Annotated in this window: 52 protein-coding genes and 1 pseudogene (1 of these 53 only partly in view); 27 read left to right on the top strand and 26 right to left on the bottom strand. The window is 66.9% G+C overall.

Features of this window, described 5'->3' with window-relative positions:
• Window positions 1–181 precede the first annotated feature (181 nt).
• The 4 genes from MHZ91_RS05310 (at window position 182) to MHZ91_RS05320 (ending at window position 3,752) form a co-directional block, all read left to right on the top strand.
• On the top strand, window positions 182–1,306 hold the full coding sequence (locus tag MHZ91_RS05310; RefSeq protein ID WP_239212814.1) for a D-alanyl-lipoteichoic acid biosynthesis protein DltD: 1,125 nt from the start codon (window positions 182–184) through the stop codon (window positions 1,304–1,306).
• Complete coding sequence (locus tag MHZ91_RS28240; RefSeq protein ID WP_255595213.1) at window positions 1,303–1,428, top strand: hypothetical protein; 126 nt, start codon at window positions 1,303–1,305, stop codon at window positions 1,426–1,428. The genes MHZ91_RS05310 and MHZ91_RS28240 overlap by 4 nt, the downstream gene beginning before the upstream one ends.
• 83 nt (window positions 1,429–1,511) lie before the next feature.
• Window positions 1,512–2,987: an inorganic phosphate transporter gene (locus MHZ91_RS05315; protein WP_175125856.1), complete on the top strand. Its 1,476-nt coding sequence runs from the start codon at window positions 1,512–1,514 to the stop codon at window positions 2,985–2,987.
• A gap of 108 nt (window positions 2,988–3,095) precedes the next feature.
• A complete protein-coding gene (locus tag MHZ91_RS05320; protein WP_239212815.1) occupies window positions 3,096–3,752 on the top strand; it encodes a DsbA family protein in 657 nt (218 codons plus the stop codon).
• Between the two features lie 9 nt (window positions 3,753–3,761).
• Here MHZ91_RS05320 and MHZ91_RS05325 read toward each other — a convergent pair whose 3' ends face one another.
• The 5 genes from MHZ91_RS05325 to MHZ91_RS05345 all read right to left on the bottom strand — a co-directional run bounded on the left by MHZ91_RS05325 (window position 3,762) and on the right by MHZ91_RS05345 (window position 6,901).
• Window positions 3,762–4,373, bottom strand: coding sequence for a glutathione S-transferase family protein (locus MHZ91_RS05325; protein WP_175138198.1), 612 nt, complete (start codon window positions 4,371–4,373; stop codon window positions 3,762–3,764).
• Window positions 4,374–4,417: 44 nt separating this feature from the next.
• The gene (locus MHZ91_RS05330; protein ID WP_239212816.1) at window positions 4,418–4,765 is read right to left on the bottom strand and encodes an AzlD domain-containing protein; all 348 of its coding nucleotides are present in this window, start codon (window positions 4,763–4,765) and stop codon (window positions 4,418–4,420) included.
• Entirely contained in the window at window positions 4,762–5,397 is a 636-nt protein-coding gene (locus MHZ91_RS05335; RefSeq protein ID WP_239213000.1) for an AzlC family ABC transporter permease, read from the bottom strand. Before MHZ91_RS05335 ends, MHZ91_RS05330 begins: the two co-directional genes overlap by 4 nt.
• 245 nt (window positions 5,398–5,642) lie before the next feature.
• Window positions 5,643–5,957: a chaperone modulator CbpM gene (locus tag MHZ91_RS05340; protein ID WP_175124564.1), complete on the bottom strand. Its 315-nt coding sequence runs from the start codon at window positions 5,955–5,957 to the stop codon at window positions 5,643–5,645.
• A 2-nt stretch (window positions 5,958–5,959) separates the two neighbouring features.
• Window positions 5,960–6,901 carry a DnaJ C-terminal domain-containing protein gene (locus MHZ91_RS05345; RefSeq protein ID WP_239213002.1) on the bottom strand — a complete coding sequence of 314 codons (942 nt, stop codon included), beginning with the start codon at window positions 6,899–6,901 and terminating at the stop codon, window positions 5,960–5,962.
• Window positions 6,902–7,105: 204 nt separating this feature from the next.
• On the opposite strand from MHZ91_RS05345, the gene MHZ91_RS05350 reads away from it, so the two are divergent.
• The 7 genes from MHZ91_RS05350 (at window position 7,106) to fabI (ending at window position 14,402) form a co-directional block, all read left to right on the top strand.
• Window positions 7,106–7,435, top strand: coding sequence for a DHCW motif cupin fold protein (locus MHZ91_RS05350; RefSeq protein ID WP_175124563.1), 330 nt, complete (start codon window positions 7,106–7,108; stop codon window positions 7,433–7,435).
• Window positions 7,436–7,582: 147 nt separating this feature from the next.
• Entirely contained in the window at window positions 7,583–8,215 is a 633-nt protein-coding gene (gene yfcF / locus MHZ91_RS05355) for a glutathione transferase (RefSeq protein WP_239212817.1), read from the top strand.
• A 25-nt stretch (window positions 8,216–8,240) separates the two neighbouring features.
• Entirely contained in the window at window positions 8,241–8,648 is a 408-nt protein-coding gene (locus MHZ91_RS05360; RefSeq protein WP_218343131.1) for a VOC family protein, read from the top strand.
• 153 nt (window positions 8,649–8,801) lie between these two features.
• Entirely contained in the window at window positions 8,802–11,429 is a 2,628-nt protein-coding gene (locus MHZ91_RS05365) for a DUF3141 domain-containing protein (RefSeq protein WP_218343130.1), read from the top strand.
• A 5-nt stretch (window positions 11,430–11,434) separates the two neighbouring features.
• Window positions 11,435–12,379 carry a phosphate acetyltransferase gene (locus MHZ91_RS05370; RefSeq protein ID WP_218343129.1) on the top strand — a complete coding sequence of 315 codons (945 nt, stop codon included), beginning with the start codon at window positions 11,435–11,437 and terminating at the stop codon, window positions 12,377–12,379.
• Window positions 12,380–12,447: 68 nt separating this feature from the next.
• Window positions 12,448–13,632 carry an acetate/propionate family kinase gene (locus tag MHZ91_RS05375; RefSeq protein WP_175124559.1) on the top strand — a complete coding sequence of 395 codons (1,185 nt, stop codon included), beginning with the start codon at window positions 12,448–12,450 and terminating at the stop codon, window positions 13,630–13,632.
• The gene (fabI, locus tag MHZ91_RS05380; protein ID WP_239212818.1) at window positions 13,629–14,402 is read left to right on the top strand and encodes an enoyl-ACP reductase FabI; all 774 of its coding nucleotides are present in this window, start codon (window positions 13,629–13,631) and stop codon (window positions 14,400–14,402) included. The genes MHZ91_RS05375 and fabI overlap by 4 nt, the downstream gene beginning before the upstream one ends.
• A gap of 51 nt (window positions 14,403–14,453) precedes the next feature.
• Here the strand turns inward: fabI and MHZ91_RS05385 are convergent, their stop codons facing one another.
• The 4 genes from MHZ91_RS05385 to tkt all read right to left on the bottom strand — a co-directional run bounded on the left by MHZ91_RS05385 (window position 14,454) and on the right by tkt (window position 20,684).
• Window positions 14,454–16,142, bottom strand: coding sequence for a SulP family inorganic anion transporter (locus tag MHZ91_RS05385; protein ID WP_239212819.1), 1,689 nt, complete (start codon window positions 16,140–16,142; stop codon window positions 14,454–14,456).
• Window positions 16,143–16,331: 189 nt separating this feature from the next.
• Window positions 16,332–17,528, bottom strand: coding sequence for a phosphoglycerate kinase (locus MHZ91_RS05390; RefSeq protein ID WP_175138191.1), 1,197 nt, complete (start codon window positions 17,526–17,528; stop codon window positions 16,332–16,334).
• A 93-nt stretch (window positions 17,529–17,621) separates the two neighbouring features.
• Window positions 17,622–18,632: a type I glyceraldehyde-3-phosphate dehydrogenase gene (gene gap / locus MHZ91_RS05395; protein WP_056570971.1), complete on the bottom strand. Its 1,011-nt coding sequence runs from the start codon at window positions 18,630–18,632 to the stop codon at window positions 17,622–17,624.
• A 15-nt stretch (window positions 18,633–18,647) separates the two neighbouring features.
• Window positions 18,648–20,684, bottom strand: coding sequence for a transketolase (gene tkt, locus MHZ91_RS05400; protein ID WP_239212820.1), 2,037 nt, complete (start codon window positions 20,682–20,684; stop codon window positions 18,648–18,650).
• Between the two features lie 207 nt (window positions 20,685–20,891).
• On the opposite strand from tkt, the gene MHZ91_RS05405 reads away from it, so the two are divergent.
• On the top strand, window positions 20,892–21,623 hold the full coding sequence (locus tag MHZ91_RS05405) for a 16S rRNA (uracil(1498)-N(3))-methyltransferase (RefSeq protein WP_239212822.1): 732 nt from the start codon (window positions 20,892–20,894) through the stop codon (window positions 21,621–21,623).
• A gap of 1 nt (window position 21,624) precedes the next feature.
• On the opposite strand, the gene MHZ91_RS05410 is transcribed toward MHZ91_RS05405, so the two are convergent.
• The 4 genes from MHZ91_RS05410 to MHZ91_RS05425 form a co-directional block, all read right to left on the bottom strand.
• Complete coding sequence (locus MHZ91_RS05410; RefSeq protein ID WP_056570977.1) at window positions 21,625–22,092, bottom strand: barstar family protein; 468 nt, start codon at window positions 22,090–22,092, stop codon at window positions 21,625–21,627.
• On the bottom strand, window positions 22,089–23,318 hold the full coding sequence (locus MHZ91_RS05415) for a patatin-like phospholipase family protein (protein ID WP_239212824.1): 1,230 nt from the start codon (window positions 23,316–23,318) through the stop codon (window positions 22,089–22,091). Before MHZ91_RS05415 ends, MHZ91_RS05410 begins: the two co-directional genes overlap by 4 nt.
• Window positions 23,299–25,587, bottom strand: coding sequence for an NADP-dependent malic enzyme (locus tag MHZ91_RS05420; protein ID WP_239212826.1), 2,289 nt, complete (start codon window positions 25,585–25,587; stop codon window positions 23,299–23,301). The genes MHZ91_RS05415 and MHZ91_RS05420 overlap by 20 nt, the downstream gene beginning before the upstream one ends.
• 132 nt (window positions 25,588–25,719) lie before the next feature.
• On the bottom strand, window positions 25,720–26,631 hold the full coding sequence (locus tag MHZ91_RS05425; RefSeq protein ID WP_239212828.1) for an FAD-binding protein: 912 nt from the start codon (window positions 26,629–26,631) through the stop codon (window positions 25,720–25,722).
• A gap of 43 nt (window positions 26,632–26,674) precedes the next feature.
• Between MHZ91_RS05425 and MHZ91_RS05430 the strand changes: the two genes are divergently transcribed.
• Window positions 26,675–27,835, top strand: coding sequence for a pyridoxal phosphate-dependent aminotransferase (locus MHZ91_RS05430; RefSeq protein ID WP_239212829.1), 1,161 nt, complete (start codon window positions 26,675–26,677; stop codon window positions 27,833–27,835).
• A 74-nt stretch (window positions 27,836–27,909) separates the two neighbouring features.
• Here MHZ91_RS05430 and MHZ91_RS05435 read toward each other — a convergent pair whose 3' ends face one another.
• A complete protein-coding gene (locus MHZ91_RS05435; RefSeq protein ID WP_175124550.1) occupies window positions 27,910–28,728 on the bottom strand; it encodes a lytic transglycosylase domain-containing protein in 819 nt (272 codons plus the stop codon).
• Window positions 28,729–28,809: 81 nt separating this feature from the next.
• Here MHZ91_RS05435 and ubiD point away from each other — a divergent pair, with 81 nt between their 5' ends.
• A complete protein-coding gene (gene ubiD / locus MHZ91_RS05440) occupies window positions 28,810–30,354 on the top strand; it encodes a 4-hydroxy-3-polyprenylbenzoate decarboxylase (protein ID WP_175124549.1) in 1,545 nt (514 codons plus the stop codon).
• 117 nt (window positions 30,355–30,471) lie between these two features.
• On the opposite strand, the gene MHZ91_RS05445 is transcribed toward ubiD, so the two are convergent.
• The 9 genes and pseudogenes from MHZ91_RS05445 to MHZ91_RS05485 form a co-directional block, all read right to left on the bottom strand.
• On the bottom strand, window positions 30,472–30,834 hold the full coding sequence (locus MHZ91_RS05445) for a hypothetical protein (RefSeq protein ID WP_175124548.1): 363 nt from the start codon (window positions 30,832–30,834) through the stop codon (window positions 30,472–30,474).
• Window positions 30,835–30,837: 3 nt separating this feature from the next.
• On the bottom strand, window positions 30,838–31,254 hold the full coding sequence (locus tag MHZ91_RS05450; protein ID WP_175124547.1) for a phage holin family protein: 417 nt from the start codon (window positions 31,252–31,254) through the stop codon (window positions 30,838–30,840).
• Between the two features lie 68 nt (window positions 31,255–31,322).
• The gene (locus MHZ91_RS05455) at window positions 31,323–31,640 is read right to left on the bottom strand and encodes a YqjD family protein (RefSeq protein ID WP_105240220.1); all 318 of its coding nucleotides are present in this window, start codon (window positions 31,638–31,640) and stop codon (window positions 31,323–31,325) included.
• Window positions 31,641–31,724: 84 nt separating this feature from the next.
• Complete coding sequence (locus MHZ91_RS05460; protein WP_370633016.1) at window positions 31,725–32,450, bottom strand: hypothetical protein; 726 nt, start codon at window positions 32,448–32,450, stop codon at window positions 31,725–31,727.
• A 106-nt stretch (window positions 32,451–32,556) separates the two neighbouring features.
• Window positions 32,557–35,277, bottom strand: coding sequence for a nitrate reductase (locus MHZ91_RS05465; RefSeq protein WP_239212830.1), 2,721 nt, complete (start codon window positions 35,275–35,277; stop codon window positions 32,557–32,559).
• Between the two features lie 18 nt (window positions 35,278–35,295).
• A pseudogene (locus tag MHZ91_RS05470) lies at window positions 35,296–36,498 on the bottom strand (NAD(P)/FAD-dependent oxidoreductase); the annotation flags it as partial.
• 10 nt (window positions 36,499–36,508) lie between these two features.
• Window positions 36,509–37,387, bottom strand: coding sequence for an ABC transporter ATP-binding protein (locus tag MHZ91_RS05475; protein WP_239212832.1), 879 nt, complete (start codon window positions 37,385–37,387; stop codon window positions 36,509–36,511).
• Between the two features lie 4 nt (window positions 37,388–37,391).
• Window positions 37,392–38,222, bottom strand: coding sequence for a nitrate ABC transporter permease (ntrB, locus tag MHZ91_RS05480; protein WP_175124542.1), 831 nt, complete (start codon window positions 38,220–38,222; stop codon window positions 37,392–37,394).
• A gap of 25 nt (window positions 38,223–38,247) precedes the next feature.
• Complete coding sequence (locus tag MHZ91_RS05485; RefSeq protein ID WP_239212833.1) at window positions 38,248–39,546, bottom strand: CmpA/NrtA family ABC transporter substrate-binding protein; 1,299 nt, start codon at window positions 39,544–39,546, stop codon at window positions 38,248–38,250.
• 418 nt (window positions 39,547–39,964) lie between these two features.
• Between MHZ91_RS05485 and MHZ91_RS05490 the strand changes: the two genes are divergently transcribed.
• Together MHZ91_RS05490 and cysG are read left to right on the top strand one after the other, a co-directional pair.
• Window positions 39,965–40,546 (top strand): ANTAR domain-containing response regulator, encoded by a 582-nt coding sequence (locus tag MHZ91_RS05490; protein ID WP_175124541.1) that lies wholly within the window; start codon window positions 39,965–39,967, stop codon window positions 40,544–40,546.
• Window positions 40,547–40,661: 115 nt separating this feature from the next.
• On the top strand, window positions 40,662–42,071 hold the full coding sequence (gene cysG / locus MHZ91_RS05495) for a siroheme synthase CysG (RefSeq protein ID WP_239212834.1): 1,410 nt from the start codon (window positions 40,662–40,664) through the stop codon (window positions 42,069–42,071).
• Between the two features lie 105 nt (window positions 42,072–42,176).
• Here cysG and upp read toward each other — a convergent pair whose 3' ends face one another.
• Window positions 42,177–42,812, bottom strand: a complete 636-nt coding sequence (gene upp / locus MHZ91_RS05500) for a uracil phosphoribosyltransferase (protein WP_175124539.1) — start codon at window positions 42,810–42,812, stop codon at window positions 42,177–42,179.
• A 284-nt stretch (window positions 42,813–43,096) separates the two neighbouring features.
• Window positions 43,097–44,545: a D-alanyl-D-alanine carboxypeptidase/D-alanyl-D-alanine-endopeptidase gene (gene dacB, locus MHZ91_RS05505; protein WP_175124538.1), complete on the bottom strand. Its 1,449-nt coding sequence runs from the start codon at window positions 44,543–44,545 to the stop codon at window positions 43,097–43,099.
• A gap of 229 nt (window positions 44,546–44,774) precedes the next feature.
• Here dacB and queA point away from each other — a divergent pair, with 229 nt between their 5' ends.
• The 8 genes from queA (at window position 44,775) to MHZ91_RS05545 (ending at window position 52,121) form a co-directional block, all read left to right on the top strand.
• Window positions 44,775–45,833 (top strand): tRNA preQ1(34) S-adenosylmethionine ribosyltransferase-isomerase QueA, encoded by a 1,059-nt coding sequence (queA, locus tag MHZ91_RS05510; RefSeq protein WP_239212836.1) that lies wholly within the window; start codon window positions 44,775–44,777, stop codon window positions 45,831–45,833.
• The gene (tgt, locus tag MHZ91_RS05515; protein WP_175186220.1) at window positions 45,830–46,966 is read left to right on the top strand and encodes a tRNA guanosine(34) transglycosylase Tgt; all 1,137 of its coding nucleotides are present in this window, start codon (window positions 45,830–45,832) and stop codon (window positions 46,964–46,966) included. The genes queA and tgt overlap by 4 nt, the downstream gene beginning before the upstream one ends.
• A gap of 232 nt (window positions 46,967–47,198) precedes the next feature.
• Entirely contained in the window at window positions 47,199–47,543 is a 345-nt protein-coding gene (yajC, locus tag MHZ91_RS05520) for a preprotein translocase subunit YajC (RefSeq protein WP_042794815.1), read from the top strand.
• Between the two features lie 111 nt (window positions 47,544–47,654).
• Window positions 47,655–49,535, top strand: coding sequence for a protein translocase subunit SecD (gene secD, locus MHZ91_RS05525; protein WP_239212838.1), 1,881 nt, complete (start codon window positions 47,655–47,657; stop codon window positions 49,533–49,535).
• 54 nt (window positions 49,536–49,589) lie between these two features.
• A complete protein-coding gene (secF, locus tag MHZ91_RS05530; RefSeq protein WP_175124534.1) occupies window positions 49,590–50,525 on the top strand; it encodes a protein translocase subunit SecF in 936 nt (311 codons plus the stop codon).
• Between the two features lie 161 nt (window positions 50,526–50,686).
• Window positions 50,687–51,055 carry a type II toxin-antitoxin system RelE/ParE family toxin gene (locus MHZ91_RS05535; protein ID WP_239212840.1) on the top strand — a complete coding sequence of 123 codons (369 nt, stop codon included), beginning with the start codon at window positions 50,687–50,689 and terminating at the stop codon, window positions 51,053–51,055.
• Window positions 51,052–51,369, top strand: a complete 318-nt coding sequence (locus tag MHZ91_RS05540; protein ID WP_239212842.1) for a helix-turn-helix domain-containing protein — start codon at window positions 51,052–51,054, stop codon at window positions 51,367–51,369. The genes MHZ91_RS05535 and MHZ91_RS05540 overlap by 4 nt, the downstream gene beginning before the upstream one ends.
• A 74-nt stretch (window positions 51,370–51,443) precedes the next feature.
• Complete coding sequence (locus MHZ91_RS05545; RefSeq protein WP_239213004.1) at window positions 51,444–52,121, top strand: VOC family protein; 678 nt, start codon at window positions 51,444–51,446, stop codon at window positions 52,119–52,121.
• Between the two features lie 193 nt (window positions 52,122–52,314).
• On the opposite strand, the gene MHZ91_RS05550 is transcribed toward MHZ91_RS05545, so the two are convergent.
• Window positions 52,315–53,082, bottom strand: coding sequence for a phosphatase PAP2 family protein (locus MHZ91_RS05550; RefSeq protein ID WP_239212844.1), 768 nt, complete (start codon window positions 53,080–53,082; stop codon window positions 52,315–52,317).
• Window positions 53,083–53,251: 169 nt separating this feature from the next.
• Between MHZ91_RS05550 and miaB the strand changes: the two genes are divergently transcribed.
• The 3 genes in view from miaB to ybeY are tightly spaced (each overlapping or abutting the next) and all read left to right on the top strand, a layout consistent with a single transcriptional unit that may run on beyond the window.
• Window positions 53,252–54,694, top strand: a complete 1,443-nt coding sequence (miaB, locus tag MHZ91_RS05555) for a tRNA (N6-isopentenyl adenosine(37)-C2)-methylthiotransferase MiaB (protein ID WP_239212846.1) — start codon at window positions 53,252–53,254, stop codon at window positions 54,692–54,694.
• Window positions 54,691–55,716, top strand: a complete 1,026-nt coding sequence (locus MHZ91_RS05560; protein WP_175138175.1) for a PhoH family protein — start codon at window positions 54,691–54,693, stop codon at window positions 55,714–55,716. The genes miaB and MHZ91_RS05560 overlap by 4 nt, the downstream gene beginning before the upstream one ends.
• Window positions 55,706–56,154: the 5' portion of an rRNA maturation RNase YbeY gene (ybeY, locus tag MHZ91_RS05565; protein WP_175124530.1), read on the top strand. 25 nt of this gene lie beyond the right edge of the window; only the first 449 of its 474 coding nucleotides appear in the window; the start codon lies at window positions 55,706–55,708; the stop codon falls past the right edge of the window. The genes MHZ91_RS05560 and ybeY overlap by 11 nt, the downstream gene beginning before the upstream one ends.

Raw genomic sequence — 56,154 nt, forward strand, 5'->3', positions numbered from 1 at the left:
GGGGTGGCTGGGGTGGCTAAAGTGGGCCGGGGCGGCCGGGGCGGCCGGGGCCAAGTGTCGCAAAAAAGGGAATCGGCGCGCCGCCCAGGGTTTCCCGCGCTTGTTTGCGTCATGGCCGCTGGATAACATCCGCTAACAATACCGCCCCTTTGTCCCGGCGCGACGCATTTTCGGGTTTCCCATGTTTAAACGCACCCTTCGGCAGCACGCGCTTGCCGCGGCGCTGGCCCTGTCCGCCGCGGCCGTGGCCGGCTGGGCGGCCCTGCACACGCTGGCCCTGAAGACCGAACCGGTGCCGGCGGCCGCACCCGGCATCTACATCCCAAACCTGGGCAATACGCTGGACGAACAGACACGCAATCTGTCGCGGCTCAGCCAGGCGCTGCGCACGGGCGACCGCCTGGTGATCCTGGGGTCGTCGGAGCTCACCAGCAACGACCTGCGCTTCGTGCCCTACCGCTTCCTGGCCGACGAGCTGCAGATGCCCGTCCTGGCGTACGGCCATTCCGGGTTCCAGTCGCTGGGCATGCAGTTCGTGCTGGCGGCGCTGGCCGATGATCTGTCGCCGGCCTCGCGCGTGGTCGTGATGCTGTCTCCGGGCTGGTTCGACGGAGAGGGCGGATTGGGGCCCGACGAGTTCAAGGAGCACGCCAACCCGCTGCTGCCCCGGCTGCTGCGCCAACCCGACGGCAGGTCTGAAGTCTTGCGGTGGCTGGACGCCAAGGGCGACGCGGGCGTGTACTGGTCGATGGCGGCCGAGCAGGCATACGTGTTCCGTCAACGGCTGGCCAGCCTGTGGGCGCCAGCTTACGCCGCCCCCATTCCCGAACGGGAACGCGAAGGCCCCGCGGCGGCGGCGCGCGTGGTGGACTGGGACGCCCTGGCCGGTCAGGCGCAGGCCGCCGAGCAGGCGCTCATGACGGACAACCGCTACGCCGTGCGTGACGACTTCTTCAACAAGTATCTGCGCAGCATCCCGGAGGGCGGCAAGACCGCCTACCAGCCCCAGCCCCTGACCGGCCGCGTCGAATTGCGCGAACTCGACGCCCTGATGGGGCTGTTGCACCAGCATCACGTCAATGCGCTGTTCGTCATGCAGCCGCTGCACCCGATGGTCTTCAACGACCTGGCCCGGTTCGACCCGATACAGCGGCAGGTCGCCGGCCTGTGCCAGCGTTATGCGATGACCTGCATGGACATGTACGACGCGCCCTTCGAGGTCGGCACGCTGCGCGACGTGCAGCATCTGGGCGAGCTGGGCTGGCTGCGCGTCAACCAGAAGATCGCCGAGGTATTCCGCCCATGAAAAGAACGCTGTGGCTCTGCATGCTGTACCTGGGAATCCTGGCCGTGATGGTCATCCAGGCGGATACGTCCGCCAATCTGGGCAAGCCCATGGAGATCGAATTCCAGTATTCGAAGTTCTAAGATTTGGGGGCCGCTTCATTCAGGGACAGGTCATAAATCTGCAATAATCGGGGCATTCTCGCCGGAACCTCGCCCCCTCCCCCATGTTCGACCTCTTCCACGGCCTAGACCTTTGGGTTGGCCTCAGTCTTGTGCTGGCCCTGACATTCGTCCTGGCCTTCGAATTCATCAACGGCTTTCACGACACGGCGAACGCCGTGGCAACGGTCATCTACACCAAGGCCATGCCGCCGCATCTGGCGGTCGTCCTGTCCGGCATCTTCAACTTCCTGGGCGTCTTGCTGGGCGGCGTGGGCGTCGCCTATGCCATCGTCCATCTGCTGCCCGTCGAACTGCTGATCAACGTGGACACCGGCCGCGGCTTGGCAATGGTCTTCGCCATGCTGGCGGCGGCCATCGCCTGGAACCTGGGCACCTGGTACTTCGGCATTCCGGCGTCCAGCTCGCACACGCTCATCGGCTCGATCCTGGGCGTGGGCCTGGCCAATGCGCTGATCACCGACCTGCCGCTGGGCGAAGGCGTGAACTGGGGCAAGGCCATCGACATCGGCCTGTCGCTGGTGGCCTCGCCCATCGCCGGGTTCGCGGTGGCAGGCCTGCTGCTGCTGGCGCTCAAGCGCTGGCTGCCGCTGTCCAAGATGCACAAGACCCCCGAACAGCGCCGCGCCATCGACAACAAAAAGCACCCGCCGTTCTGGAACCGCCTGGTGCTGGTGCTATCGGCCATGGGCGTGAGCTTCGTGCACGGCTCGAACGACGGCCAGAAGGGCATCGGCCTCATCATGCTCGTGCTGATCGGCATCGTGCCGGCCAACTTCGTGCTGGACACCCACAGCACCACCTACCAGATCGAACGCACCCGCGACGCCGCCAACCACCTGATGGTGTTCTACCAGCGCAACGAAGCGCTGCTGGGCGATTTCCTGGCGCTGCGCCGCGTCGACATCCAGGAAGACCTGCCCGCCAATTTCCGTTGCGACCCCGCCCTGACCGTACCGACCATCATGGCGCTGCAAAAGGACCTGCACGGGGTTTCCAACTACGCCGACCTGTCCGCGCAAAAGCGCATCGACGTGCGCCGCTACCTGCTGTGCCTGGACGACACCGCCAAGAAGGTGGCGCGCCTGGAAGGCCTGCCCGCCCGCGAGGCCGCCGACCTGCAACGCTTGCGCGCGGACCTGACCGCCACCACCGAATACGCGCCCTTCTGGGTGATCGTGGCCGTGGCGCTGGCGCTGGGCGCCGGCACCATGGTCGGCTGGCGCCGCGTGGTCCTGACCGTCGGCGAAAAAATCGGCAAGCAGGGCATGACCTACGCGCAGGGCATGTCGGCGCAGCTGACCGCCGTGGGCGCCATCGGTCTTGCCAACGTCTTCAGCCTGCCGGTGTCCACCACCCACGTGCTGTCCTCGGGCGTGGCGGGCACCATGATCGCCAACAAGACGGGGCTGCAGGGCAACACGGTGCGCAACATCCTGCTGGCCTGGGTGCTGACGCTGCCCGCCTCGATGCTGCTGGCCGCCGGCCTGTTCTGGATCGGCGTACAGATAGCGGGCTGATCGCAGCCTGACCGATTCGGCCGTGCAGGCAATCTGCACGGCCGCTGCAACACTCTGGGTAGCGCGCCGGCCTATGCGCCCGCGCCCGGCGCCGTCTACGATGGCGCCATGATACCCGCATCCCCTACCCTGCATTACATCTTCGATCCGCTTTGCGGCTGGTGCTACGGCGCCGCGCCGCTGGTGGAGGCCGCCCGCGCCGTGCCGGGCCTGAACATCGAGCCGCATGGCGGCGGCATGATGACCGGCAGCAACCGCCAGCCGGTCACCGACGCCCTGCGCCGCTACGTCATGCCGCACGACGAGCGCATTGCGGGCCTCACCGGCCAGCCGTTCGGCGCCGAGTACTTCGACGGCCTGCTGCGCGACAGCGGCGCCGTGTTCGATTCCGAACCGCCCACCACCGCCATCCTGGCCGCGCAAACGCTGGCGGGCCGCGGCCTGGACCTGCTGCATCGGCTCCAGCGTGCGCATTACGTGGAAGGCCGGCGCATCGCCGATCCCGCCGTGCTGCGGGCGCTGGCTGTGGAGATCGGCCTGGACGCCGAGGCCTTCGACGCGGCCTACGAACAGGCACAGGGCGCCGAGACTGCCGCCCACATTGCCGCCAGCCGCCGGCTGCTGGCGCAAGTCGGGGGCACGGGCTTTCCGACGCTGGCGCTGGAGCGCAACGGCGCTTTCACGCTGCTGGAACCCAGCCGGTACCTCGGCCGTCCCGAGCAATGGCGCGACCACCTGACGGCGCGCATCCAGGGCGGCGCCTGACGCCCCGGATCAGGACTCTTCGATATCCCCGTCGCGCTGCAAAGCGCGGTGCATCGCCGGACGCTCACCCAGGCGTTCGGCGTACGCATTGAACACGGGCGTTTCGGGCACGATCTTCATCCGCATCATGTACTGCAGCGAGCCGCCCAGCACGATGTCCACAGCGGAGAACCTGTCGCCCAGGAAAAACGGCCGCGCCTGCAGCACCCGCGTCAGCACCTCTTCGACCTCGTCGGCCGACCCCCATCCCAGCGCGGCCTGATGCGGCGTCTTGAACGCCCGCTCGACCATCGCAGGCTCGAACACGCCCGTCGAATACGCCAGCCACGTCAGATAGGGACCGCGCTGCGGGTCGCCGACGACCGGTCCCAGCCCCGCCTGCGGAAACAGGTCGGTCAGGTACACCGCGATGGCGGGCGTTTCAAACACGGGCACGCCGTCATGCACCAGCGCCGGCACCTTGCGGTGCGGATGGATGTCGATGTAATCGGCAGGCATGTGCCCCGTGCTGTCGTGGCCGCGGATCGACACCATCTCGGTGTCGTAGGGCACGCCCAGTTCCTCGAGCAGCCACAGTATCCGGAACGACCGCGAACGCGGTGCGTGGTAGAGCGTAAGCATGGTCGGTCTCCTTGGGGGATCGGACCATTTTGCCCTGCGGGCCGCTACGCCGCCAAGGCCAGCAATATCCCGTATCCGCCCATGCCGAGCAGCACGGCCACGCCCGTGTTGCTGACCAGGCGCGCCGCCACGCCCGTGACGACAAGCCCGCCCACGTACGGCGCCATGTGAGCGGCCTCGTCGGCCGCGCCCAGCAGATCCGGCACGATGACGGCGGCGGCGATGCCCGCCAGCAGCGACGGCCCCAGCGCCGACAGCGCCGAGCCCTCGCGGGACAGGTGCCGCAGCAGCCGGCTGCGCTCGGACAGCATGAAGGGCAGCGCGCGCGTGAGATACGTGATGACCGCCATCGCGATGACGGCGCCCCAGAAATCCAGTCCGCTGGCGTTCATGCGGGCCTCCTGAATCGATAGGCGGCGCAGCCAATGACGGCGCCTGCCAGGATGGCGAGGCTGGTGTATCCCAGCGCAGCCACCAGGCCGGCGCCGATGACGGCGGCCAGGATGGGCAGTCCCATGCCGCGCCGGGCGCTCTGGCACACCAGCGCCATGAACAGCGCGGGCAGCGCAAAGCGCATGACTTGCGACAGCATCGGATAGTGCCGCTCGAGGCCGTCGCCGGCGTACACGCCCACGGCGGTGCCGGCGATCCACGTCAGCCAGGCGCCCAAGCCCAGCGCGACCATCCAGCCCTGGCGCCGGGCGGGTTCCACGCCCTGCAACCGGTTGAAGGCGGTGGCGAAGACTTCATCGGTCAAAAGAAAAGCAACCTTCAGGCGATCGCGCAGCGCCGCGGGCAAAAAGCGCGACAGCAGCGGGCCATAGAGCAGGTGCCGCGCATTGAGCAGCGAGCACAGCGCCACCACCCACAGCCACGGCGTGCCGGCCTTGATGGAGGCCAGCAGCAGGAACTGGCTGGCGCCCGCGTACACCAGCACGGAAATCAGGATGACCTGCAACGGCGTCAGGCCAGCCGCGATACCGGCGATGCCGAACGTCACGGCGACCGGAAAGTAGCCGATCATGACCGGCAGGCAGGATTTCAGGCCATCGATATGCGCGCCGCCGGACGGGGCGCGCGCGGCGGCGGGGGGAGTCTCCAAGGCGCTCATCGCTTTGACTTGTTGCGGCGGGCGCCCATTTTACTCAGCGGTGTGGGCGGCTTGGATTGGGGCGGCTTGGATTGGGTCGAGCCGGCTTGGCGCGGTTCAGCGCGAATCGCCGCCGGCTCAGCCCTGCGGAACGCGGCCCGATCAGATGCCTCGCGCCGTCAAGGCGTCGCGCCCAGCGCCCGCAACTGCGACTTCAGACGGCGCACCTCCTGGCTCAGGTCCAGGATGAGCGCGACGGCGTCCAGGCCGGCGCCAAAGTCATGCTCGAGCCGACGCGCGTGCAAGGCGCGTTGCAGGTCCACGCTGTAGAAACGCCATTCCGCCGGGCCGCTGCCGCTGGCATTGACGATGCCGACTTCGACCAGCCGGGCCACCCATTCCACTTCCGCGCCGCAGGCGCGCGCCAGGTCGTCTGCGTTGAGCGGCTGCGACTTGCCGACGACGGTGGCGCTGGTGATCACTATCTTCTTCATGCTCAGACCCCGAGATTGCGGCGCGGGTTGAAGGGCAGATCCTGCTGCAGCTTGCGGTAAGCGGCCTTGGCGGCTTCGCTGTCCGCCGGCGGCAGCACCAGATTCAGGACCAGGTACAGATCACCCGGCGGATCGCCGGGGATGCCGCGCCCGCGCAGCCGCAGCTTGCGGCCGTTGCTGGACCCGGGCGGCACGGACACTTCCACCGTGCCGCCGGGCGTGGGCGCCTTGACGCTGGCGCCCAGCGCGGCTTCCCACGGGGCAACCGGCAAGGTCATGTAGAGATCTCGCCCTTCGGCGCGGTAGCGCGGATGCGGCTTGAAGCGCACTTCCAGATACAGATCGCCGCTTTCGCCGCCGCCATAGCCGGGCATGCCCTGTCCGGCCAGCCGGATGTACTGGCCTTCGCGCACGCCGGCCGGGATCTTGACGCTGAGCGTGCGGCTCTGCATGTGCGGCCGGCCCTGGTCGTCCATCTGCATGGACCGCAGGCTGATGTCGCGCGTCGCGCCCTTGATGGCGTCTTCCAGCTCGACTTCGATGGCGGCGTGATGATCTTCGCCGCGCGTGCGGAATTCCTGCTGGCGTCCGCCGTGCCTGGCGCCCCGGCCACCAAAGAGTGACGAAAAGAACTCGCTGAATTGGGCTTCGTCGCCGGCCGCGGCGCCGCGGTGGAATTCGAAGCCTTCGTCCCATCCGGGCGGCGGTTGGAAGCCGCCCTCGGGCGAGACGCCCGCGGCCAGATTGTCGTAGGCCTGGCGCTTTTCGGCGTCACGCAGCACGTCGTAGGCTTCGTTGACGTCGCGCATGCGGGTTTCGGCGTCGCTTTCCTTGCTGACGTCTGGGTGATATTTGCGGGCGAGCTTGCGGTATGCCTTGCGGATATCGTCGTCGGATGCGCCCTGCTCCACCCCGAGAATGCTGTAGTAGTCCTTGAACTCCATGTTCCAGCTCACGTAGAGGGTTGAGGCCGCGTCCGGCACAGCCGGATCCGGCCTTGAATAGCCAGAAGATAGGGGTTATGGACCGATTTTTCAATGTGCGGCCGCGCGCCATGGGCCGGCCGCGGAAAGCCGGTAGCCCGATTGGCGTAGTATGTGTTTTTTCGCCCGGCATTCTGGGGGCGGACCCACCTTGCAGGATCCACGATGAAGATGAGCAACATCCCCTTCGGCACCACCGACTGGTCCGAAGTGGAACGCACCGAACACGCCGGCGAAACCGGCACGGCGTACTGGCGTACCCGCCAATTCGGCGACCTGCGCGTGCGCATGGTGGAATACACGGCCGGTTACCTGGCTGACCACTGGTGCACCAAGGGCCACATCCTGTTCTGTCTGGAAGGCGAACTGCACACCGAACTGGAAGACGGCCGCCAGTTCGTGCTGACCCCCGGCATGAGCTATCAGGTGGCCGATCAGGCAGAACCGCACCGCTCGTCCACGCAGACCGGCGCCAAGCTGTTTATCGTGGACTGACCTTTGCGGACTGCCCCCTTTGCAGGCTGACCTTTGCGGACTGACGCGCCCGCGCGACACGTCCGCATTGCACTTGCGTTACGCTTTGCAAACCAGCCGCCCCGCGCGGCCTGACCATACGTTACTTCGCCTGACCGGAGACAAGCTTTGGGCGCCCCGATTACGCTATACGTCGATTCCCTGTTTCTCAGCCCGTACGCCATGTCGGTCTATGTGGCGCTGACCGAAAAGCAACTGCCTTTCGAAGTGCGTCCCATCGACCTGAGTGCCGGCGAACAGCGCATGCAGCCGTTCCAGTGCCGCGCGCTCACCTCGCGGGTGCCGGCGCTGACCCACGCGGACTTCAACCTGACCGAATCCAGCGTCATCGCCGAATACCTGGAAGAAGCCTTTCCCCCGCCCGAACACACCGCCCTGTTTCCGTCCGCCCTGCAGGAACGCGCCCGCGCGCGCCAGTTGCAGGCCTGGCTGCGCAGCGACCTGGGCGCCCTGCGCCAGGAACGTCCCACGGAAACCGTGTTCTACGGCGAAGCCGGCCCGCCGCTGTCCGACGACGCCCATGCAGCCGCCGCCAAGCTGATCCGGGTGGCCAGCTATCTGGTCGGCGTCGGCCAGACGACCCTGTTCGACAAATGGTGCATCGCCGACACCGATCTCGCGGTCATGCTCAAGCGCCTGTCGAACGACGACCTGCCCGACACGCTGCGCGCCTACGCCGACGCCCAATGGCAACGGCCCGCGGTCCAGAAATGGCTGGAACACAACGCCGCCGCGCGGTGACCTGACCCTCATCCAAGGCGCCGCGATGCAGCTGCTGGATCACGTCTCCATCACCGTCGCCCGCCTGGACGCCGCCCGGCCGTTCTACGACGCCATCATGCGGGCGCTGGGCGCGGACAAGGTCTACGACCGTCCCGACGCGCTGGGATACGGCGAGCGCTGCGGTCCCGGCGACAGCGGCCATACCTATCTGTCGGTGTTCGCCACCCCCGACGCTTCTCCCGATCCCGCATCCGCCGCCCGGCGCCACTGGTGCTTCAAGGCGCCCACCCGGGCGGCCGTCGACGCTTTCCATGCCGCCGGCCTGGCGCACGGCGGCCGAGACGACGGCGCACCCGGCGTGCGCGCGCATTACCATCCCTTGTATTACGCTGCCTTTCTGCTGGACCCGGACGGCAACCGCGTCGAAGCGGTCTGCCATCAGTCCGATTGAGCTGGGCTGATCGGCCTTTTGACGCCCCGCAAATCGTTCTGATGTTGCACCGCACCATCCGTTGCGGTGTAATGGGGAGGTCAATTTCGCCGGTTCCACTGGGGACCGGCTCGGCGGCCATCTGTCGCCGGCAGCTCATTACAGGAGATCGCCATGGCCGCATCCGGCACCGATCACACGCTCGCCCCGTCCCTCAACCCCTGGACGGCCGCCTACGAATACGCCGTGGACGCCTGGCAGCGCGGCGTGCTTTACGCAGACGTGATGCGCCAGCGCGGCAACCAGTATCACGAACACATGGCCAAGCGCGCGCCGAACGTGCTGAGCATGGAATTCGAGCTGGTGCTGGATGGCCGGGAGCTGCCCCGTCCCGTCAATTACGGCCTCTTGCGGATCAAGCCGCCGGCCGGCGTGGAAACGGACCCGATCAAGCGCCCCTTTCTGGTGGTCGATCCGCGCGCGGGTCACGGGCCGGGCATTGGCGGCTTCAAGCCGGAAAGCGAAATCGGCGTGGCCGTGCGCGCGGGGCATCCCTGCTACTTCGCGACGTTCCTGCCGCAGCCCATGCCCACCCAGACCGTCGAAGACGTGATGATGGCCGAGGCGCGGTTCCTGGAAGAAATCATTGCGCTGCACCCGGATGCCGAGGGCAAGCCCGTCGTCGTGGCCAATTGCCAGGCGGGCTGGCAGATCATGATGACCGCGGCGGTGCGTCCTGAACTGTTCGGGCCGATCATCGTCGCGGGCGCACCGCTCTCGTACTGGGCGGGCTGGCGCGGCATGAATCCCATGCGCTACGCGGGCGGCCTGCTGGGCGGAAGCTGGCTCACGGCCATGACCAGCGACCTTGGCAACGGCAAGTTCGACGGCGCCTGGCTGGTGCAGAACTTCGAAAACCTCAATCCGGCCAACACCCTGTGGTCCAAGCAGTACAACCTGTATTCCAAGGTCGACACCGAAGCCGACCGTTACCTCAGCTTTGAAAAATGGTGGGGCGGCCACGTCTTCCTGAATGGCCCCGAAATCCAGTACATCGTCGACAACCTGTTCGTCGGCAACCGCCTGGCGACCGCCGGCCTGGTGACCTCCGACGGCATCCGCATCGACCTGCGCAACATCCGCTCGCCCATCGTGGTGTTCTGCTCCAAGGGCGACAACATCACCCCGCCGCCTCAGGCGCTGGGCTGGATTCCCGAGCTCTACCAGAACGAAGCCGAAGTCCTGGCCCACGGCCAGACTATCGTCTACGCCATTCACGAAAGCATCGGCCACCTGGGCATCTTCGTGTCCGGCAGCGTGGCGCGCAAGGAACACCAGGAATTCACCTCCAACATCGACATGATCGATGTGCTGCCGCCGGGCATCTACCAGGCCGAAATCGCCGACAAGACGCCCGACACGCCCAACGCCGATCTGGCTTTCGGCAACTACGTGCTGTCCTTCGAACAGCGCAAGCTGGACGACGTGCGCGCCATCGTCGACCGCAAGGAAGAAGACGACCAGCGCTTTGCCGCGGTGGCCCGCATCTCGGACATCAACCTGGGCATGTACCGCAGCTTCGTGCAGCCCTGGCTGCGCGCCATGGTGACGCCGCAATCGGCCGAGTGGATGCAGCGCATGCACCCGCTGCGCCTGCCCTACGAACTGATTTCCGACCGCAACCCGGTCATCGCGCCCATCGCCAAGGTGGCCGAACAGGTGCGCGAGAACCGGCAGCAGGCCGCGCCCACCAATCCGTTCGTGGTGGCGCAGGAAATGTTCTCGAACTGGATCGAGACCAGCCTGAACATCTGGCAGGAACTGCGCGATTCCGCCGACGAGCGCACCTTCATGAGCGTGTATGGATCGCCGGTCGTGCAGGATCTGGCCGGCCTGGGCGCCAAGTCCGGCCCGCCGCGCCGGCACCCGGGCGTCTCGCCGGAGCATCGCCGCTTCATGGAAGACCGCGCCGCGGAACTGCGCTCGATGCTGCAGGAAGGCGGTCTGCGCGTGGCCGCGATCCGGATGCTGTTGTATGTGTCCGGCGCCGAAGGCGGCCTGGACGAGCGCAGCTTCGCACTCATCCGCAAGATGCGCGCCGAAGCCGACAACGCGCTGACGCTGGAGGCGTTCAAGGACGTGATCCGGGAACAGGCCTTGATGATGACGCTGGATTCGGACGCCGCCATTCAAGCGATGCCCCGTCTTCTGGAGGACTCATCGGCCGCGGAAATCCGCGCCAGCCTGATCGCGATGAAGGGCGTCCTGGAAGCCGCCGAGCCGCTGAGCGACGCCGCGCGCGAAAGCCTGAACGAAATGGAGCGCATCTTCGAAGCGGCCGAACGCCGCGCGCAGCGGCGCGGACAGGGTCAGGCGCCTGCCGCGTCGCGCGGCGCCGCCGCCACGAAGTCCCCCTATCCGGTCCAGGACCTGGTCGACCTGGCAGCCGAGGTGCCCGCCAAGACCGCCCGGCCGCACCCTGATGCGGCGGGTAAGGCCGTGAATGAGGCGGAGCCGGCCAGGAAGGCCGCGCCGTCCGCATCGAAGAAGGTTGCATCGAAGGGTGCGTCCAACGGTACGTCCAACGGCGCGTCCAAAACGGCATCGAAGTCCCCGGCAAAGCCGGCAGCTAAAGCATCCAAGACTGCAGCCAAGACTGCGGCCAATGGCGCCGCCAAGACAGCGTCCAAGTCCGCACCGAAGTCCGCAGCCAAGTCCGCATCCAAGTCTGGCGCGGACGCGACCCCGGCCAAGGCGCCCGCCAAGCGCGCGACCGCCGCCCGTCAACCCGCCAAGGCCTGAGACCCATGAGCCTCCCGACGTCCACGCACTACGACAAACTCATCGCGCGCGCGCAAACGCTGGAGGCGGCGCCCTGCGCGATCGCCCATCCCTGCGATGAACCGTCGCTGTCGGCCGCGCTGGAAGCGCGCGATCTGGGCCTGCTGCGGCCCATCCTGGTCGGTCCCGAAGGCAAGATCCGCGACACGGCCGCGCAGTTCAAGCTGAACCTGGGCGACGCCCGCATCGTCGATGCGCCGCACAGCCACGCCGCTGCGGAGTCCGCCGTGGCGCTGGTGCGCAGCGGCGAGGCCTCCCTGCTGATGAAAGGCAGCCTGCACACCGACGAGCTGATGCACGAGGTCGTAGCGCGCACGACGGGCCTGCGCAGCGGCAGGCGCATCAGCCATGTGTTCATCATGGAAGTGCCGACCTACGCCGAGCCGCTGTTCATCACCGACGCGGCCATCAACATCTTTCCGGATCTGGAAACCAAGGCCGACATCATCCGCAACGTGATCGACCTGCATCTGGGATTGGGGCTGGGCGAACCGCGCGTGGCGATCCTGTCGGCGGTCGAACAGGTCACCCCCAGCATCCCCAGCACCATCGAGGCGGCCGCCCTGTGCAAGATGGCCGACCGCGGCCAGATCGCGGGCGGCGTGCTGGACGGCCCGCTGGCGCTGGACAACGCGATCAGCCCCGACGCCGCGCGCATCAAGGGCATCCGCTCGCCGGTGGCCGGCGTGGCACAGGTGCTGGTGGTGCCCGATCTGGAAGCCGGCAACATGCTGGCCAAGAATCTGACCTTCCTCGCCAACGCCGAGGCGGCCGGCATCGTGCTGGGCGCACGCGTGCCGATCATCCTGACCAGCCGCGCAGACAGCCCGCGTTCGCGCCTGGCGTCGTGCGCGGTGGCGGCGATCTACGCCAATCACCTTGCCCAGCAGCAGGCCAGACCGCTGGCCTGAACATCCCCAGCCCCGGCCTGCCCCCGCGGGCCGCCGAGCGACTTGTCTCAACGTGGAAGCACACCGCCATGAGCGACACCATCCTCGTCATCAACGCCGGCAGTTCCAGCATCAAGTTCTACCTGTACGACATCGACGACAAGCATGAACTGGCGCCCCGGCTGGGCGGCCAGCTTGAAGGCATCGGCACCACGCATCCGCGCCTGCGCGTGCGCGACGCGGTGGGCGAGACGCTGGTCGAACGCGACATCGCGCCCAGCCACGCGCCCGACGTGCCCAACGCGCAGGAAGTCGTCGGCACGTGGCTGAGCGGCCACCTGGGCGGCGCGCCGCTCGCAGTGGGGCATCGCGTGGTCCACGGCGGGCCGGATCTGTCCGAGCCGGTGCTGATCGACGACGACATCCTGGCCCGGCTTGAAACCTTCACGCCGCTCGCGCCGCTGCATCAGCCCAACAACCTGGCGCCGATCCGCGTCATTCGCGAGCGACGGCCGTGGATTCCGCAGGTCGCCTGCTTCGACACGGCGTTCCATCGCAGTCATTCCGACGTGGCCGACCGCTATGCGCTGCCCGAGCGCCTGTACCTGGAAGGCGTGCGCCGCTACGGCTTTCATGGGCTGTCCTATGAATACATCGCACAGCGCCTGAAGCAGACGCTGCCCGACATCGCGATGGGCAAGATCGTCGTCGCCCACCTGGGCTCTGGCGTATCGGCTTGCGTCATGCACCAGGGCAAGAGCGTGGACAGCACCATGGGCTTCACCGCGCTGGAAGGCCTGCCGATGGGTACGCGCCCTGGCCGCCTGGATCCCGGCGTGGTGCTGTGGATGATGGAACAGGGCATGAGCCACGACGAGATCGAACACATGCTGTATCACGATTGCGGCATGAAGGGCCTGTCGGGCATCAGCAACGACATGCGCGAACTGCTGGCGAGCAATGCGCCGTCGGCCAAGCTGGCCCTGAAGTATTTCGCGTGGCGCGTGGCCGAAGGCATGATCGGCCTGGGCTGCGCGACGAACGGCATCGACGGCATCGTCTTCACGGCGGGCGTCGGCGAAAACTCGGCCGAGATCCGTCAGGCGATCAGCGAGCATTGGGGCTGGCTGGGCATCAAGCTGGACCCCGAGCGCAACGCCCGCCACGGGCCGCGCATCTCGGCCGACGACAGCCGCATAGGCGTCTACGTGGTGCGCACGAACGAAGAGCTGGTCATCGCGCAGCACACGCTCGCGCTCGTGAGGCAGCGATGAGCGCGCAGCTGCCGCTGGCCGGCAAGCGCGGGCTGGTGACCGGCATCGCCAACGCCGACTCCATCGCGTGGGGATGCGCCAAGGCGTTTCGTGCCATGGGGGCCGAACTGGCGGTCACCTATCTGAACGACAAAGCCCTGGCGCACGTGGCGCCGTTGGCGCAGCAGGTTCAAGCGCCCTTGCTGATGCCCATGAACCTGCTGAACGACGGCGAGCTGGAAGCCGTCTTCAGCCGCATCACGGACGAATGGGGCGAGTTGGATTTCGTGCTGCATTCGGTCGCGTTCGCGCCGCGCGACGATCTGCACGGGCGCGTCACGGACTGCTCGCGCGCGGGATTTCTGCAGGCGATGGACGTATCGTGCTGGTCCTTCATCCGCATGGCCAAGCTGGCCGAGCCGCTGATGCGCAATGGCGGCGCCCTCTTCTGCATGAGTTACTACGGCTCGCAGATGGTGGTCGAGCACTACAACATGATGGGACCGGTGAAAGCCGCCCTGGAATCCGCCACGCGTTACCTGGCGGCCGAGCTGGGTCCGCAAGGCATCCGCGTGCATGCGATCTCGCCGGGTCCGCTGAAGACGCGCGCCGCGTCCGGCATCGCGGAGTTCGACACGATGCTGGATCGCGCGCAGGCCAAGGCGCCGGCGCGTAGTCTAGTGTCGATTGATGATGTGGGCGAAGCGACTGCGTGGTTGGCTACGGATGCGGCGCGGCTGATGACGGGGCAGACGCTGTATATCGACGGCGGGTATCACATCATCGATTGACGCGGCGTGTCAGACACTCGCGGGGTGTCAGACACCCCGGTCATGTGAAGGTCAGGCCAGCGTCGCCGGCCCGCCCTGGCGCCAGCGCTCGATGGCGTCGACCGCCTGTTCCGGGCTGCCGAAGATCCTGTCCGGCCCGATCTTCTTGACCAGCCCCGAACGCTGCAGCGCCTCGCGGAACTTGCCGTGGCCGCCGGCCACCAGCAGTGTGATGCCGCGCTCGTCCAGATTGCGCTTCAGTTCATACAGCGCCTCGACCGCGTCCGCGTCGGCCTGCGTCATGGCCTCGGCATCCAGCACGAACCAGCGCACGTCGCCCGCCTGCTCGATGATTTCGCGGGCGCGGCGGCGGAAGGCGTCCGCGTTGAAGAACCAGACCGAAGATTCGAACAGCCAGATCACGGCGCCCGGGACGGGTTTGGCTTGCGGATTCAGGTGCAGCTTGCCCAGCACGGTTTCACCGGGCAGCCGGCCCAGCAATGCATCCCGCGGATTGCCGGACACGTACATGGCGTAGAGCAGCGTCGCGCCTACCGAGACGGCCACGCCTTGCAACACGCCGAATCCCACCACGCCCACGGCGGCCAACACGCCGAATGCAAGCTCGATCCGCGAAATGCGCGCCAGCCGCTTGAAGGCCTGCCAATCGAAGAGGCTGGCCGCAGCCAGCAGCAGGATGGCCGACAGCGCAAACTGCGGCAGCCAGTACAGCGGCGCACTCAACAGACCCACCACGACGGCCAGCGCGGCCGCGGCGCTGATGCTGACCAGCGGCGACGAGCCACCGGCCACCAGCCCGACCGCCGTGCGCGAGTCCGCGCCCGTCACGACATAGCCCTGGAACAGCCCGGCCGCCACGTTGGCCGCGCCGAAGCCCACGAGTTCGCGATTGGGATCCACGTGTTCGCCCGTGCGCGCCGCAAAGCTGCGCGCGGTCACGATGCCGCTGGAAAAACTGACGACCAGAACGCCCGCCGCGCCCAGCAGGATGCCGTCCACGCCTTCCAGGCTGACCGGCAGATGGAAGGACGGCAGTCCGGCCGGCACGTCGCCCACCACCGCGATGCCCAGCGCCGGAAAATTGAACAGCCAGGACAGCACGCAGGTCGCCACCACCAGCAGGATGGGACCGGGCCACGACGGCCGCACGCGCTTGACGACGACCAGGAAGATGCAGGAGGCCAGGCCGAGGAACAGCGTCGGCAGCCGGATCTCGGACAGGCGGTGCGACAGTTCCATGAACGGATGAATGAGGCCGCTGTTGCGCAGTCCCACGCCGGTCAGGCCGCTGAGCTGCGACATCGCCAGCGTGATCGCGACGCCTGCCATATACCCGATGAGCACGGGCCGCGACAGCAGATTGGCCAGCACGCCCAACCGCAGGACGCGCGCGATGAGGCAGCCCACGCCCACGGTCAGCGCAATGCTGGTGGCGCCGAGCAGACGCGCTTCCGGCGTGGTCAGCGCCATGCCGGTCAGCGTGGCGGCAATCAGGGTGCAGGTGGCGGTGTCGGGACCCACGATGAGGGTGCGCGACGAACCGAAGAACGCATACGCCAGCATGCCCGCGATGGCCGCCCACAAGCCGGCGACGGGCGGCACGCCCATCATGGCGGAATAAGCCAGACCGACCGGCAGGGCCACGGCGGCGACGCTCAGCCCTGCGGTCACGTCACGCCGCGCCGATTCGCGGGTAATGCCCTGGAAGTTGGCCAGGCCAGGAATAAAGCGGAGATTCATGGTGCAGCGAGACGGATCACAAGTGAATTCCCGCCAGCAGCGGGATGACCGCCCAAGCCTACACCAACCCCAAGCCGCGCGGCGCGCGGCGAATCAAGGCGGCGGCTTTGGGTGCCGCACGCTTGGTGCGGGCGGGCGTCTGACGCCCGCCGCACGCCGCCCCTTCGCAAGGGGCGTACACAGCCGGACTTAACCCGCCGCGCGGGCTTCCAGCACGGCCACGGCCGGCAGGGTCTTGCCTTCCAGGAATTCCAGGAATGCGCCGCCGCCCGTCGAGATATAGCCGACCTGCTCGCCGATCTTGTACTTGGCGATGGCGGCCAGGGTGTCGCCGCCGCCGGCGATCGAGAAGCCGTCGGAGTCGGCAATCGCGCGGGCCACCACTTCGGTGCCGTTGGCGAATTGATCGAATTCGAACACGCCCACCGGGCCATTCCAGACGATCGTGCCCGCCTGCTTCAGGATGCCGGCCAGTTGTTCGGCGGTCTTGGGGCCGATGTCCAGGATCATGTCGTCGTCGGCCACGTCGGTGGCCGCCTTGACGGTGGCTTCGGCGTCGGCGCCGAACGACTTGGCGCACACCACGTCAACGGGAATCGGCACGGCCGCGCCGCGCTTTTTCATGATGTCGATCACGGCGCGTGCCTGATCCACCTGGTCGGGTTCCGCCAGCGACTTGCCGATGGACAGGCCGGCGGCCAGCATGAACGTGTTGGCGATGCCGCCGCCCACCACCAGCTGGTCGACCTTGTCGGCCAGCGATTGCAGGATGGACAGCTTGGTCGACACCTTCGAGCCGCCCACGATGGCGACCAGCGGGCGCTTGGGTTCGTGCAGCGCACGGCCCAGGGCGTCGAGTTCGGCTTCCAGCAGCGGGCCGGCGCAGGCCACAGACGCGAACCGGGCGATGCCGTGGGTGGTGGCTTCGGCGCGGTGGGCGGTGCCGAAGGCGTCGTTGACGTAGACGTCGCACAGCGCAGCCATCTTCTTGGCCAGCGCCTCGTCGTCCTTCTTTTCGCCGACATTGACGCGGCAGTTTTCCAGCAGCACGACCTGGCCGTGATCGACCTTCACGCCGTCAACCCAGTCGCGCACCAGCTGCACGGGCATGCCCAGCAGCTCGGACAGGCGCTGGCCGACCTTGGCGAGCGAATCGGCGTCGGTCAGGACGCCCTCTTTCGGACGGCCCAGGTGCGACGTGACCATCACGGCGGCGCCGGCGTCCAGCGCCAGGCGGATGCCGGGCACCGAGGCGCGGATGCGGGTGTCTTCGCTGATGCGGCCGGCGTCATCGAACGGAACATTGAGGTCGGCGCGGATGAACACACGCTTGCCGGACAGGGCGCCGGCCTTGGCCAGCGCGGACAAAGTTTTGACCTTGGACATATTTGGATTCCTTCGGTAGGCGAACAAAGGGGACGAACCCATTTTCCGCAATGGCGGAAAACAAATCCGTCCCCTTATGGACTGGCGGTGTGCTTACTTGGCCGACATCAGCGCGACGGTGGTGTCGAGCATGCGGTTCGAGAAGCCCCACTCGTTGTCGTACCAGGACGAGACCTTGACCAGACGGCCCGAGACCTTGGTCAGCGACGCGTCAACGGTGCTGGAGGCCGGGTTGTGGTTGTAGTCGACCGAGACCAGGGGTTCGGTGTTGTAGTCCAGGATGCCCTTCAGTTCGCCTTCCGAGGCGGCCTTCAGGATGCTGTTCACTTCTTCGGCGGTCGTGTCGCGGCTGGCCACGAACGACAGGTCGACCAGCGACACGTTGATGGTCGGGACGCGGATGGCGTAGCCGTCCAGCTTGCCGTTCAGTTCCGGCAGGACCAGACCCACGGCGGCGGCAGCGCCGGTCTTGGTGGGGATCATGCTCATCGTGGCCGAACGGGCGCGGCGCAGGTCTTCGTGGTAGACGTCGGTCAGGACCTGGTCGTTGGTGTAGGCGTGAACGGTGGTCATCAGGCCGTTTTCCAGACCCAGCTTGTCGTTCAGCGGCTTGACCAGCGGGGCCAGGCAGTTGGTAGTGCACGAGGCGTTGGAGATGACGGTGTCCGTCGACTTCAGCACGCCATGGTTGACGCCGTAGACGATGGTGGCGTCGACATCCTTGCCGCCGGGGGCCGAGATGATGACTTTCTTGGCACCGCCCTTGATGTGCGCGCCGGCCTTTTCCTTGGTGGTGAAAAAGCCCGTGCATTCCAGCACGACGTCGACCTTCAGGTCGCCCCACGGCAGTTCAGCCGGGTTGCGGTTGGCCAGCACGCGGATCTTGTCGCCGTTGACGACCATGAACTCGCCGTCGACTTCGACGGTGCCCGGGAACTTGCCGTGGGCGGTGTCGTAGCGCGTCAGGTGCGCGTTCGTCTTGGGATCGCCCAGATCGTTGATGGCGACGATTTCGATATCGTGCTTCTTGCCACCTTCGTAGTGGGCACGCAGGATGTTGCGGCCGATGCGACCGTAACCGTTGATGGCGACGCGAATGGTCATGACTAAGCTCCTTTTTTACAAAACTTGCTTGACGGTCTCGGCCACCTTGTCGGCGGTCAGCCCGAAGAACTTGAACAGTGCGCCGGCCGGTGCGGATTCGCCGTAGCGGTCGATGCCGACCACGGCGCCTTCCAGGCCCACGTACTTGTGCCAGAAAGCGGTGACGCCGGCTTCGACAGCGACGCGCGGCAGGCCTTTGGGCAGCACGGATTGCTTCCAGGCGGCGTCCTGCTTGTCGAAGACGTCGGTGCTGGGCATGGACACCACGCGCACGGCGATGCCTTCCTTGGCCAGCTGCGCCTGGGCGTCCAGGGCGATGGCGACTTCGGAGCCGGTGGCGATGATGACGGCGCGGGCGCCCTCGGCATCGCGCAGCACATAGCCGCCGCGGGCGATGGCGTCCACCGTGGCCGCGTCGCGCGGCACGAACGGCAGGTTCTGGCGCGACAGCAACAGGGCCGTCGGGCCGCCGTCATGCACGTCCATGCCGATGCTGGCCGGGCGCGTCACGGCGGCGTTCCAGGCGACGGCGGTCTCGGCCGTATCGCAAGGACGCCACAGCGACAGGTTGGGAATGAGGCGCAGGCTGGCCGCGTGTTCGATCGACTGGTGGGTCGGGCCGTCTTCGCCCAGGCCGATGGAGTCGTGCGTGAACACGTGGACGACGCGCTGCTTCATCAGCGCGGCCATGCGGATGGCGTTGCGCGAGTAGTCGGAGAACGTCAGGAACGTGCCGCCGAACGGCAGGTAGCCGCCGTGCAGCGCGATGCCGTTCATGATGGCGGCCATGCCGAATTCGCGCACGCCGTAGTTGATGTGGCGGCCGAGCTGGATGCCCTTGTCGCCGGCGCGGACGGCGGCAACGCCCTTCCAGTCGGTGAAGTTGGAGCCGGTCAGGTCGGCCGAGCCGCCCAGCATTTCCGGCAGCAGCGGCGCCAGCGCGGCGATCGCGAATTGCGAGGCCTTGCGGGTGGCGACGGTTTCGCCCTTTTCGAGCGTGGCGGACAGGAAGGCCTTGAACTGCTCGGCGTAGCCGGCGGGCATCTCGCCCTTCATGCGGCGCGTGAATTCAGCGGCCTCGGCGGGGAATTCGGCGGCGTAGGCGTCAAAGCGCTTCTGCCATTCGGCCTGGGCTTCGGCGCCCTGCTTGCGGCCGTCCCAGCCGTCGTACACGTCTTGCGGAATCTGGAAGGGTTCCGACGACCAGCCCAGCGCGGTGCGCGTGGCGGCGATTTCGTCCTTGCCCAGCGGCGCGCCGTGCACGTTGTGCGTGCCGGCCATGTTGGGCGAACCCTTGCCGATCACGGTGCGGCAGACGATCAGCGTGGGCTTGTCCGACTGCGAACGCGCGGCCTTGATGGCGGCGTCGACAGCGGCGACGTCATGGCCGTCCACGCCGCGGACGACGTTCCAGCCGTAGCCTTCGAAGCGCTTGGCGGTGTCGTCGGCGAACCAGTGTTCCACATGGCCGTCGATGGAAATGCCGTTGTCGTCGTACAGCACGACCAGTTTGCCCAGCTTGAGCGTGCCGGCCAACGAGCACACTTCATGCGAAATGCCTTCCATCAGGCAGCCGTCGCCGGTGAACGCGTAGGTGTGGTGATCGACGAGCGTGTGGCCCGGCTTGTTGAATTCGGCAGCGAGCAGCGCTTCGGCCAGCGCCATGCCCACGGCATTGCCCAGGCCCTGGCCCAGCGGGCCGGTGGTCGTTTCCACGCCCGGGGTGATGCCCACTTCGGGGTGGCCCGGCGTCTTGGAATGCAGCTGGCGGAAATTCTTGATCTCTTCGATCGGCAGGTCGTAGCCCGTCAGGTGCAGCAGGGCGTAGATCAGCATCGAACCGTGGCCGTTGGACAGCACGAAGCGGTCGCGGTTGGCCCAGGCGGGATCTTTGGGATTGTGGCGCAGGTTGCCGGCCCACAAGGCTTGGGCGATTTCCGCCATGCCCATGGGAGCACCCGGATGCCCGGAGTTCGCTTGTTGCACGGCATCCATCGCGAGGGCGCGGATGGCATCCGCCAAGGCAAGTTTAGGGGCGGTCGGATTGCTCATTCGGAAGGCTCTTTGAAACCGGCGCGCCTACAGAGGAAATAGGGCCGGTTGAGTAGGTTGCGAAGCAGGAGATTTTAGCATCAGGGGATTTCCCGGAGGCCATCGGCCGGATGCCCTATGTAATCGCGGGTTTCGGGCGAATTGCGCGGGCAATGTAAGCTACGCGAACTTGTCACCTCCCCCACTCTCCGAATTCCGCAATACGTCATGCCCGCCCCCCGTTTCTACTGCGACGCCCCGCTGACCGCCGGCGCCCGCATCGCCCTGCCGGAAGCCCTTGCCCATCACGCCCTGCGCGTACTGCGCCTGCGGGCCGGCGAAGCCGTCACGCTGTTCAACGGTCAGGGCGGCGAGTACCCGGCGGTGCTGGAAGTCGAGGGCAAGGCCGGCTTCGCCCAGCTGGGCGACTTCAATCCGCGCGAAGCTGAACTCGGTGGGCGCATCATCCTGGCCCAGGGCCTGCCGTCGGGCGACAAGATGGATTGGGTGGTCGAGAAAGCCGTGGAACTGGGCGCGGCCCGGGTCAGCCCCATCGCCGCGCAGCGCAGCGTATTGCAGCTGTCGGGCGCCCGGCTGGAAAAGCGCGTCGCCCACTGGCAGCGCATCGCGCAATCAGCCGCGGAGCAATGCGGCCGCAACCGGTTGATGACCGTCGACGCGCCGCTGACGCTGGAAGACTGGCTGGCCCAGCCTGCCGACGGCCTGCGCGTGCTCTGTCACCCCGAGGCCGAGCAAGACCTGGCCGGCATGCTGCAAGGCGCATCGGATCAGACGGGCATCACCCTGCTGGTGGGGCCGGAAGGCGGCTGGTCGGACAAGGAACTGGAAGCGGCCCGCAAGGCGGGTGTGCAGGCCGTGCGCTTCGGCCCCCGGGTGCTTCGCACCGAGACGGCCGGGCTGGCGCTGCTGTCGGCGATCAGCGCCCTGCGCGGGTGGTAGGTCAGTCGTTCTCGCCGTAAGGGGCAGCGGCCACGCCGGGCTCGGGTTCGGGATGCGCGCCGGCGTGTTCGATCACATAGGCAAACACGCGGCCGTTTTCGTGCGCGAAATCCGCGGCATCGGAGCACACGGTTTCGATGCGGCCGGCGTCCTCTTCAAGTGCCGGATCACCGGAATGCAGGCGGTACAGCCACAGCACCACGCCGGATTTGTGATCCAGCACCGTGTCGCACAGGCAGTCGTACAGGGCATCGAGATTGCCGCCGAAGTATTCAGGAAAATCCACCGCCTTGACGATGGCGCGCAATACGGCCGAGCGGCTGCGGCACGGGTCGCAATTGGCAACAAACAAGGACAGGCCAAGTTCGTGCGCGGCGTCCACCACGGCCTTCTTGTCGAGCCCGTCGTGAGCCAGCGCACCGCCGCGCATCAGCTGCCGCTGCAAAGTAGATTGGCCATTGCGCGTCATGCCTGTGCCTCCCTGAAAAAGGCGATCACTTCATCGTTACGTCGCATCGTATCGGCATAACCCAGTTCTATCAATCGCTTGGTGTAGCCGGCTTCGAACAGGAGGTAGGACATCAGCGCCCCGCCCCCCGGACGGTTTGGATCGGACGATACACCGAGTACGCGGAAAAGCGCACGCGCTTGTGCAGGCATATCGTGCAAATGTTCAAGCGCCATCAAATCCAGCGACTGGCTGGGCGTGATGGTAAGCACCTCGATGCGGCGCACGGTGGGCGGCGCGCCGTTCGGACCGGCGTGGTCCATCAGGTAATTGATGCGCTCCAGACGCTCGACATCCGCCGACAACCCATCCAGGAAGATGCTGGACAGCGCATGACCACCGACCTGCGCCAGCGACGGATACGGCGGCGAATCCTCGCGATTCTCAGGGTGGGTGTCGTCGCGGTAGCCCGTGCCTATCACCATGACGCGGTGCGCGCCAAGGTGGATCGCCGGGCTGATAGGCGCAAGCTGGCGCATCGAACCGTCGCCGCACCATTCGCCCTTGCCGTGCACCTGCACCTGGCGCGCCAGAAAGACAAAGGGAATGGCCGACGACGCCATCAGGTGTTCGATGCCGATGGGCGTGGGGATGGCCAGCCGCAGGTAGCGGTGCCAGGGTTCGATCGGGGTGTGCGCCTGGTAGAACGTCAGGTGCTCGCCGCTGGTGTAGCCCGACGCGGTGATGGCCAGCGCGGACAGCGAACCGCTCTCCAGGTTGGAACGCAGATTGCTGAAGTCCAGCACGCGTTCCAGCAGCCCCTGCATCGGCGTGTTGTCCAGCAGCGAGTGCGGACGCTTGCGCGTCAAACCGGAATACATCCACCCCAGCGACAGAAGGCCCAGCCACCGCACGCCGGTGCGGATCAGCCCGGGCGCGTCGGCCCGGTAGATCATGTCGGTGTTCAGCGACGACCACAGGCGGCGGATGCGCCGTACGCCCAGATGGGGCCGGTCGGCGCGGCAGGCCAGCGCGGCGGCGTTGATGGCGCCGGCGGACGTGCCGCAGATGATGTCGAAGGGGTTCTGGAATCGGGAATGCCAGTCCGGGTCCAGCAGCTCCATGATGGCGCTGAGCACCCCGACCTGATAGGCGGCGCGCGCGCCGCCGCCCGTCAGGACCAGGCCGGTAGGCGTGCGCGGGCACGCCCTGCCGGCCGGTTTGACTTCAACGTGGCGTATTGACATCGACCACCGTCATCGCGGTCATGTTGACGATGCGGCGCACGGTGGAGCTGGAGGTCAGGATGTGCACGGGGGCATTGGCGCCCAGCAGGAACGGACCCACCGCGACGTTGCCGCCCGCCGCCGTCTTGAGGAGGTTGTAGGCGATGTTGCCCGAGTCGACGTTCGGGCACACCAGCAGATTGGCTTCGCCCTTGAGCGTAGAGGACGGCAGGATGCGCATGCGCAGGGCCTCGTCCAGCGCGCAGTCGCCGTGCATCTCGCCGTCGATCTCCAGTTCCGGATCCATCTGCCGCACCAGTTCCAGCGCGCGGCGCATCTTGGCGCCCGACGCCGAGCTGCCCGAACCGAAATTGCTGCGCGACAGCAGCGCGGCCTTGGGCGCCAGATACATGCGGCGCATCTCGCGCGCGGCGGCCACGGTGAATTCCGCAATCTGCTCGGCCGTGGGCTCGTCATTCACGTGCGTGTCCACCAGGACCACCGTGCGCTCGTTGAGCAGCAGGATGTTCATGGCGGCGTACACGTTGTGGCCCGGGCGGCGGCCGATCACTTCATCCACGAAACGCAGGTGATCGTGATACGCGCCGACGGAGCCGCAGACCATGCCGTCGGCATCGCCCAGGTGCACCATCATCGCGCCGATCAGCGTCATACGGCGGCGCATTTCCACGCGCGCCATTTCCTTGGTGATGCCGCGGCGGCACATGCGTTCCCAGTAGGTCGTCCAGTACTGGTGGAAACGCTCGTCGTATTCGGGGTTGGTGACTTCGACGTCCTCGCCCAGGCGCAGACGCAGGCCCAGCTTTTCGATACGGGTCAGCAGCACCGACGGGCGGCCGACCAGGATCGGGCGGGCCAGGCCTTCGTCCACCACCACTTGCACGGCACGCAGCACGCGCTCGTCTTCGCCTTCCGCGAACACGATGCGCGCCGGGCCGCCTTCGCGCACGATGCGCTTGGCCGCCGAGAACAGCGGCTTCATGAACGCGCCCGAGTGGTACACGAATTGCTGCAGTTGCTCTTCGTAGGCTTCCAGATCCGCCAGCGGACGCGTGGCCACGCCCCCGTCCATCGCGGCCTTGGCCACCGCCGGCGCGATGCGCACGATGAGGCGCGGATCGAAGGGCTTGGGGATGAGGTATTCGGGGCCGAACGAAATGTCGAACGTGCCATAGGCGGCCGCCACGACTTCGTTCTGTTCTTCCTCGGCCAGTTCGGCAATGGCGTACACCGCCGCCTTTTCCATTTCGCGCGTGATGGTCGTGGCGCCCACGTCCAGCGCACCACGGAAGATGTACGGGAAGCACAGCACGTTGTTGACCTGGTTCGGGTAGTCCGAACGGCCCGTGGCCATCACCACGTCGTCTCGCACGCCGTGGGCCACTTCGGGCAGGATTTCCGGCGTGGGGTTGGCCAGCGCCAGGATCAGCGGACGCGAACCCATGGCGGCGACCATTTCGGGCTTCAACACGCCGCCGGCCGACAGGCCCAGGAACACGTCGGCGTCCTGGATCACCTCGGCCAGTTTGCGGGCGTCGGTCTTTTGCGCAAAACGCGCCTTGTCCGGATCCATCAGCGTGGTGCGGCCCTCAAAAACCACGCCCTCGATGTCGGTGACCCAGATGTTTTCCAGCGGCAGGCCCAGGTCCACCATCAGGTCCAGGCACGCCAACGCCGCGGCGCCCGCGCCGGACGTAACCACCTTGACCTGCTTGATGTCCTTGCCCACGACCTTCAGGCCATTGATGAAGGCGGCCGACACACAGATCGCCGTGCCGTGCTGGTCGTCATGGAAGACGGGAATCTTCATGCGTTCGCGCAGCTTGCGCTCGACGGTGAAGCACTCCGGCGCCTTGATGTCTTCCAGGTTGATGCCGCCGAAGGTGGCTTCCAGGCCGGCAATGATCTCGACCAGCTTGTCCGGGTCGGTTTCATTGATTTCGATGTCAAAGACATCCAGGCCGGCGAACTTCTTGAACAGCACGGCCTTGCCTTCCATGACCGGCTTGGACGCGAGCGCGCCGATATTGCCCAGGCCCAGCACCGCGGTGCCGTTGGTGATGACGCCCACCAGATTGCCGCGGGCCGTGTAGCGGAACACGTTGGCCGGATCCGCCACGATTTCCTCACAGGCCGCCGCCACGCCGGGCGAGTACGCCAGCGCCAGATCGCGCTGGTTCGTCAGCTGCTTGGTCGGCGTGACCGAGATTTTGCCGGGGCGCCCGTGCTCGTGATATTCAAGGGCGGCTTTGCGAAGGTTGGCATCCATAGGGCGGCTACTGGCTAGAGTGTGTGACACGAAAGAGGGAGGAATTCTATTCCCATGACGGGCCGTGCGATACGCGGGCCCTGCTCTTTCTTGAGGTCGAGCGCGGGAATCTTACAGCAAGCTGAACGTTTGTCAGACTTCGGGCCACAGGAGTTCCGGGAAGCAGCCGTCGGGGTCGAACTGGGTTTTGACGCGGCCGTCCAGGCGGACGGTTGCCAATCCCGGGGCAGCCGGTTCAGGCCGGGACGCGGTCGCGGCGCCGGTCCGGACATCGTCGCCGGGCGGCACGTCAACCAGCACCGCGCCCTGCAGCCACGCCAGCGTGCCGCCGTGTCCCAGCAGCAATTGCGCCAGGTTGACGGTGGCCGGCGTGACGGGCTTGAGCGCGTCCAGCCGGTAGCGGCCCAGCCAGTGATACCCATCGTTGGTCGCGAACGCATCGCCGCCGGACGCAAGCTGGAACAGCGCGGGCACCAGGCGCTGCACGGTCGCCGACCGCAGCGGCTGCACGTCGGTTTCGCCGAAAGCGCCCAGCGTTTCCTCGACGCCATCGGCCAGCAGGACGTCCGCCGCCACGAGGCCCGAGGCCGCGCAATGGCCCGCCGGCCAGGACGCCGGCGCCGCCACCCACTGGGCCAGCGTCATGTCGCCCGGCAGCCCTGCGAACTGCCGCAGCCCCGCGCTGGCCAACGCCGCCACGGTCACGCCGGGCTGCGCGTGCCACCGTGGTGCATCCCCGTCCAACCGGGTCAATGCGGTCAGCAAGACGGGATCCACCCGCAGGCGCGGTCGGGCCGAGGGCGCGAAGGGTCCCGCCGCCCCTTCCAATTCCAGCGTCACGTGGTACTCGGCGCAGAGCTTGCGCGCCTGGACGACGTCGGCCCCGGACGCCGGCGTGAGCATGGCGCAGGTGCCGTCCGCCCCACCCTCGCCCAGGTCGCGGACCTTGCCGCGGCACACCAGCGCCAGGCGTTGCACGAAGGCCGCCCACGGCGTCTGGACGGGTCGCCGGCCCATGAGAAAGGCGCGCCGGGATGGCTGCATGACTACAATTCCTTTTTTGCTAGATGACGCTTTCGAGATTCCGATGCCCCGCCTTGCTACCCGCACTCACGATTTCCTGACGTTCCAGGTGATGGAACTGTTCAAGCAGGCGCAGGCGCTGCAGGCGGCCGGAAGGGACATTATCAGCCTGGGCATCGGCGAACCGGACTTTACCGCGCCACCCCAGATGGTGGAAGCGCTGGACCGCGCCGCGCGCGCCGGCCTCAGCGGCTACAGCCCGGGCGCGGGCATCGCCCCGCTGCGCGAGGCCATCGCGCAGTTCTACCGCGACCAGTTCGGCGCCGCCATCGACCCGCGCCGCGTCATTGTGACCGCGGGCGCCTCTGGCGCCCTGACGCTGGCCTGCGCGGCGCTGGTGAATACCGGCGGCGAGGTGCTGATGCCCGATCCGTCGTATCCGGCGAACAGCAATTTCGTGTTGGCCGCGGGCGGCGTGCCGCGCCTGATTCCCAGCACGGCGGCAAAACGCTTCCAGCTGTCCGCCGACGACGTCGCGCGTCACTGGACACCCGCCACGCAGGGCGTGATGGTGGCCTCGCCCAGCAATCCCACCGGCACGTCGATCGCCCACGGCGAGCTGGCCGAGCTGCTGGCGCAGGTGCGCGCCCGCGACGGCTTTGCCATCGTCGACGAAATCTATCTGGGGCTGTCCTATGACGGCCAGCCGCGCTCGGCGCTGACGCTGGATGACGACGTCATTGTCATCAACAGCTTCTCCAAGTACTTCCACATGACGGGCTGGCGCCTGGGCTGGATGATCGTGCCCGACGACATGGTCGCGCCGGTAGAAAAGATTGCCTCCAGCCTGGCGATCTGCGCGCCCACGTTGGCCCAGCACGCGGCGCTGGCCTGCTTCACCCCCGCCGCACTGAAGACCTTCGAAAACCGCCGCGAAGCCTTTAAGCAGCGCCGCGATTACCTGCTGCCGGAATTCGAGCGCCTGGGCATCGACGTGCCGGTCAAGCCGGACGGCGCCTTCTATATTTATGCCGACATCAGCAGCCTGGGCATGGACAGCGCCGCGTTCTCGCAGCGCCTGTTGCTGGAAGCCGGCGTGGCCGCCGTGCCGGGCCTGGACTTCGGACCGGCGCACGCGGCGCACACCATGCGGTTTTCGTACGCCACCGGCCTGGACCGCCTGGAAGAAGCGGTCGCGCGGATGGGCGTGCTGTTGCAGCGCTGACCCTGCTGTGCCGTCCCCATGAAAAAGGCGCGTCCTTGCGGGACGCGCCTTTTTTTCAGAACGGACAGCGCGGATCAGTCGCGCGCCAGTGCGATGCCCGACGCCAGCGCCAAGCGCCGGCGTTCCGCCTGCACCTTGGCGCCGTAGCCGTTGTCGTCCGGGCCCGTGGCCCCCACGTAACACGCCAGCCCGCCGTCGATCGAACCGCGGCGGTTGATGCAGTCGCGCAGGATCGTGGCGCCGACGCCGATGTTGGCGGCCGGGTCCAGCGGATTCTTGCCGACCGCGTCAAACTTGTCCTGATGCACGCTGGTCATGACCTGCATCAGGCCCTGTGCGCCCACATGGCTTTCGGCCAGCGGGTTGTAACGCGATTCGATGGCGATCACGGCCAGGACCAGCAAGGGGTCCAACTGCTTTTCGCGGCTGACCTTGTACACGGTGTTCAGCAGCGGACCGGTCGCGTCATACGCAACCTTGTACTTGCGCGAGATATAGTTGCGCAGTGCTTCGGCCTGCGGTCCCGTGGCCGCCGACGCGGTCTTTTTGGGCGCGGGCGGCGCGACACGAGCCGGCCCCAGCATGCCGGTGGCGTTGCTGGCGGGTGCGGTGGGTACGGCCATGGCAATTGCCGACGAGGTGTCGGCACCCAGTTCGGAGCCGGCTTCGGACTCGGAGCTGGCCTGCATGGATGAAGGCGCGAGGGCGGTCAACAAGGCTTTGTGCACTTGCAATGCCTGGTCGCGCAAACCAGGCAGGGCGAATCCCATGCTTACCGTCACAATGACCGCGATGCCCAGGTAGACAGAGCAAATGCGCAGGGATTCGGCAAGATATTGGTGCACTCCTTGGGCCATGTTCCTGAACAGGCTGGCCACTGACGCATCGGGCATAAAACCTCCTGCGTAAAAAAGAGGGAGTCAATGTTAACCTCTCTTTGAATCCGAAATGTAACCAAATCGCTGGGATCTGTAGTGAAATACCGCGACCTTAGAGACTTCATCGCCCAACTTGAACGAATGGGCGAACTCAAACGCATTGCTGCGCCGGTCTCGACGCAGCTTGAAATGACGGAGATTTCCGACCGCGTGCTGCGGGCCGAAGGCCCCGCCCTGCTGTTCGAAAACGCCCGCCACAACGGCCAGCCCGCGCAGATGCCGGTGCTGGCCAATCTGTTCGGCACGCCTGCCCGCGTGGCGCGCGGCATGGGCGCCGACAACGTCAGCGCGCTGCGCGACATCGGCGAACTGCTGGCCTCGCTGCGCGAACCCGAGGCGCCCAAGGGCCTGCGCGATGCGCTGGCCAAGGTGTCGATGCTGAAATCGGCGCTGTGGGACATGAGCCCCAAGAACGTCAAAAGCCCCGCCTGCCAGGAAATCGTCTGGGAAGGCAAGGACGTGGACCTGAACCGGCTGCCCATCCAGACCTGCTGGCCGGGCGACGTGGCGCCGCTGCTGACGTGGGGCCTGGTCATTACGCGCGGTCCCAACGCCAAGCGCCAGAACCTGGGCATTTACCGCCAGCAGTTGCTGGGCCCGAACAAGCTCATCATGCGGTGGCTGTCGCACCGCGGCGGCGCGCTGGATTTCCGCGACCACGCGATCGCCAACCCCGGCACGCCCTTCCCGATTGCGGTGGCGCTGGGCGCCGACCCGGCCACCACGCTGGGCGCCGTCACGCCGGTGCCGGACAGCCTGTCCGAATACCAGTTTGCGGGGCTGCTGCGCGGTTCGCGCACCGAAGTCGCGCAGGCGCTGGGCAGCAACCTGTCCGTACCCGCGTGGGCCGAAATCGTGCTGGAAGGCCATCTGCTTCCGTCCTCGGACCCGCGCGCCATCAAGCCCGTGGTGCCCGAAGGCGTCAATCCGCCGCCCGACACCGGCTACGAAATGGCGCTGGAAGGTCCGTACGGCGACCACACCGGCTACTACAACGAGCAGGACTGGTTCCCGGTCTTCACCGTCGAGCGCATCACGATGCGCCGCAATCCCATCTATCACTCCACCTACACCGGCAAGCCGCCCGACGAGCCCGCCGTGCTGGGCGTGGCGCTGAACGAAGTCTTCGTGCCGCTGCTGCGCCGCCAGCTTCCGGAAATCGTGGATTTCTACCTGCCGCCCGAAGGCTGCAGCTACCGGCTGGCCGTGGTGTCGATCCGCAAGCAGTACGCGGGCCACGCCAAGCGCGTCATGTTCGGGCTGTGGAGCATCCTGCGCCAGTTCATGTACACCAAGTTCATCGTGGTCGTGGACGAGGACATCAATCCGCGCGACTGGAAGGAAGTGGTCTGGGCGATGACCACCCGCATGGATCCGGTGCGCGACACGTTGCTGGTGGAGAACACGCCGATCGACTACCTGGACTTCGCGTCGCCCGTGTCCGGCCTAGGCGGCAAGATGGGCCTGGACGCCACCAACAAGTGGCCGGGCGAGACGAATCGTGAATGGGGCACCCCCATCACGATGGACGCGGATGTCAAGAAGCGCGTGGACGATATGTGGGGGCAGTTGGGACTGTAGACGCGCCACTGCCTGCGCATAAAAAAACCCCGCCGCCTGGCCGGGCCCGCATTGCTGGACGAAAGTCTGGCGGTGCGGGGCCGGTTGAGCGGCGGGGTTTTTATCTGGCAGCCGGCGTCAGTCGCGTTCCCGGTCGTCGTCCTGGCGCGCGCCGCGCCAGGCCTTCAAGAGCTGCCAGCCCACGAAGGCGCCGCCGGCCAGCTTCAACAGCTTGCCGCGCTTGCCGCCACGCATGAACATGGCGGACAGCGACGAACTGATGATGGGATAACGCCGCGCCATCGTGATGGCCTGCAACGCCCAGCGGGACGCGCCGCCAGACGCCAGGCCCGGCAGCATGCCGCGGATGAGCGCGCTGGGCTCGAGCCTGCGCCCGGCCGACACGATGTTCTGTGCCAGCGACTCGCGCTCGATGGCGGCGCGGGCGCGCAGCAATTCGATGCGCACGGCGCGGTCGACGGTCGGAGATCTTTTCGACATGGCTTAGAACTCCTCGCGCCGGCGCACCGGCGTCTCGTCGTCGGCATGCATGTCGCGCACCCGGTCCAGCAGTTCCGCATCCCGGCCCAGCTCTTCGAGCGTGGCCGAAAACGGCGTCTGTCCGTACACGAGTCCGTGGCGCACCACCAGCAACAGCACCACGCCGGCCACCCCATAGAACGCCGCCAGCAGCCCGAGGGCCAGATAGCGGTCTTCCGTGGGCCAGAACGCCACGGCGATGGTGATGGTGGCCACCAGCACCGCCAGCGTCAGAAATAGCAGGGCCGCAAACGCGAGGCCCAGCAGCTTGAGCAGGCGCGCCTTTTCGTCCGCGGCTTCCAGAGCCAGCAGCTCCAGCCGCGTGCGCATCAGCCCGACCAGGCTGGAGGCAACACCGAAAACAGTTTTTCTTAGACCCATGGCTGAATGAACGCCGGGCGGCAGGCAACGGCATGAAGCCGTGCCTGCCGCCCGGACGTCCTGCCCTGTCAGCGGCGGCTGATCAGCAAGCCGAGCAGCAGGCCGGTCACGCCTGCGACCCCGATGGCTTGCCAGGGATTGTCGTGCACGTAATCATCCGTCGCACGGGCAGCCTTGCGGCCACGTTCGAGGACGGCGTCTTGCGCTTCGTACAGGGCCTCGCGCGTGCGCCGCAGCGAGGTCATGGCGCGGTCGCGCAGTTCGTTGGCCTTGTCGCCGGTGCTGCTGGCGGCTTCGCGCAGCAGGCTTTCGGCGTCGTTCAGGCTGGTCTTGACACTGTCCATGAGTTTTTCTTTTGCGACGTCTTCGGATTTTCTCGTTGCCATTTTCTGAGCTCCTGTTGTGTGTCCATGACGGAAACGATGATACCAGCGGCCATGCGGGCGGAAACGCCCGCTTGCTACCGGGTGCTACTTGATCTGCGTAATCTCAACGGCGGATTTCACGCCGCCCTGATCGATGTCCTGCTTCATCACCAGATTCACGGCCGGGCAATACCAATCGGTGACCGTCGTGTTCATGCCGGGAATGGGAATGGTCAGGCCCTGAAACGTGGCCATCGTGGGATCCGAATTGCGCGTGTAGGTGATCGGGTGGCACGACTGCTTGCCCAGCGCGGTGTCCATCGAGGTCTTCTGACCAACCGATTTTTCACCGATGCGCACCGTGGTGCTGGGCTGGCCGCCCACCGGCGCTTCCTTGCCGATCTTCAGGCGGAACGACGAGCCGGGCAGCTTCTGGCCCGCCGCCAGCTTGCCGTCGTAGGCGAAGAGACCCAGCATGCGCAGGTCGAACTGGCCTTCGGAAGGCTTGGGCGCTTCGCCCGCGCTGGCGTAGCGCAGGAAGGTGGCTTGGCCGCCCTTGACGGTCATCAGGTAGTCGAGCTTGGACTTGCCGGGCGGCAGGCCCGCGTAGCTGAATCGGGCAACGCCCTGCACGCGCGCGCGGCAGTTGTCGCCATTGCTTTTTGTAACTTCGGCGAAGGTCAGATCCGCGCCCAGCGCCAGATTGCCCGAGCCGGTCAGTTGGACGGCGCCGCCGTCGTGCATGAACTTCGCGTCACACACGCCGGCCTGCGCCGTAGCGGCCGCGCCCAACGCGCCGGCCGCAAAAACCAGGGATGCCATTTTTCGCATCGTCGTCACAAGCCACTCCAGAAATCCGAAAGCGCCGTCCCGCCTTTGGGACAGCTGGCTTGATACTACACCGGTTGCCGTGCCCGGCGTATGTCCGAACGTGTCGTCACGCCAGCACCGGCGCCGCGGGCGCGCGCGCCATCAGCGCCTGGATCTCCGGCACGCACGAACCGCAGCCGGTGCCGCAACCCAGCGTGTCCTTCAGCCCCGCCAGATCGCAGCCGCCTTCGATGCCTTTCAGGATGGCCGCTTCGCTGACGCCATTGCAGACGCAGAGGGTGCGCGAACGCACCGCGCCCGCAACGCGTCCCATCAGCAGCGCCGCGATGCTGGCGGGCGCCTCGCCCCCCGCAGCCCACGCCAGCAGCGGCTCCTGCGCGCGCAGGTCGCCCGTCAGCAGAAAGGCACGCAGCGTGCCTTGGCCGGCGCTGACCCGGCGCAAATAGCCGCGCGCCGGATCGTCGTACGCCACATCGGGACGCCGCAGGTCCAGCGTGTCTGCCAACTCGTGCAGCACGTCGGCTTCCGGCGCAACGCGGCTGGCGAGCCGCAACCGGACGCCGCCCGCGCCCACCGGCAGGACGACGGCATAGTCGAAGCGGCGCAGCCAGGGCGCCAGCCGGGTGCGCAGCGCCGCCGCATCGCCCTGCCGCCACGCCGCCGCCTGCCACGCAAGGCCCGCCGGCTCGGCGCGCACGGCGCTGAATTTGAGCTCGGGCTGGCGCGATATCGGATCGGCTGCCGGATTGGTCAGCGCGTTCACGCCCAAGCCGGCCATGAACGCGCTACCCCAGTGCATCGGCACGAAGGCCTGGCCGGGAAGCAGCGACGCGTCCGCCTGCACCGGCAGCACCAGCGCGCCGCGCCGCGACTGCAGCCGGGCCAGTGACCCGGGCTCCAGATCCAGGCGGCGCATGTCCTCCGGATGCAGCGATACCCATGGCTCCTCGACATGCTGCGTCAGCACGCGAGCCAGCGAGGTGCGCGCCATCGTGTGCCAGTGATCGCGCAAGCGGCCCGTCGTCAGTTGCAGCGGAAAGTCGCCGGAAACGGTTTCGGCGGTCGGCCGCCATGCGACGTCGCAGAACCGGGCGCGGCCGCTGGTGGTGGGAAACACGCCGTCGGCGTACAGGCGCGCGGTGCCCTGCCCCGCCCGGTACGGCCATTGCTGCGGTCCGTGCTGCGCCAGCACGGCGTAATCCACCGTGCTGTAGTCCAGGTCCCGGCCGGCGGTCATGCGGGCGTGCTCGGCAAAGACCTCGCTTTCGTCGCGATAGGCAAACAGCGCCGCCTTGGCCGGCGCGATGCGCGCCGCGAGCCGCTGCGCAACTGCCTGGGCCAATCGCCAGTCGGGCTGCGCGTCGCCGGGCGGCGCGATGGCGGCGCGGACCCGGCTGATGCGCCGCTCGGAGTTGGTCACCGTGCCGGATTTCTCGGGCCAGGTCGCCGCCGGCAGCACCAGGTCGGCATGGGCCAGCGTCTCGGTGCCGGCGAATGCCTCCTGCACGATGACGAACTCCGCGCGGGCCAACGCGGCCCGCACGCGCGCCTGATCCGGCAGCGACTGCGCGGGATTGGTGGCCGCGATCCACAACACCTTGATGCGCCCGTCCAGCACCGCGTCGAACATGTCGAGCGCCGTGGCGCCTGGCGCGTCGGGCAGGCGCTTCACCCCCCACAGCCGCGCGACCTCGGCGCGGTCCGTGGCCGACGCGGGATCGCGGTGGCCCGGCAGCAGGGTCGCCATGCCGCCCGCTTCGCGCCCGCCCATGGCGTTGGGCTGACCCGTCAGCGAAAACGGCCCCGCGCCGGGACGCCCGATCTGGCCGGTGGCCAGATGCAGGTGAATCAGCGCCGCATTCTTGTCAGTGCCCGCCACCGACTGGTTCAAGCCCATCGTGTACAGCGACAGCGCCGCCGGCGCCTGGCCGAACCAGCGCGCCGCCTGGACGATGTCCTGCGCCGGCACGCCGCAGAGGCGCTGCGCCGCCTCGGGCGTCACCGTCTGCACGCGCCCCCGTAGCGTCTCGAAGCCCTCGGTATGGCGCGCGATGTAGTCCTCGTCGACCAGCCCCTCGCGCAGCATCACATGCAGCATGGCGTTGAACAGCGCCACGTCGGACCCTGGCGCGATCGGCAGATGCAGGTCGGCAAACGCGGCCGTGTCGGTGCGGCGCGGGTCGATCACGATCACCTTCATGTGCGGCCGGCTGGTCCGCGCGGCTTCCAGCCGGCGAAACAGCACGGGGTGCGCGTAGGCCATGTTGGACCCGGCGATCAGCACGGTGTCGGCCAGTTCCAGGTCTTCGTAGCAGGCGGGCGGCGCGTCCGCGCCCAGCGTGCGCTTGTAGCCCGACACCGCGCTCGACATGCACAGGCGCGAATTGGTGTCGATGTTGTTCGTGCCTGCCAGCGCCCGCGCCAGCTTGTTGAAGACGGCATAGTCTTCGGTCAGCAACTGTCCGGACAGATAAAAGCCCACCGCATCCGGGCCGTGCCGGGTAATCGCGTCGGCCAGCCGGTCCGCGGCGATGTCCAGCGCCTGCGCCAGCGCGACATCCTCAAGGGGCTGATCGCGCGCCGAACGCCATTGCGCCGACAACACGCGCGCGTCATCGCGCCGCACGGTGTCGGCAAGCGCCAGACCTTTGCTGCACAAGCGGCCGCGATTGGCCGGATGCGACTCGTCGCCGCGCACCCCAACGACCGCACCATCGCGCACCTGCACGCGCACCCCGCAGCCGGTGCCGCAATAACAGCAGACCGACGCCACGTCTCGCACCGCTTCGTTGACGATTTCAATCCGTCGCGCCATCGGCATGTCCATGTCCTACTCCGCCCCCGCTTCGCCCAGCATGAGCCGGTCGCGCAGCGCGCCGATGCCGACGCCTTCGCGGATCAGCCGCATGTACCAGGCGCTGTCCGCCGTGTCGCCGTAGAGGCAGGCGCCGACCAGGCGGTCGTCGCGAATAACCAGTTTCTTGTAGACGCCGCCCGGCATGTCGGCCAGCGTGATCGTCTCGGTCTGCGCGCCGCCCGCGAAGTTGCCCGCGGAGAAAAGGTCGATGCCGGTCACCTTGAGTTTCGTCGACGTGACGCTGCCCTCGTAACGGCCGATGCCGTGCAGCGCAAGATGATTGGCCGCGACCTTGGCCTGCTCGAACAGCGGCGCGACCAGTCCGTAGGCCGTGCCACGGTGGCTGACGCATTCCCCCACTGCATAGATGCGCGGGTCGAACGTCTGCAAGGTGTCGCTCACCACCACCCCCCGATCCACATGCAGTCCGCAGCGTTGGGCCAGTTCGGTGTTGGGCCGCACCCCGGCGGCCATCACCACCAGATCCGCCGGGACTTCCGTGCCGTCGGCAAAGCGCACCGCGCGCACGCGCCCGTCCGTGCCGCCCAGGATCGACTCGGTCTGGTGCTGGAGCAAAAACGTCAGCCCCCGCGCTTCCAGGTTTTTGCGCAGCAGCGCGGCCGCCTCGCCGTCCAGTTGGCGGTCCAGCAGCGCCGCGCCCAGGTGCACCACCGACACGGTCATGCCGCGCGCCGCCAGGCCGTTGGCGGCCTCCAGGCCCAGCAATCCGCCGCCGATCACCACCGCGTGGCGGTAGCGCGTGGCGGCGTCGATCATGTGATTGACGTCGCCGATGTCGCGAAATGCCACCACGCCGTCCAGATCATGACCCGGCACCGGCAGGATGAAAGGCGTGGACCCGGTTGCCAGCAGCAGCCTGTCGTAAGGCGTACGAGAACCGTCGTCGGCCTGCACCACGCGCCGCGCGCGATCGATATCCGTCACCGTGCGGCCGCGCAGCAGCTGGATGCCGTGGCGTGCATACCAGTCCTCGTCGTTCAGCACGATGTCCTGCAGCGTGCGTTCGCCGGTCAGCACGGGCGACAGCAGGATCCGGTTGTAGTTGGTGTGAGGCTCGGCGCCGAACACCGTGATGTCGTAGAGATCCGGCGCGAGCTTGAGCAGCTCCTCCACGGTGCGAATGCCGGCCATCCCGTTGCCGACCACGACCAGCTTCTGCCTGGCTTGCATGACAGACCCCCTACGCGGCGGCGCGTGCCGTCGCCGCTGCTTCTTCCAACGGCGCGGGCACAACCGACAGGACCGCATTCGCCGGCGCCGCGGCCTGCGAACGTTCGGGATTACCATGCCGGCGATGCAGAAAGTCCACCACGCCCGCGCGGCACGCGAGATACGCCGGATCGTTGGCCAGCCGCACGCGGTCGCGCGGGCGGGACAGCGGCACCGGCAGGATCTCCCCGATGGTCGCGGCCGGCCCGTTGGTCAGCATCACGATGCGGTCCGACAGCAGCACGGCTTCGTCCACGTCGTGGGTGACCATGATCGTGGTCGTGCGCGTCTTGGCCACGATCTTGAGCAACTCGTCCTGCAGATGCGCGCGGGTCAGCGCGTCCAGTGCGCCAAACGGTTCGTCCATCAGCAGCACGCCCGGCTCGATCGCCAGTGCGCGCGCGATGCCCACACGCTGCTTCATGCCCCCGGAGATCTCGCGCGGCAGCTTGTTCTGCGCGGGCAGCAAGCCCACCAGATCCAGCGCGGCGCGCGTGCGCTCGGCCAGCTGGGCGCGCTTTTCCGTGGCGCCGAATACCCGCTCGACTGCCAGGTGCACGTTCTGGAAACACGTCAGCCACGGCAGCAACGAATGGTTCTGGAACACCACCGCGCGGTCGGGCCCCGGGCCGGTGATCTCGCGTTCGGCGCACAGCAGCACGCCGTTGGTCGGCCGGGTCAGCCCGGCGATCAGGTTGAGCAAGGTCGACTTGCCGCAGCCGGAGTGGCCGATCAGCGTGATGAACTCGCCCTGCTCGACCGTCAGGTCGATATCGCGCAGCGCCACGAAGGCGCCCTTGCGGGTGTCGAAGGTCTGGCCCACGCGTTCGATGCGTACGAATTTCTTCATGGCGCTATTCCTCGGTATAGGTGAAACGGCGGGCCAGCGCGACCAGCAGGGTTTCCAGCAGCAGCCCCACGATGCCGATCACGAAAATGGCGATGACGATGTGCTCGACCTTCAGGTTGTTCCATTCGTCCCACAGCCAGAATCCGATGCCCGTGCCCCCCGTCAGCATCTCGGCGGCCACGATCACCAGCCAGGCGGTGCCGATCGACAGCCGCACGCCGGTCAGCATGTAGGGCAGTACCGCAGGCAGCAGCACCTTGGTCGTCACCTTCCACTCGGACAGGTTCAACACGCGCGCCACGTTCAGGTAGTCCTGCGGCACGCGCGAGACGCCCACGGCGGTGTTGATGATCATCGGCCAGATCGAACAGATGAAAATCGCCCAGATCGCGGCGGGGTTGGCCGCCTTGAACAGCAGCAACCCCAGCGGCAGCCACGCCAGCGGCGACACCGGCCGCAACAGGCTGACGATCGGCGAGAACATGGCGCGCACGGCGGCGTAACGGCCGATCGCAAAGCCCACGGGAATGCCGACCAGCGCCGCCAAGCCAAAGCCGATCGCCACGCGTTCCAGCGAAGCCAGCAGGTTCCAGCCGATGCCCTTGTCGTTGGGGCCGTTGTCGTAGAACGGGTCCGAGAAAAGCTCGACGGCCGCATGCCACGTGACGCCCGGCGTCGGGATCTCCGGTATGCGCATCGCCACCACCTGCCAGACCAGCACGAAGAGTGCAAAGCCGGCGACCGGCCCCACGACCGCCTTCAGCGCGGATTCCAGGCGTTCCCGCCACAACGCGGCGAATGCGTCGCCGCGGGTTGTCATCGTTACGGTAGACATTTCGAGTCCCCTTTGGTGGTGGCCATCAGACCTTGACCTTGAAACCGTCGGCATACGCCGCCGGATTGCTGCCGTCCCAGACCACACCATCGATCAGCTTGGACGTACGCGTTTCGCTGGCGGGCAGTGCAACGCCCGCGGCCTGCGCGGCCTGCTTGTAGACGTCGACGCGATTGATCTGGGTGGCGATCGCCTGGTAATCGGGATGCTCTTTCAGCAAGCCCCAGCGCTTGTGCTGCGTCAGGAACCACATGCCGTCGCTCAGGTACGGAAAATTGGCGGCGCCGTCCGCATAGAAGCGCATGGCGTGCGCGTCCGACCACTTCTTGCCCAAGCCATCGTCGTACTGCCCCAGCATGCGGTCCACGATGACGCCCGCATCCGTGTTGACGTAGGACTTGGCGGCGATGGTCTCGGCCGTCTTGCGGCGGTTCTCGGGCGACGCGTCGATCCACTTGCCGGCTTCCAGGATCGCGGCGGTGACCGCACGCGCGGTATTGGGATTGCGGTTCACGAAGTCGGCGCTGGCGCCCAGTACCTTTTCGGGGTGGTCGGTCCAGATGCCCTGCGACGTCACCGTGGTGAAGCCGATCTTGTCCATGATGGCGCGCGCCCCCCAGGGCTCGCCCACGCAGTAGCCGTCCATGTTGCCCACCCGCATGTTCGCCACCATCTGGGGCGGCGGCACGGTGATCACCTTGGCGTCCTTCATGGGATTGATGCCATGCGCGGCCAGCCAGTAATACAGCCACATCGCGTGCGTGCCCGTCGGAAAGGTCTGCGCGAAGGTGTATTCACGCTTGTCGGCCGCCATCAGCTTGGCCAGCGATTCGCCGTCGCGCGCGCCCGCTTCCAGCAGCTTGTTCGATAGCGTGATCGCCTGACCGTTCTGGTTCAGGCTCATCAGCACGGCCATGTCCTTCTTCGGCCCGCCGATGCCCATGTGCACGCCGTAGACCAGGCCGTACAGCACGTGCGCCATGTCCAGTTCGCCGTTCATGAGCTTGTCGCGCACGGCGGCCCAAGATGCTTCCTTCGACGGCGTGATCTTGACCCCGTACTTCTTGTCGATGCCCAGCACCGACGCCATCACCACCGAGGCGCAGTCGGTCAGCGGAATGAAGCCGATCTTGACCTCGGTCTTTTCCGGCGCGTCTGTCCCGGCGGCCCATGCGCCGGCGCGCACCAGCGGATCGACCAGCGAAAGCAGGCCGGCGCCGGCTACCGCGCGCGCCGTTCCGCCCAGCCATTTGCGGCGGCTGGCGTTGGCGGTCGCGTCGGCGGGCGCGGTGACGGTCGAGGAACTGCGGGTCATGAGCGTCATGGAGGGTTCCTTGCGAGGTGACGGAAAAAATGGCGGCAAAAAAAAACGTCCCGCGCGCCACGGATCTGGATCCGATGGCGCAGCGGAACGTCGTTGTCCCTGGCCGCGTGTCGCGGCGTGTTGCGTCGGGCGACCGCCGTTGGCCGCCCCGTTTTCACTTAAGCAATCGCTGTGCCAGTTTTTCCCGGAAAGATGCCAACCGCCCTGCGGGCCGCGCGGGCGCTGGCGCTGCGGCGATTCCGCGGCGTCAGCGCCGTGCTGCCGTGAATCAGGGGCGGAGCCATATTGGTGCGCACATCGATGCCGCAGCGCACCATCGCTGTGCGGCGCGCGCCCCGCCACCGTGCTCAGGCACCCGCCGCCGCGTGCGGCAACCATGGCATGGAACTTGCATCAGCAAGCAGACAGGGGGTGTTTCATGCTGAAGGTCATGCTGCTCAACGATGGCGAAGGACGCGCGGCGTCGCTGCGGCAAACGCTTGCCGCAGCGGGCGTGCACGTCGTCGCCGAGGTGGCCCCGGGCGCCGACCTGGCCGCCAGCATCGCGCAGTCCGCCGCCGACGTCGTACTGATCGACAGCGACGCCCCCGGCCGTGACACACTGGAGAACATCTGCGTCGCCAGTTCGTACAGCGACCGGCCAGTCGTGATGTTCACCGACAACGACAACCGCGAGACCATCCGCACGGCGCTACGCGCAGGCGTGGCCGCCTATGTGGTGGGCGATGTGCCGGCCGCGCGCATCGAACCGCTGCTGACCGTGGCGATCGAGCGCTTTGCCGTGGAGAAGACCCGTCGCGAGGAACTGCGCGAGGCCCAGCTCCGCCTGGCGGACCGGCAGTGGGTGGAGAAGGCCAAGGGTATCCTGATGAAGACGCGCGCCGTTTCCGAGGAAGACGCGCATCGGCTGCTGCGCGAGCGCGCCATGCAAAGCCAGAAACGGCTGGGCGAAGTCGCCCGCGAAGTCGTCGAAATGAGCCAATGGCTGGGCAGCGCCTGACACGCTGCCAAATAAGTTATGGCTATATGAAATAAAGAAATCAAAAGTTGTGGGGATGAGAACCCGTCCCTATCATCGACCCACATTGAGCCGGGTACGCCCGAGGCTGGCATTCATGAAGCTTTTCCCGATTTTTGCCGATCTGACAGACCGGCTGGTACTCGTTGTTGGCGGCGGCGCCGTCGCCGAACGCAAGACGCTCGCGCTGCTGGAGGCCTGTGCCAATGTGGTCGTGGGCGCGCCCGAACTGACGCCGACCCTGGCGGCCCTTGCGGCCGAGGGCCGTATCCGCCATCTGCCGGGGCCGTTCGACCCCGCCTGGCTGCAGGACGTGTGGCTGGTCGTGGCCGCCACCGACGATCGCGCGGTCAACGCCGCGGTCTCAGAGGCTGCGAAAGCGCGCCGCATATTCACCAACGTCGTGGACGACCCCGAGCTGTCCTCCTTCCAGGTGCCGTCCATCGTCGACCGGTCGCCGGTCATCGTCGCCATTTCGTCGTCGGGCGTGGCCCCCGTGCTGGCCCGCCGCATCCGCGAGCGCATTGAATCGCTGTTCGATCACACGCTGGGCCAGCTTGCCGGCCTGGCGGCCACCTACCGCAAACGCATCCGCGCCAGCCATCCTGACCTGGGCGCGCGCCGCCGCTTTTACGACTGGTTGCTGGATGGCCCGGTCGCGGGATTCCTGCGCCAGCAACAACCGGCGCAGGCCGAGGCCGCGCTGGCCGATGCGCTGGCCTCGCCCATCGCGCCCGCCGAGGGCAGCGTGGTGCTGGTTGGCGCTGGCCCCGGCGACCCCGGTCTTCTGACGCTCAAGGCCCTGCGCGCTCTGAACGAGGCCGACGTCATCCTCTACGACCGCCTGGTCAGCGACGAGGTCATGTCGCTTGCCCGGCGCGACGCCGAACGCGTGTCGGTGGGCAAGCTGCCCGGCGAAAACCATCACGCGACGCAGGCGCGCATCCATGCGCTGCTGGTCGAACACGCGCACGCCGGCCGCCGCGTGGTGCGGCTAAAAGGTGGCGATGCATTCATTTTTGGCCGCGGCGGCGAGGAACTGGAATTTCTGCGCGCGCACGGCGTGCGCTACGAAGTGGTGCCGGGCATTACGGCGGCGCTGGCCTGTGCCGCCTACGCCGGCATTCCGCTGACGCACCGTGAGCACGCGCAATCGGTGCGCCTGATCACCGCGCATTGCCGCGAAGATGAAGACAACCTGGATTGGCCCGCGCTGGCACGCGAAAAACAGACGTTGGCGTTCTATATGGGTGTGGGCCAGCTTGAATTGCTGACCCAGCGCCTCTTGCGCCATGGCCGTTCGCCCGAGACGCCGTTCGCGCTCATCGAAAACGGCAGCCGGCCCGAACAGCGTGTGGTGTCGGGTCCGCTGGCGCAACTGCCGGAACTGGCACGGGAACATGCCGTCCGGTCCCCCGCCCTGCTGATCGTGGGCGAGGTCGCCGGCTTGGCGCCGCAGTTGCATTGGTTCGGCCAGCACCTGGGACAGCCGGCGGTTACGGCGTGAAAACCTGACCTGCTGACCGCGCGCGGTCCTGGGCCGCTGTGCGGTCGGGTTCCGGCCGATCCCGGGAAGGGAACCGGCCGCAACGCGTCTTCAGCCCTTTTGCTTTCAGCCCTTTTGCTGCGTGCCGAAGATGCGGTCGCCCGCGTCGCCCAGGCCCGGCATGATGTAGCCGTGCTCGTTCAGGCCGTCGTCGATGGACGCGGTGTAGATGTGCACGTCCGGGTGCTTGGCCAGCACGGCGTCGATGCCCACCGGCGCGGCCACCAGCACCAGCGCGCGGATTTCCTTGCAGCCGGCGCGCTTGAGCAGGTCGATGGCGGCGACCATCGAGCCGCCCGTCGCCAGCATGGGGTCAACGATCAGCGCCAGGCGCTGGTCCAGTTCGCCGACCAGGCGTTCCAGATACGTGTGGGCTTCCAGCGTCTCTTCGTTGCGGGCCACGCCCACAACGCTGACCTTGGCGCCCGGAATCAGGCTCAGCACGCCGTCCAGCATGCCGATGCCGGCGCGCAGGATCGGCACCACGGTGACTTTCTTGCCGGCGATCTTCTCGACCTCGACCTGGCCACACCAGCCCTCGACGGTGGCGGGCGCCAGCGGCAGGTCCTTGGACGCTTCATACGTCAGCAACGCGCCCACTTCCTGCGACAGTTCACGGAAGCTCTTGGTACTGAGGTCGGCGCGCCGCATGATCCCGAGCTTGTGGCGGATCAGCGGATGGCGGATTTCGTGCACGGGCATGTGCGTAACTCTCCAGAGTATTTGTTGGTCAGAATTCTTTTGGCCTCAGGCGGCCGAGGCGCGGCGCGCTTGCCTTTCGCCGTCGCGGCCATACGGGAGGATCGTAAACGTTTTAAGCCCGCCCCGCCGCCGGGCCGCCCCAAGGCGGGGCAGCCCCCTTGGGGGGCAGCTAGCGCACAGCGTGCGCGCGGCGTGGGGGCCCATCCTTCGGGCCGCCCCAAGGCGGGGCAGCCCCCTCGGGGGGCAGCTAGCGCACAACGTGCGCGCGGCGTGGGGGCCTACATTCATTGTTCGGCGAGCCAGGAGATCAAGGCGTCGTCGAAGGCTCGGACCGCGCCAGCCTGTTCATGGTTGACGATGCTGACGACCACATAGCGCTTGCCGCTCGCCCCCAGCACGTAGCCGGCGATCGAACGCACGTCGCGCAGCGAGCCGGTCTTCAGATGCGCCATGCCGAGCGTGCCGTTGCCCTTCAGGCGGCGACGCACCGTTCCGTCCACGCCGGCGATCGCAAAGGACGAAATGTATTCCGGCATCACCGGCGAATTCCAGGCCACGGTCAGCATCGACGCCAGACTGTCCGCGGACACCCGGGCCTCGCGCGACAGGCCGGCGCCGTTGTCGATGACCAGCTCCGGCATGTCCAGCCCCTGCTTGGCCAGGAGTTGCTTGGCAACCTCTTCGCTGCTGGCCACGGTGGCCGGCCGGCGGCCGCGCTCGGCGCCCAGCGTCAGCAGCAGGGTGCGCGCCATGACGTTGTTGCTGCGCTTGTTGATCTGGCGGATGGCCTCGGCCAGCGTCGGCGAATCATGCGAGGCCAGCACCACCGCGTCCGCCGGCACCATGCCGGACCGGACCTGTCCCTTGAACGTGCCGCCCAGTTCCTTCCAGAGCATGCGGAAGACCTCGGTGGCGTACTCGGGCTGGGACAGCGCCAGGCGATACAGGCTGAACTCCCCGCACGAACCCGCCACCTTGCCGTTGACGCGGATGGTCACGCCCTGCTGGGTAATGACGGGATCGGTCGTGACCACCGGCGGACCCGGGCAGCGGATGTCGCTCCACTCCACCTGGCCTTCGATCTTCAGGCCGGGGAGCGGCGGGTCGATCAGCGGCACCCACTTATTGGCGACCGGGTCCGGCGTGAACAGGAGCCGCAGCGCGCCAAAGCCCACCATCAGCGCGTCAGGACTGGCGTTGTAGGCCCGGTCGGGCGCGCCATCGAACGCGCCGGGGTCGATCGACACCTGGCCGAAGATGCTGCGGTCGATCACCAGGTCATTGATCTGCTTGACGCCGCGCAGCCGCAGCTCGCGCAGCAGTGTCCATAGATCCTGCATGAGGAATTGCGGATCGCCCCCGGCGCGCAGGTACAGCGGACCGGTCAGCACGCCCTTGGCGTCGGGGCGCGAGCCGGGCGCCGTCATGAATTCGGTGCGCCAGACGTAATTGGGCCCCAGTTCGGACAGCGCCGCCCAGGTCGTGACCAGTTTCATCACGGACGCGGGATTGCGGCCCTCCTTGGCGTTCAGCGCCACCAGCCGCGGGCCGCCCACCTCCTGCACCACCAGCGACAGCGAACTGTCTGGCAGCTTGCTGGCTTTCCAGGCCTTCACCACGTCGGGCGGCAACCCGGGAACCTGCGCAAAGGCAGCGCACGCGGCCAAGGCCAGGACACCGCCGGCCAGCCACTGCTTCAGTCCGCCCACCCGCCTGATCACTTGTCCCGTCATGCCTCGCCCACCTGGTTGCTCGTCCAGCAAAACCGAGAGCATACAAAACCTGGAACAGTTACGGGCGGCGCGGGGCGGCCCTCGGGGCCTTTTGGCGGCGTATTTATCTGCGCGGGACGCCGATCCGCCCCTATTAACCGTCCCCTTTACAATATGCGGTTGCCCCAAGCCCGCCCAACCGGCATGGCTCGTCATTTGCAGGGCCGATCCCATTGCTCCAGATACCCGCGTGACCCAGTCCTTCACCGTTTCCGATTTCGACTACGAACTGCCGCCCGAGCTCATTGCGCAGACGCCGGCCGCCGAGCGCACGGGCAGCCGCCTGCTGCACCTGGACGCCGCCAGCCAGCTGCATGACCGCCAGTTCGCCGACCTGACCTCCCTCTTGCGGCCCAACGATCTGCTGGTGTTCAACGACACCCGCGTCATCAAGGCGCGTCTGCCGGGCCACAAGATCACCGGCGGCAAGATCGAGGTGCTGGTCGAACGCATCACCGAACCCGACCGCGTCCTGGCGCACGTGCGCGCCAGCAAGTCGCCCGGCCCGGGCATGGTGCTGCGCCTGGCCGACGCCTTCGAGGCCACGGTGCTGGGCCGCGAAGGCGAACTCTTCGACATCCGCTTCCCCGGCCCCGTGCTCGACCTGCTGGACGCCCACGGCGCGACGCCGCTGCCGCCGTACATCACGCACGCCGCGGACGCGGGCGACGACGACCGCTACCAGACCGTCTACGCGCGCGAACCCGGCGCCGTCGCCGCCCCCACGGCCGGCCTGCATTTCGACCAGCCCACGCTGGAGCGCCTGGAGGGCCTGGGCGTGGCCCGCGCCTTCGTCACCCTGCACGTGGGCGCCGGCACCTTCCAGCCCGTGCGCGTGGACAACCTGGCCGACCACGTCATGCACGCCGAATGGTTCACCGTTCCCCAGGCCACCGTGGACGCGATTGCCGCGGCCCGGGCCAAGGGCGGACGCGTGATCGCTGTCGGGACCACCAGCGTGCGCGCGCTGGAATCGGCCGCCGCGCAGACCGAGGGCCGCACCGCCCCCGGCGTCCCGCTGGCCCCCGCCCAGGGCGACACGCGTCTGTTCATCACCCCCGGTTACCAGTACCGGGTAGTGGACGCGCTGGTCACCAACTTCCATCTGCCCCAGTCGACCCTGCTGATGCTGGTGTCGGCGCTGGCCGGCGTCGAGCCCATCCGCCGCGCCTACACCCACGCCGTCGCCGCGCGCTACCGCTTCTTCAGCTACGGCGACGCCATGTTCATCGAAACCCCTGCCTCATGACCGGACTCAACTTCGAACTGCTCGCCACCGACGGCGGCGCCCGCCGCGGCCGCATCACGCTGAACCACGGCGTGGTCGAGACCCCCATCTTCATGCCGGTGGGCACCTACGGCAGCGTCAAGGCGATGATGCCGCACGAGCTCAAGGAAGTCGGCTCGCAGATCGTGCTGGGCAACACCTTCCACCTGTGGCTGCGCCCCGGCACGGAAATCATGGAAAAGCATGGCGGCCTGCACGGCTTCATGCAGTGGGACAAGCCCATCCTGACCGACTCCGGCGGCTTCCAGGTGTTCAGTCTGCAGGGCATGCGCAAGATCACCGAGGAAGGCGTGAAGTTCGCCTCGCCCATCGACGGCGCGCGCCTGTTCCTCACGCCCGAGGAATCGATGCGCATCCAGCGCTCGCTCAATTCCGACATCGTCATGGTGTTCGACGAGTGCACGCCCTATGAAATCGACGGCCGTCCCGCCACCGTCGAGGAAGCCGCGCGCTCCATGCGCATGTCGCTGCGCTGGGCGCGGCGCTCCCGCGACGAATTCGACCGCCTGGGCAACCCGAACGCGCTGTTTGGGATCGTGCAGGGCGGCATGTATGAGTCGCTGCGCGACGAGTCCCTGGCCGGACTGCAGGACATCGGCTTTCATGGTTACGCGATCGGCGGCCTGTCGGTGGGAGAGCCCAAGGAAGACATGATGCGCATCCTGGCGCACGTGACGCCCAAGCTGCCCGTCCAGGCTCCGCGCTACCTGATGGGCGTGGGCACTCCCGAAGACCTGGTCGAGGGCGTGAGCCGCGGCGTCGACATGTTCGACTGCGTCATGCCCACCCGCAACGCTCGCAACGGCTGGCTGTTCACGCGCTTTGGCGACGTGAAGATCCGCAACGCCAAGTACCGCGACGACACCCGCCCGCTGGACCCGAGCTGCAGCTGCCACACCTGCGGCAATTTCTCGCGCGCTTACCTGCACCACCTGCAGCGCGCCAACGAAATCACCGGCGCGCGCCTGAACACGCTGCACAACCTGCACTTCTATCTGACTATCATGCAAGAAATGCGCGAGGCCATTGCGGAAGGCCGCTTTGACGCCTGGCGCGCCCAGTTCGCCGCGGACCGCGCCCGCGGCATCGAGTAGCCGGTTAAAAAAGCCCCGCCAGGGGCTTTTACCGGCAGGTTTCGCCCCCATTTGTCCGGGCAGGTCGGCGCTGCAAGCGGAAGCCGCCTTGACGCCCGGGATGACATCCTGGTTAAAGGCGGGCGATAACCTCTATACAATAGTCGGCTTGCCCTATCCATGGCTCGCGCGGGGATGGGCGCATTAAAAACATAGCGATAAACCCAAACAGACTCAAACGCAGGAGAATTCAATGTCCGTTATCGATACCGCCAGCCTCGTCGTGGCCCAGGCCGCCGCCCCCGAAGGCAATGCGCTGATGGGCATGCTGCCCATCATCCTGATGTTCGTGATCCTCTATTTCCTGATGATCCGTCCGCAGATGAAGCGCCAGAAGGAACACCGCAACCTGATCGCGGCCCTCGCCAAGGGTGACGAAGTCGTCACCGCCGGCGGCCTGCTCGGCAAGGTCACCAAGGTCAACGACAGCTACGTCACCGTCGAAGTCTCCGAACTGGCCGACAAGCCCGTCGAAGTCATCATGCAGAAGTCGTCGGTCTCGACCGTTCTGCCCAAGGGAACCATCAAGGCCCTGTAAGCGTCCCAGAAGAGCCCCAACGGGGCTCTTGTCCTTGAAGGCGCCTACCGCCGCCCGCCGCGCTCACCCGCTCGGGCGGCCCTTTCATCTCTTTAAATGAAGTAGCCGGCAATGAACCGCTATCCCCTCTGGAAGTACATTACGGTCCTGGTCGCGGTCCTCATTGGCCTGCTGTACACGCTTCCCAATTTCTACGGCGAATCCCCCGCCGTACAGGTGTCCAGCGCCAAAGCCACGGTCAAGGTCGACACCGCCGTGCTGGCCCGCGTGGAACAGATCCTGGCCGACGCCAAGATCCCCAACGAAGGCGCCTATTTCGAATTGAACGGCACGCTCGGCACCGTGCGCGCCCGCTTCCCGTCGACCGACGTGCAGCTGCAGGCCCGCGACCTGATCGAAAAATCGCTCAATACCGTTCCCGGCGACCCGCAATACACCGTGGCGCTGAACCTGCTGCCGGCCTCGCCGCCCTGGATGCGCGCGCTGGGCTGGTTCGCGCCCAAGCCCATGTACCTGGGTCTGGACCTGCGCGGCGGCGTGCACTTCCTGCTGCAGGTCGACATGCAGGGCGCCCTGACCGCCCGCTACGACTCGTTGTCCGCCGACGTGCGCTCGGTGCTGCGCGACCAGAAGATTCCTGTGGCCGGCGTTGAACGCTCCGGCCAGAGCATCGCCGCCACCTTCGCCAACACCGACGACCGCGACCGCGCCATCTCGACGCTGCGCTCGCGCCTGCCGGACCTGGAGTTCACCGAACGCGAAGAAGGCGGCAAGCAATTGCTGCTGGCCTCCCTGGACCCGGCCGCCGTCACCCGCGTGCAGGATTCCGCGCTCAAGCAGAACATCAACACGCTGCACAACCGCATCAACGAACTGGGCGTGGCCGAACCGGTCATCCAGCAACAGGGTTCGGACCGCATCGTGGTGCAACTGCCTGGCGTGCAGGACGTGGCCAAGGCCAAGGAACTGCTGGGCCGCACCGCCACGCTCGAAATCCGCATGGTCGACGACTCCCCCGCCGCGCAGGCCGCGCTGCTGGGTGGCAGCGTCCCGTTCGGTCTCGAGCGCTACAACGACCGCGACGGCCGTCCCATCCTGGTCCGCCGCCAGGTCATCCTGACCGGCGAAAACCTGCAGGACGCCCAGCCCGGCCGCGATTCGCAGACCCAGCAGGCCGCCGTCCACCTGACGCTGGATTCCAAGGGCGCCCGCATCTTCCGCGACGTCACCCGCGACAACATCAACAAGCGCATGGCCATCCTGCTGTTTGAAAACGGCAAGGGCGAAGTGGTCACCGCGCCTGTCATCCGCGGCGAAATCGCGGGCGGCCAAGTGCAGATCTCGGGCAGCATGTCGTCCGAAGAAGCCGCCGACACCGCACTGCTGCTGCGCGCCGGCGCGCTGGCCGCTCCGATGTCCATCATCGAGGAACGCACCATCGGCCCGAGCCTGGGCGCCGACAACATCTCGAAGGGCTTCTACTCGACGCTGTACGGGTTCCTGGCCATCGCCGCGTTCATCATCATCTACTACCACCTGTTCGGCGTGTTCTCCACGATCGGCCTGACCTTCAACGTGCTGCTGCTGCTGGCCTTGCTGTCCATGCTGCAGGCGACGCTGACGCTGCCCGGTATCGCGGCTATCGCACTGACGCTGGGCATGGCCATTGACTCGAACGTGCTGATCAACGAGCGCATACGGGAAGAGCTGCGCGCGGGGGCCACACCCCAGCAGGCCATCCATCACGGCTTCGAACGCGCGTGGGGCACCATCCTCGACTCGAACCTGACCACGCTGATCGTGGGCCTGGCGCTGCTGGCGTTCGGTTCGGGCCCGATCCGGGGCTTCGCGGTGGTTCACTGCCTGGGCATCCTGACCTCGATGTTCTCGTCTGTCGTGGGCGTGCGCGCGCTGGCCAACCTGTACTACGGCCGCAAGAAGAAGCTCACCTCGATCTCCATCGGCGAAGTCTGGAAGCCGAAGGCAAACTGAAAATAGGGCGGACGGCCCGGGCCGTCCGCCACAGAAAAGAACCGAAGGCGAAAAATGGAATTTTTCCGGATTCACCGCACCATCCCGTTCATGCGCCATGCGCTGGTGCTGAACATCATCAGTCTCGTCACCTTCCTGCTGGCGGTCTTCTTCATCGTCACGCGCGGCTTTCACCTGTCGATCGAGTTCACCGGCGGCACGGTCATGGAAGTCAACTACGCCCAGACCGCACAGCTTGAAAACGTGCGCGGCGTGGTGTCCAAGCTGGGCTACACCGACTTCCAGGTCCAGAACTTCGGCACCTCGCACGACGTCATGATCCGCCTGCCCCTGCAGGAAGGCCAGACGTCCGCCACGCAGAGCGAGACCGTCATGGCCGCACTGAAGGCCGCCGACTCGGGCGTGGAACTGCGCCGCGTCGAGTTCGTGGGCCCGCAGGTCGGGCAAGAACTGCTGCACAACGGCCTGATGGCCCTGCTGGTCGTCGTGATCGGCATCATGATCTATCTCGGCTTCCGCTTCGAATGGAAGTTCGCGGTCGCCGGCGTCATCGCCAACCTGCACGACGTGGTCATCATCCTGGGCTTCTTTGCGTTCTTCCAGTGGGAGTTCTCGCTGGCGGTGCTGGCCGGCGTGCTGGCCGTGCTGGGTTACTCCGTGAATGAATCCGTGGTCATCATGGACCGGATCCGTGAAAACTTCCGCAAGTACCGCAAGGCGGACGTGCACGAAGTCATCAACAGCGCCATCACCCAGACCATCTCGCGGACCATCATCACCCACGGTTCGACCCAGATGATGGTGCTGGCCATGCTGTTCTTCGGCGGCCCCACCCTGCACTACTTCGCCATGGCCCTGACCATCGGCATCTGGTTCGGCATCTACTCGTCGGTGTTCGTCGCCGCCGCGCTGGCCATGTGGATGGGCGTCAAGCGCGAAGACCTGGTCAAGCCGGTCAAGAAGGAAGGCGAGGAAGGCGAAGTCGCCTGATTGCCAGCCTGCTGACATGCAAAACCCGTCGCTTGCGACGGGTTTTTCTTTTTGGGTGCGGCAATTTGCGGTTCGCACGAATAGCCTGCTTCAGTGACCCCGGTTAGTTTGTCCGATTCCCCGCAAGAGCGGTTGATATATATATCCGAACAGGTATATTCATGTGGACGAACAAACCCAAGCTGCTTTTCTGGGAGGGATCTTCCAGAAAGGATTTCAAGACATTCCCGGTGCCCGTGCAAAAGCGCATGGGGATGTCGCTGTACACCCTGCAATGCGGCCGTTGGCCTGATGCCGCAAAGGCCATGAAAGGACTGGGGTCCGGCGTGTATGAACTGGTCGACACTGAGCGAGGCAATGCTTACCGCACCGCTTATGCAATGAAAATCGACACAGCAATCCATGTCCTTCACGCATTCCAGAAAAAATCCAGATCCGGCATCAGCACACCGCAAAGCGACCTCGATCTCATTTCACGCCGGCTCAAGCGGGCAATTGCTCGCCAAAACCTGGCCCGGAGCGCTCCATGACACGTCACCACAATTCCGGCACGCAAAACGTGCTCTACGACCTCGGCTTTGAAGACGCGGCGGAGCTCACCGCCAAGGTCCAATTGGCCATCCGATTCAACGACTTGATCGACGAACGCGGCTTGAACCAGCGGGAGGTCGCCGTGCTAACAGGGATGACGCAGCCCAAGGTGTCTCAGATTCGGAGGTACAAGCTTCAGAACATCTCTCTGGAACGGGTCATGCAGGCGCTGGTTGCGCTGGACCAGCGCGTCGAAATCCGGGTGCGCAAGGCACGTCGGCCAGAGGCGGCCGGCATCTCCGTCGCTGCGTGACGTTCGCGCTTATCAGATCGATTTCTCCGCGACCCACGCGTACAGACGCGCGCGCATTCGTTACCATGCCCCTCATGAAACTCTCCATCGACCACCTCGTCATCGCCGCCGCGGACCTCGCCAGCGGCACCGAATATGTTGCCGGCCTGCTCGGCATCACGCCGCAGGGCGGCGGGGCGCATCCGCGCATGGGCACCCATAACCGGGTGCTGGGCATGGCGGACGGCGTGTACCTGGAAGTCATTGCCATCGATCCCGATGCGCCGGCGCCTGATCGCCCCCGCTGGTTCGGGCTGGACCAGGGCGACGTGCGCGCACGCATCGAACAAGGGCCATTCCTGGCCCATTGGGCCGCGCGCGTGGAGGCGCCGCTGGACCTGACGCGCATGCAGGCCGAACACCCCAACCGGCTGCCACCCGCCATCGCCATGACGCGCGGCGACCTGCGCTGGCGCCTGACCGTGCCGGATGACGGCAGCCTGCCGGCGTGGCGCGAAGCCGGTTACGAGGCCGGCGAAGGCCTGCTGCCGACGCTGATCCAATGGGACGTGGAAAACACGCCGGGTGCGACGTTGCCGCGCCAGCCGCTGCGGCTGCTGCGTCTGACCGGCTGCCACCCCCGCGCCTCGCTGCTGCGCCAGGGGCTCGCCTGGATGGGTGCGGATAGCCTGATCGACGTCGAGCAGGCCGATGGCCCGCCCCGCCTGCGCGCGCAGATCGAAACGCCGTCCGGAATCAAGCTGCTGACGTGACGCCTGCGGTGTAGCCGTGACCTGACGCGCGTTGGGTGCTTCCGGGGCCGGACGCCTTGGTTGCATCCACAGCCTGCCGCCCTGGAGTATCCGTCCCTGTACGCCATGCCTCGCGACGACGCCTTTCAACGAACGAAAAAAAACCGCGGGATGATCTGCCTCCCGCGGTCTTCTCTGGCGTCCAGGTGATGCCTTAGCCTTTCTTCCACCAGCGCCACGGCGCGCGCAGCGGCCATTGATACTTGCTGCACAGCACGCGGGGGGCCAGATAGTGCCCGACCAGCACGGCGATGCCGGCAGCCGTCATGACGTCCGACAGGTAGTGATCCAGGTTCACCAGCCGGCTGATCGCCACCAGCGCCGCCAGCAGCAGGAACACCCAGCGCCAACGCGGCGCCAGAATGCCCAACACCACCGCCACGGAGAAGGCCGCGTAGGTGTGGCTGGACGGAAAGGAATTGAACTGCTGAGCGCGAGAAAACGATTCGCCCAGCCCGTAGATGCCTTGCTCGAAGAACAACTCCGGCCGCGCCCGGGCCACGGTGCGTTTGAGCACCAGCACCACCAGCCCGCCGACCGCCATGGTCGACAGCATCAGCAAGCTGCCGCGCGCCATGGCGGCATAGCTGACACGCAGCGGATTGCGCCATCCGCGCGCCAGGCCCACCAGGCCGGTCACGTAGAACGCCAGCGCCATGACGATGTAATGGCCGCTTTCGCCCAGCTCGCCCACCCATTCAAAGGACTGGTCGACGCCTTCCGACACCGATTTCTGGATCCAGATGGCCAGCGGCAGGTCGACCCACAGCGCGCACGCCGCGGCGGCTAGCGCCAGCGCGCACGCCAGCAGCGCCCACACGGACGCGGGGTACGGATTTCGGTATTCGTCCTGGACTGCGGAACCGGTCCCGCCAGCGAGGGACGGAGCGGCTGCCGGAGGCGTAAGGCGATTGGAATTCATCGGTGCCGCTCGGGAGAAAAAAGGGATTTTACCGGCGCCTGCGGGCGCGCGGACCGCTATCGTAACGGCCAACGCGCGCGCGTCCAAGAAACAATTCTTGGGCAAGGGTTAAAATCCGCCCTTTCCCCCTTTCCAGCCCCCGGGATCTACACCCGTCACGGCGACCATCATGCAAGAAACCTCTCTCAAGCGCGCGGGCAATCCCCGCGACGGCGTCTCCGCCGCCCTGCCTTCGGCCACTCCCGGCGCCGGCTCCCCCCGCAAGCTGTACATCCGCACCTTCGGCTGCCAGATGAACGAGTACGACTCGGACAAGATGGCCGACGTGCTGCGCGAGGACCAGGTCGGGCTCGAACTGACCGACAACCCGGAAGAGGCGGACGTCATCCTGTTCAACACCTGTTCCGTGCGCGAAAAGGCGCAGGAAAAGGTGTTTTCGGATCTGGGCCGCGTGCAACACCTGAAGAAGACCAATCCTAACCTCGTCATCGGCGTGGGCGGCTGTGTCGCCAGCCAGGAAGGCGAGGCCATCGTCAAACGCGCGCCGTATGTCGACGTGGTGTTCGGACCGCAGACCCTGCACCGCCTGCCTGACCTCATCAAGCGCCGCCGCGACGAAGGCCGTTCGCAGGTCGACATCAGCTTTCCCGAGATCGAAAAGTTCGACAACATGCCGCCGCCGCGCGTCGAAGGCGCCACGGCATTTGTCTCGATCATGGAAGGCTGTAGCAAATACTGCAGCTTCTGCGTCGTGCCCTACACGCGCGGCGAAGAGGTCTCGCGCCCATTCGATGACGTCCTGATCGAAGTGGCCGACCTGGCGGACCAGGGCGTCAAGGAAGTGACGCTGCTGGGCCAGAACGTGAACGCCTACCGCGGCCGCATGACGGACTCCGACGAGATCGCCGACTTTGCGATGCTGCTGGAATACGTGCATGAAATCCCCGGCATCGAGCGCATCCGCTACACGACCTCGCACCCCAAGGAAATGACCCAGCGCATGGTGGACGCCTACGCCCGCCTGCCCAAGCTGGTGTCGTTCCTGCACCTGCCCGTGCAAGCCGGCAGCGACCGCGTGCTGGCCGGCATGAAGCGCGGCTACACCACCCTGGAATTCAAGTCGGTCGTGCGCCGCCTGCGCGCCGCCCGCCCGAATCTGACGCTGTCCTCGGACTTCATCGTGGGCTTTCCCGGCGAGACCGAGGAAGACTTCGAAAAGACGCTCAAGCTGATCGAGGACGTCGGCTTCGACACGTCATTCTCGTTCGTGTATTCGCGCCGCCCGGGCACGCCCGCCGCGGACCTCACCGACGACACCCCGCAGGACGTGAAGCTGCGCCGTCTGCAGCGCCTGCAGGCGCTCATCAACGACCAGGCGGCAACGATCGCCCGCAACATGGTGGGCACGCGTCAGCGCCTGCTGGTCGAAGGTCCCTCGCGCCGCGACCCGAACGAACTCATGGGCCGCACCGAGAACAACCGCATCGTCAATTTCCCCGCGCCCGCGCGGCTCATCGGACAAATGGTCGACGTCGTCATCACCGAGGCGCACACGAATTCGCTGCGTGCCCGCGTGGCCGACGTGGACCGCACTTCGCAAGAGGCTGAATGACCACACCCCGCCCCCGCGCGCGTCGCAGCATGCCCGTCATCGTCAACCTGGACGGCGACAACACCCACCTGGCCAATCTCTGCGGCCCCCTGGACGAGAACCTGCGGCAACTGGCCGACGGCATGACCGTCAAGCTGTCCCGCCGCGGCAGCCGCGTCACCATCGAAGGCGAGCGGGCCGAACTGGCGGGCCGCATCCTGCGCCGCTTCCACGAACAGGCCGTGCACCGCGCCCTGTCCATCGATGACATCCAGCTTGGATTGGTCGAGATCGGGGTGGGCCGCCAGGAAGACAAGCTCAAGGAAGAGCAGGCCAGGGAACTGGACGCCCTGCCCGCCCTGGACGATGAAAGCGACGGCATCGCGCTGCGCACCAAGCGCAGCGACCTGCGCCCGCGCACGCCGCGCCAGCGCGACTACCTGAACAACATCCTCAAGCACGACATCACGTTCGGCGTCGGTCCTGCCGGCACGGGCAAAACCTGGCTGGCCGTGGCCTGCGCCATCGACGCCATGGAACGCGACACGGTGCAGCGCCTGGTGCTGACCCGCCCCGCCGTCGAAGCCGGCGAACGCCTGGGCTTTCTGCCTGGCGACCTGGCGCAAAAGGTCGACCCGTACCTGCGCCCGCTGTATGACGCGCTGTACGACCTGATGGGCTTCGAAAAGGTCCAGCGCCTGTTCGAGAAGCAGACCATCGAGATCGCCCCGCTGGCCTACATGCGCGGCCGCACGCTGAACCACGCCTTTGTCATCCTCGACGAGGCGCAGAACACGACGCCCGAGCAGATGAAGATGTTCCTGACGCGGATCGGCTTCGGCAGCAAGGCGGTCATCACCGGCGACCCGTCGCAGGTCGACCTGCCGCGCGGCCAGGAAAGCGGGCTGGCGCATGCGGTCAAGGTGCTGCATGACGTCCAGGGCATCGCCACCACCAAGTTCACCAGCCGCGATGTCGTGCGCCACCCCCTGGTCGCCCGCATTGTCGACGCTTACGACCGCGCAGCCGAAGATGAAGCCTGAGCTGTCCCTGTCCGTGCAGTACGGCGTCGAAGAGGCCCGCCTGCCCCGCTGGCGCCTGCGCCGCTGGGCAGAGCGCGCGCTGGGCGCCGCCTTTGAAGACGGCCTGGTCGAGTTTTCGGCCGCTGAACTGAGCCTGCGGCTGGTCGGCGCGGCCGAGGGCCGCCGCCTGAATCGCGACTTCCGCGGCCGCGACTACGCCACCAACGTGCTGACCTTCGAGTACGGCGTCGATCCCGTGGGCGTGGCGCGCGGCGACATCGTCATGTGCGTGCCCGTGCTGGTGCGCGAGGCCCGCGAGCAGCGCAAGACGCTGCTGGACCACGCCGCGCACCTCACCATCCACGGCGTGCTGCATTCGCTGGGCTACGACCACATCAAGGCGCGCGAAGCCAAGCGCATGGAAGCCCTGGAAACCGCGACGCTTGCGCAGATGGGCAT

It is taken from the genome of Achromobacter sp. ACRQX (assembly GCF_022346505.1).
GTDB classification, from domain to species: Bacteria; Pseudomonadota; Gammaproteobacteria; order Burkholderiales; family Burkholderiaceae_B; genus Achromobacter; species Achromobacter animicus.

Excerpts from the sequence above, each read along its gene's own strand:
- MHZ91_RS05310 (WP_239212814.1), top strand. The coding sequence starts at position 182 with ATGTTTAAACGCACCCTTCGGCAGCACGCGCTTGCCGCGGCGCTGGCC.
- MHZ91_RS28240 (WP_255595213.1), top strand. The coding sequence starts at position 1,303 with ATGAAAAGAACGCTGTGGCTCTGCATGCTGTACCTGGGAATCCTGGCC.
- MHZ91_RS05315 (WP_175125856.1), top strand. The coding sequence starts at position 1,512 with ATGTTCGACCTCTTCCACGGCCTAGACCTTTGGGTTGGCCTCAGTCTT.
- MHZ91_RS05320 (WP_239212815.1), top strand. The coding sequence starts at position 3,096 with ATGATACCCGCATCCCCTACCCTGCATTACATCTTCGATCCGCTTTGC.
- MHZ91_RS05325 (WP_175138198.1), bottom strand. The coding sequence starts at position 4,373 with ATGCTTACGCTCTACCACGCACCGCGTTCGCGGTCGTTCCGGATACTG.
- MHZ91_RS05330 (WP_239212816.1), bottom strand. The coding sequence starts at position 4,765 with ATGAACGCCAGCGGACTGGATTTCTGGGGCGCCGTCATCGCGATGGCG.
- MHZ91_RS05335 (WP_239213000.1), bottom strand. The coding sequence starts at position 5,397 with ATGATCGGCTACTTTCCGGTCGCCGTGACGTTCGGCATCGCCGGTATC.
- MHZ91_RS05340 (WP_175124564.1), bottom strand. The coding sequence starts at position 5,957 with ATGAAGAAGATAGTGATCACCAGCGCCACCGTCGTCGGCAAGTCGCAG.
- MHZ91_RS05345 (WP_239213002.1), bottom strand. The coding sequence starts at position 6,901 with ATGGAGTTCAAGGACTACTACAGCATTCTCGGGGTGGAGCAGGGCGCA.
- MHZ91_RS05350 (WP_175124563.1), top strand. The coding sequence starts at position 7,106 with ATGAAGATGAGCAACATCCCCTTCGGCACCACCGACTGGTCCGAAGTG.
- MHZ91_RS05360 (WP_218343131.1), top strand. The coding sequence starts at position 8,241 with ATGCAGCTGCTGGATCACGTCTCCATCACCGTCGCCCGCCTGGACGCC.
- MHZ91_RS05365 (WP_218343130.1), top strand. The coding sequence starts at position 8,802 with ATGGCCGCATCCGGCACCGATCACACGCTCGCCCCGTCCCTCAACCCC.
- MHZ91_RS05370 (WP_218343129.1), top strand. The coding sequence starts at position 11,435 with ATGAGCCTCCCGACGTCCACGCACTACGACAAACTCATCGCGCGCGCG.
- MHZ91_RS05375 (WP_175124559.1), top strand. The coding sequence starts at position 12,448 with ATGAGCGACACCATCCTCGTCATCAACGCCGGCAGTTCCAGCATCAAG.
- fabI (WP_239212818.1), top strand. The coding sequence starts at position 13,629 with ATGAGCGCGCAGCTGCCGCTGGCCGGCAAGCGCGGGCTGGTGACCGGC.
- MHZ91_RS05385 (WP_239212819.1), bottom strand. The coding sequence starts at position 16,142 with ATGAATCTCCGCTTTATTCCTGGCCTGGCCAACTTCCAGGGCATTACC.
- MHZ91_RS05390 (WP_175138191.1), bottom strand. The coding sequence starts at position 17,528 with ATGTCCAAGGTCAAAACTTTGTCCGCGCTGGCCAAGGCCGGCGCCCTG.
- gap (WP_056570971.1), bottom strand. The coding sequence starts at position 18,632 with ATGACCATTCGCGTCGCCATCAACGGTTACGGTCGCATCGGCCGCAAC.
- tkt (WP_239212820.1), bottom strand. The coding sequence starts at position 20,684 with ATGAGCAATCCGACCGCCCCTAAACTTGCCTTGGCGGATGCCATCCGC.
- MHZ91_RS05405 (WP_239212822.1), top strand. The coding sequence starts at position 20,892 with ATGCCCGCCCCCCGTTTCTACTGCGACGCCCCGCTGACCGCCGGCGCC.
- MHZ91_RS05410 (WP_056570977.1), bottom strand. The coding sequence starts at position 22,092 with ATGACGCGCAATGGCCAATCTACTTTGCAGCGGCAGCTGATGCGCGGC.
- MHZ91_RS05415 (WP_239212824.1), bottom strand. The coding sequence starts at position 23,318 with ATGTCAATACGCCACGTTGAAGTCAAACCGGCCGGCAGGGCGTGCCCG.
- MHZ91_RS05420 (WP_239212826.1), bottom strand. The coding sequence starts at position 25,587 with ATGGATGCCAACCTTCGCAAAGCCGCCCTTGAATATCACGAGCACGGG.
- MHZ91_RS05425 (WP_239212828.1), bottom strand. The coding sequence starts at position 26,631 with ATGCAGCCATCCCGGCGCGCCTTTCTCATGGGCCGGCGACCCGTCCAG.
- MHZ91_RS05430 (WP_239212829.1), top strand. The coding sequence starts at position 26,675 with ATGCCCCGCCTTGCTACCCGCACTCACGATTTCCTGACGTTCCAGGTG.
- MHZ91_RS05435 (WP_175124550.1), bottom strand. The coding sequence starts at position 28,728 with ATGCCCGATGCGTCAGTGGCCAGCCTGTTCAGGAACATGGCCCAAGGA.
- MHZ91_RS05445 (WP_175124548.1), bottom strand. The coding sequence starts at position 30,834 with ATGTCGAAAAGATCTCCGACCGTCGACCGCGCCGTGCGCATCGAATTG.
- MHZ91_RS05450 (WP_175124547.1), bottom strand. The coding sequence starts at position 31,254 with ATGGGTCTAAGAAAAACTGTTTTCGGTGTTGCCTCCAGCCTGGTCGGG.
- MHZ91_RS05455 (WP_105240220.1), bottom strand. The coding sequence starts at position 31,640 with ATGGCAACGAGAAAATCCGAAGACGTCGCAAAAGAAAAACTCATGGAC.
- MHZ91_RS05460 (WP_370633016.1), bottom strand. The coding sequence starts at position 32,450 with ATGCGAAAAATGGCATCCCTGGTTTTTGCGGCCGGCGCGTTGGGCGCG.
- MHZ91_RS05465 (WP_239212830.1), bottom strand. The coding sequence starts at position 35,277 with ATGGACATGCCGATGGCGCGACGGATTGAAATCGTCAACGAAGCGGTG.
- MHZ91_RS05475 (WP_239212832.1), bottom strand. The coding sequence starts at position 37,387 with ATGAAGAAATTCGTACGCATCGAACGCGTGGGCCAGACCTTCGACACC.
- ntrB (WP_175124542.1), bottom strand. The coding sequence starts at position 38,222 with ATGTCTACCGTAACGATGACAACCCGCGGCGACGCATTCGCCGCGTTG.
- MHZ91_RS05485 (WP_239212833.1), bottom strand. The coding sequence starts at position 39,546 with ATGACGCTCATGACCCGCAGTTCCTCGACCGTCACCGCGCCCGCCGAC.
- MHZ91_RS05490 (WP_175124541.1), top strand. The coding sequence starts at position 39,965 with ATGCTGAAGGTCATGCTGCTCAACGATGGCGAAGGACGCGCGGCGTCG.
- cysG (WP_239212834.1), top strand. The coding sequence starts at position 40,662 with ATGAAGCTTTTCCCGATTTTTGCCGATCTGACAGACCGGCTGGTACTC.
- upp (WP_175124539.1), bottom strand. The coding sequence starts at position 42,812 with ATGCCCGTGCACGAAATCCGCCATCCGCTGATCCGCCACAAGCTCGGG.
- dacB (WP_175124538.1), bottom strand. The coding sequence starts at position 44,545 with ATGACGGGACAAGTGATCAGGCGGGTGGGCGGACTGAAGCAGTGGCTG.
- tgt (WP_175186220.1), top strand. The coding sequence starts at position 45,830 with ATGACCGGACTCAACTTCGAACTGCTCGCCACCGACGGCGGCGCCCGC.
- yajC (WP_042794815.1), top strand. The coding sequence starts at position 47,199 with ATGTCCGTTATCGATACCGCCAGCCTCGTCGTGGCCCAGGCCGCCGCC.
- secD (WP_239212838.1), top strand. The coding sequence starts at position 47,655 with ATGAACCGCTATCCCCTCTGGAAGTACATTACGGTCCTGGTCGCGGTC.
- secF (WP_175124534.1), top strand. The coding sequence starts at position 49,590 with ATGGAATTTTTCCGGATTCACCGCACCATCCCGTTCATGCGCCATGCG.
- MHZ91_RS05535 (WP_239212840.1), top strand. The coding sequence starts at position 50,687 with ATGTGGACGAACAAACCCAAGCTGCTTTTCTGGGAGGGATCTTCCAGA.
- MHZ91_RS05540 (WP_239212842.1), top strand. The coding sequence starts at position 51,052 with ATGACACGTCACCACAATTCCGGCACGCAAAACGTGCTCTACGACCTC.
- MHZ91_RS05545 (WP_239213004.1), top strand. The coding sequence starts at position 51,444 with ATGAAACTCTCCATCGACCACCTCGTCATCGCCGCCGCGGACCTCGCC.
- MHZ91_RS05550 (WP_239212844.1), bottom strand. The coding sequence starts at position 53,082 with ATGAATTCCAATCGCCTTACGCCTCCGGCAGCCGCTCCGTCCCTCGCT.
- miaB (WP_239212846.1), top strand. The coding sequence starts at position 53,252 with ATGCAAGAAACCTCTCTCAAGCGCGCGGGCAATCCCCGCGACGGCGTC.
- MHZ91_RS05560 (WP_175138175.1), top strand. The coding sequence starts at position 54,691 with ATGACCACACCCCGCCCCCGCGCGCGTCGCAGCATGCCCGTCATCGTC.